Raw genomic sequence first — 55,296 nt, forward strand, 5'->3', positions numbered from 1 at the left:
TATCTGAAATACGTTCTTCGCCAGATCCAATCCGACGGTAACAACCTCTTTCTCCATGGAACGACTCCTAGACGTGGACCTACAACGACTGCACCTTGCCATATTTAGGCTGGTGCGAGAGCCGTCCACGACATCACGTCACTTGCACACGCTTCCCCCGCACGTTATAACACCCGTATGAACACGACGCTCAAGATAACCCGCATCGGCAATTCCGCAGGGATCGTCCTGCCCAAGGAAGTGCTGGCTCGCTTGCGCGTTGGGCCGGGCGATGCGCTGCATCTGACCGAAGCGCCGGACGGAATGCGCCTGACCGCGCACGATCCCGATTTCGCTGCGACCATGGACCTTGCCGAGGAAATCATGCGCGAGGATCGCAACATCCTGCGCGAACTCGCGAAATAAGTGCCCAAGCCAGTCACCGACCGCAGCGAACCCCGCTGGATCGACGAGACGGTCATCCTTGCCGTGCACGACCGCCAGCTTGGCGAGCATGGCGGGCCTGCTGGGGTGCGCGATGCCGGTGCACTGGCGAGCGCGCTGGCGCGGCCGGTCAACCAGTGGCACTATGGCACGGACGACGCGTGTGCACTGGCGGCGGCCTATGCCTTCGGCATTGCGCGCAACCATCCCTTCGTCGACGGCAACAAGCGCACGGCCTGGATCGCAGCGCGGCTGTTCTTGCGGCTCAACGGTTACAAGCTGACCTTTGCGGAGCGGGATGCGCTATTCACCGTGCTTGCCCTGGCATCGGGCGATCTTGCCGAGGATGAACTGGCCGACTGGCTGCGCCGGCATTGCACCGGCGCTTGACCAATCCGCCCTTCATCAGTAAGTGCGCGCCCATCCGGTGTAGGATTCGTCCAACAGCGGTCAGATAGAGCTGAACATTGCCGGTCATGTCCCGGGGGCCTGTCGCACATGCGATAAGGCTCTTTTCTATTGCAGCGGAATCAACTGGAAAGTGATTTCGTTTCGGGGCAGCCGTCAAAGTAACCCGGTGGCCGTGTGGGCCGATGGGTGGAGTGTTTCAGGCTCGTGCCAAAAGGCAAGTGGACGCGCTTTCGCGCGGCGTCTTGTCAAGCTTGACCCCGGATCAAGTCCGGGGTGACGGCAAGAGGGCGCGAACCCGATACTCCGCCGGTCAACCCGCTAGTCGCCGCCATCCATACGGTGAAGCGAGAAACTATGCCGACGATCAACCAGCTGGTCCGCAAGGGCCGCGTTCCGCAGAAGGCCAAGTCCAAGGTCCCTGCGATGGAGCAGAACCCGCAGAAGCGCGGTGTTTGCACCCGCGTCTATACGACGACCCCGAAGAAGCCGAACTCGGCTCTGCGTAAAGTTGCCAAGGTCCGCCTGACCAACCAGCGCGAAGTCATCTCCTACATCCCGGGCGAAGGCCACAACCTGCAGGAGCACAGCGTCGTGCTCATCCGCGGCGGCCGTGTTCGCGACCTTCCCGGCGTTCGCTACCACGTCCTTCGCGGCGTGCTCGATACGCAGGGCGTGAAGGACCGCAAGCAGTCGCGCTCGAAGTACGGCGCGAAGCGTCCGAAATAATCCACGGGACTTAGGAGATAATCAATGAGTCGTCGTCGTCGTCCCGAGAAGCGGGAAATCCTGCCTGATCCGAAATTCAACGATCAGGTCCTTTCGAAATTCATGAACAACCTGATGTATGACGGCAAGAAGGCCGTTGCAGAAGGCATCGTCTATACCGCGCTCGACACCGTCGAGAGCAAGGCCAAGGCGAACCCGGTGGAAGTGTTCCACACCGCGCTGGAAAACATCAAGCCGCAGGTCGAAGTGCGCAGCCGCCGTGTCGGTGGTGCCACCTACCAGGTGCCGGTCGAGGTGCGCCCCGAGCGTGCCCAGGCGCTGGCGATCCGCTGGCTGATCTCGGCCGCGCGTGGCCGTCCGGAAACCACCATGGCCGCACGCCTTTCGGGCGAGCTGATGGATGCCTCCAACAACCGCGGCAATGCGGTCAAGAAGCGCGAAGACACGCACCGCATGGCGGACGCGAACCGCGCCTTCTCGCACTACCGCTGGTAAGGCGTTCCGTATCGGGGCTCTCCTCCTTCGCCCGCTCGTCCTGAGCCTGTCGAAGGATCGGAGGGCCTCGAAACGGTCACATTAATCCCTACATGGGGGCGCAAGCTAGCTCACCCCCGACTTACGAGGAATTCCACATGGCCCGCGAATATCCGCTGGAGCGGTACCGCAACATCGGCATCATGGCTCACATCGATGCCGGCAAGACCACCACGACCGAGCGTATCCTCTACTACACCGGCAAATCCTACAAGATCGGCGAAGTCCACGACGGCGCCGCCACCATGGACTGGATGGAGCAGGAGCAGGAACGCGGCATCACCATCACGTCCGCCGCGACGACCACTTTCTGGGCAGCCGAGGACGGTAAAGGTCCCAAGCACCGCATCAACATCATCGACACCCCCGGCCACGTCGACTTCACCATCGAAGTCGAACGCTCGCTGCGCGTGCTCGACGGCGCGGTAGCAGTCTTCGACGGCGTTGCCGGCGTAGAACCCCAGTCCGAAACCGTCTGGCGCCAAGCCGACAAGTACGGCGTGCCTCGCATGTGCTTCATTAATAAGTTGGACCGTACCGGCGCCGACTTTTACTACTGCGTACAGTCGATCATCGACCGTCTCGGCGCGAAGCCGCTTGTGCTGTATCTCCCGATCGGCGCGGAAAGCGACCTCAAGGGCGTTGTCGATCTCGTGAACAACCGCGGTATCGTGTGGGAAGACGATGGCCTCGGCGCGACGTTCAACTATGTCGACATCCCCGCAGAGCTCGCCGATAAGGCTGCCGAATATCGCGAAATGCTGATCGAGACCGCCGTCGAACAGGACGACGACGTGATGGAACAGTATCTCGAAGGCAACGAGCCCGATGCGGCGACGCTCAAGAAGCTGATCCGCAAGGGCACCATGGCGCGGGACTTCGTCCCCGTCCTGTGCGGTTCGGCGTTCAAGAACAAGGGCGTCCAGCCCCTGCTCGACGCGGTCGTCGACTACATGCCTTCGCCGCTCGACGTTCCCGCCATCAAGGGCGTTCTGCCCGATAGCGACGAAGAGCAAACCCGTCCTTCGAGTGACGATGCGCCGTTCTCTGCGCTGGCGTTCAAGATCATGAACGACCCGTTCGTCGGCTCGCTGACCTTCACCCGCATCTATTCGGGCCAGCTCTCGAAGGGCAGCGTCCTGAACTCGGTGAAGGACAAGAAGGAAAAGATCGGCCGCATGCTGCTGATGCACTCGAACAACCGCGAGGACATCGATGAAGCATTCGCAGGCGACATCGTCGCCATCGCAGGTCTGAAGGAAACCACCACCGGCGACACGCTTTGTGCGTCGAACGCTCCGATCATTCTCGAGCGCATGGAATTCCCCGAGCCGGTTATCGAGCTTTCGGTCGAACCGAAGACCAAGGCCGACCAGGAAAAGATGGGCGTCGCGCTCAACCGCCTGGCAGCTGAAGACCCGAGCTTCCGCGTCACCACCGATCACGAATCGGGCCAGACGATCATCAAGGGCATGGGCGAGCTTCACCTCGACATCCTCGTTGATCGTATGAAGCGCGAATTCAAGGTCGAGGCGAATGTCGGCGCACCGCAGGTGGCTTATCGCGAATATCTCGGCAAGCCTGTCGACGTGGACTACACCCATAAGAAGCAGTCGGGTGGTTCGGGTCAGTTCGGTCGAGTCAAGGTCAAGGTCGAGCCGGGTGAGCGCGGTCAGGGCTTCGTCTTCCAGGACGAAATCAAGGGCGGCAACATTCCGAAGGAATACATCCCCGCGATCGAGAAGGGTTTCCGCGAACAGGCCGAAAGCGGCCATCTCGTCGGCTTCCCCATCATCGACTTCACTGTAACCCTTTACGACGGTGCCTACCACGACGTCGACTCGAGCGCGATCGCGTTCGAAATCGCCGGCCGCGGCGCCATGCGTGAAGTGGCCGAGCGTGCCGGCATCAAGCTGCTTGAGCCGATCATGAAGGTGGAAGTCGTGACCCCCGAGGATTATCTCGGCGACGTCATCGGCGACCTCAATTCACGTCGTGGCCAGATCCAGGGCACAGACAGCCGTGGTAATGCCCAGGCGGTCGAAGCCAACGTGCCGCTTGCGAACATGTTCGGTTACGTGAACGAACTGCGTTCCTTCACCCAGGGTCGTGCACAATACACGATGCAGTTCAGTCATTATGACGAAGTTCCGGCCAACGTGGCGCAGGAAGTCAAGGAGAAGCTTGCGTAAGCGAGCCGACAGGTCTAGGGGCGGCGCCTGATTCAGCGGGCGCCGTTTCCTCCCCGCAGAAATCCCAAATTTTAAGACAGAGGTTATTGTAAAATGGCGAAGGAAAAATTCGAGCGTAATAAGCCGCACGTTAACGTCGGCACCATCGGTCACGTTGACCACGGCAAGACCACGCTGACCGCGGCGATCACCAAGGTCATGGGTTCGGCCGTCGATTTCGCCAACATCGACAAGGCTCCCGAAGAGCGTGAGCGCGGCATCACCATCTCGACTGCGCACGTCGAGTACGAAACCGACAACCGCCACTATGCGCACGTCGACTGCCCGGGTCACGCCGACTACGTGAAGAACATGATCACCGGTGCGGCCCAGATGGACGGTGCCATCCTCGTCGTGAACGCTGCTGACGGCCCGATGCCGCAGACCCGCGAACACATCCTGCTCGCTCGCCAGGTCGGCGTTCCGCAGCTGGTCGTTTACCTGAACAAGGTCGACCAGGTCGATGACGAAGAAATCCTCGAACTCGTTGAACTCGAAGTCCGCGAACTCCTGAGCTCGTATGACTTCGATGGCGACAACATTCCGATCATCAAGGGTTCGGCTCTGGCTGCACTCGAAGGTCGTGACGAAGAAATCGGTGAAAACTCCATCAAGGAACTGATGGCAGCCGTCGACGAATACATCCCGACCCCGGATCGCCCAGTCGACAAGCCGTTCCTGATGCCGATCGAAGACGTGTTCTCGATCTCGGGTCGCGGTACGGTTGTCACGGGTCGCGTTGAAACCGGCGTCGTGAACGTTGGTGACGAAGTTGAAATCGTCGGCATCAAGGACACTTCGAAAACGACCGTCACCGGCGTCGAAATGTTCCGTAAGCTGCTCGACCGCGGTGAAGCCGGCGACAACATCGGTGCCCTGATCCGCGGTGTGGCACGCGAAGACGTTGAGCGTGGCCAGGTTCTGGCGAAGCCCGGTTCGGTTACGCCGCACACCGAGTTCAGCGCCGAAGTCTACGTCCTTTCGAAGGACGAAGGCGGCCGTCACACGCCGTTCTTCGCAAACTATCGTCCGCAGTTCTACTTCCGCACCACCGACGTGACTGGCGAAGTGATCCTTCCCGAAGGCACCGAAATGGTGATGCCGGGCGACAACGTGACGATCGATGTCAAGCTGATCGCACCGATCGCTATGGACGAAGGTCTGCGCTTCGCAATCCGTGAAGGCGGTCGTACCGTCGGCTCGGGCGTTGTCTCGAAGATCTCGAAGTAAGCTTCGACTGTAAATTCAGGACCCGCTCTTCCTTCGGGAGGGGCGGGTTTCTGCCATTTAGTGGAGGCGAAATGCTGCCGTCAGGCGCACTTTGTCACTCTCGATGACTGCAAGTTCGTCTTGGTGGAATTCGGGGGTTGCCAGATCGGGGTCTCCCCCGTATATGCGCGCCAACAGACGGGGATTCGTCCCTGATAAGAGAATTCATGGAAGGTCGCCCGCATCCGGGAAACCGGGCTCGCAAGCGGGGCAGACCTTTCTTTTTGTTTGCGGTCCACTTGCTGGCCCGTTTGGCTCTTTCGCATCGGTGTAGGTAATGGAAGCACAGAATATCCGCATTCGCCTCAAGGCGTTCGACCATCGCGTTCTCGACCAGGCAACTGGTGAGATCGCAGACACCGCGCGTCGCACGGGTGCCCTTATTCGTGGTCCCATTCCCATGCCGACGCGTATCGAGAAGTTCACCGTGAACCGTGGCCCGCACATCGACAAGAAGTCGCGCGAGCAGTTTGAGGTGCGCACCTACAAGCGGCTGCTCGATATCGTGCAGCCCAACGCCCAGACCGTCGACGCGCTGATGAAGCTCGACCTCGCGGCAGGCGTTAACGTCGAAATCAAGCTGGCCTGAGCCAACTGATTTCGGTCCACCTGCCGGACCTTAATCCGCAGGAAAATTCAGGGGCGCTCGATAGCCCCGCCGGATCGCAAGGTCAGGCAAGACATCGGGATACCGCCGGATTTGATCCGGGACTGCGTCCCCCGTCTGCTTCCCCATGGGAGGCAATCAGCCCGGACGGGGCACGCATCGCACAATCGGGCTGGCAAGCACCCTGGGGATGGGCCCTTGGGTGCCTCTGTTGAGGAGTTTGACGATGCGCACAGGCGTGATCGCAAAGAAAGTCGGGATGACCCGCCTCTTCCAGGAGGATGGACGGCACGTACCCGTGACCGTTCTTTCGCTGGAAGATTGCCAGGTTACCGCACATCGCACGGAAGACCGTGACGGCTATTACGGCGTCCAGGTCGGATCGGGCGAAGCGAAACAGAAGAACGTGAACAAGCCGCAGCGCGAAGCCTTTGCCAAGGCCGAGGTTCCGCTGAAGATGAAGGTTGCGGAATTCCGCGTGGATAGCGAGGAAGGTCTTCTTCCTGTCGGTGCCCGCATTTCCGCCGAACACTTCGTTGCCGGCCAGAAGGTCGACATCACCGGGCACACCCAGGGTAAGGGCTTTGCCGGCGCCATGAAGCGTTGGGGCTTCGGCGGTCTGCGCGCCACCCACGGTGTTTCGATCTCGCACCGCTCGCATGGTTCGACGGGTAACCGTCAGGACCCGGGTCGCGTGTTCAAGGGTAAGAAGATGGCTGGTCACATGGGTGACCGCCAGCGTACGCAGCAGAACCTCGAAATTGTGCGCACAGACGCCGATCGCGGCCTTCTTTTCGTCAAGGGCTCCGTCCCGGGCGCGAAGAATGGCTGGCTGATGGTTCGTGATGCCGTGAAGGTTGCGATGCCGGAAAATCTCCCGTTCCCGGGCGTGATGTACCGCAATCGCGAAGAGTTCGAGCATCAGGAAGCTGATGCCGGCCTCGTCGAAAGCGCAGCCGAGCACGAAGTCAGCACCGAAGTCTCCGCTGAACAGCAGGAAAAGCTGATGCAGCAGCAGGAATCGGGTGCGGACGCCGAAACCACCACCGACGGCGCTGCCGACGGTGAAAGCAAGGAGTCCTGATCGTGAAGGTCAAGGTCCAGAAAATCGACGGCAAGGCGTCGGGCGATATCGAGCTGAACGACGATGTGTTCGGCGTCGAGCCGCGCGCCGACATCCTGCACCGCGTTGTCACATGGCAGCTCGAGAACCGTCGCGGAACCGCACGCCCCACGCGTGAGCGTTCGGACGTTGCTCGCACGGGCAAGAAGTTCGGTCGCCAGAAGGGTTCGGGCGGCGCTCGTCACGGTGACCGCGGCGCTCCGATCTTCATCGGCGGCGGTAAGGCTCATGGTGCGCGCAAGCGTGACTTCGAGCAGTCGCTGAACAAGAAGATCCGCGCGCTCGGGCTCAAAATGGCGCTTTCGAGCAAGGCGAAGGACGGCCTCATCGTCGTTGACAGTCTTGAGCTCAAGGATGCCAAGACCAAGGCGCTCAAGGGCATGTTCGACAAGAATGGCTGGGCCGGCAAGGTCCTGGTCATCGACGGCGAAAGTGTGAATGACGGCTTTAAGAAGGCTGCCGGAAACCTGCCGGGCGTCAACGTCCTGCCGGCGATGGGTGCCAACGTCTACGACATCCTGAAGCACGACACGCTGGTCCTCACCAAGGACGCGGTCGAGAAGCTGGAGGGCCGTTTCAATGGCTAAGAAGCAGGCAATCGAAGCGCGTCACTACGACGTGATCCTCGCTCCGCACATCACCGAAAAGTCGACCATGGCTTCGGAGAACAACGCGGTCGTGTTCAAGGTCGCAGGCGATGCGACCAAGCCGCAGATCAAGGAAGCTGTCGAGGCGATCTACGCCGAGCAGAAGGCCAAGGTCGTCGCGGTGAACACGATCAACGTGAAGGGCAAGACCAAGCGCTGGAAGGGCAAGCCCTACAAGCGCAACGACGTGAAGAAGGCGATCGTCACCCTCGCTGAGGGTTCGATGATCGACATCACGGAAGGTGTAGGCTGATGGCACTCAAGAATTACAAACCGACGAGCCCCGCGCGCCGCGGCCTCATCCTCGTCGACAAGTCGGGCCTGTATAAGGGCAAGCCCGTCAAGTCGCTCACGGAAGGCAAGCGCAAGACCGGTGGCCGGAACAACAAGGGTCATGTCACCTCGCGTGGCATCGGCGGCGGTCACAAGCAGAAGTACCGCTTCATCGACTTCAAGCGTCGCAAGTGGGACGTGGAAGGTACCGTAGAACGGATCGAATACGATCCCAACCGCACCGCTTTCATCGCCCTGGTGAAGTATGAAGACGGCGAGCAGGCTTACATCATTGCTCCTCAGCGCCTCGCTGTCGGCGACAAGGTCATCGCGGCCGAAAAGACCGACACCAAGCCCGGTAACGCCATGTTGCTCGGTCAGATGCCGGTCGGCACTATTTGCCACAACGTGGAAATGAAGCCGGGCAAGGGCGGCCAGATCGCCCGTTCGGCAGGTGCCTACGTTCAGTTGGTCGGTCGTGATCGCGGCATGGTCATCGTGCGTCTCAACAGCGGTGAGCAGCGTTATCTGCGTGCTGACTGCATGGGTACCGTCGGTGCCGTATCGAACCCGGACAACCAGAACCAGAACCTGGGCAAGGCCGGTCGTCGTCGCTGGATGGGTATCAAGCCGCTGACCCGCGGTGTCGCCAAGAACCCGGTCGATCACCCGCATGGCGGTGGTGAAGGCCGGACCTCGGGCGGCCGTCATCCGGTCACTCCGTGGGGTAAGCCGACCAAGGGCGCCCGTACTCGCAAGAACAAGCAGACGGACAAGATGATCATCCGTTCGCGCCACGCGAAGAAGAAGAGGTAATCCGACATGGCTCGTTCCGTCTGGAAAGGTCCGTTCGTCGAACTCAGCCTTCTTAAGAAGGCAGAAGAGGCGCAGGACGCAAGCAGCACCAAGCCGATCAAGACCTGGTCGCGCCGCAGCACCATCCTGCCCCAGTTCGTCGGTCTCACGTTCAACGTGTACAACGGCCACAAGTTCATCCCGGTCTCCGTCTCGGAAGAGATGGTTGGTCACAAGCTCGGCGAATTCGCGCCCACGCGCACTTTCCCGGGTCACGCTGCCGACAAGAAGGGTAAGCGCTGATGAGCAAGCAGAAAGCACCCCGTCGCGTCGCCGACAACGAGGCTCTGGCCGTGGGCACCACCATCCGTGGTTCCGCGCAGAAGCTGAATCTCGTTGCCGAGCTTATTCGCGGCAAGAAGGCCGAAGAGGCCCTCAACATCCTCGCCTTCTCGAAGAAGTCGATGGCTAAGGATGCCACGAAGGTTCTCGCTTCGGCGATCGCCAACGCGGAAAACAACCACAACCTCGATGTCGACGCGCTGGTCGTTGCAGAGGCTTCGGTGGGCAAGTCGATCACTATGAAGCGCTTCCACACCCGTGGTCGCGGCAAGTCGACGCGCATCCTGAAGCCGTTCAGCCGCCTTCGTATCGTCGTCCGCGAGCAGGAGGAGGCGTAAGATGGGCCATAAGAGCAATCCGATCGGTCTGCGCCTGCAGATCAACCGCACCTGGGACAGCCGCTGGTACGCCGAAGGGCGTGATTACGCCAAGCTGCTGGCCGAGGATATCGAGATCCGCAAGTTCATCCTCGAGAACGCTGCCCAGGCTGCAATCTCGAAGGTCGTGATCGAGCGTCCGGCGAAGCTGTGCCGTATTTCGATCTATGCTGCGCGTCCCGGCGTCATCATCGGCAAGAAGGGCGCAGATATCGAAAAGCTGCGCACCAAACTGTCGCAGATGACCGAAAGCGAAGTGAAGCTGAATATCGTCGAAATCCGCAAGCCGGAAGTCGACGCCAAGCTCGTTGCCCAGGGCATCGCCGATCAGTTGATCCGCCGTGTGGCTTTCCGTCGTGCGATGAAGCGCGCCATGCAGTCGGCCATGCGCCTTGGTGCCGAAGGCATCAAGATCATGTGTGGCGGCCGTCTTGGCGGTGCGGAAATCGCCCGCGTCGAACAGTATCGCGAAGGCCGCGTGCCGCTTCATACGTTGCGCGCCAACATCGATTATGCCGAAGCCGAGGCGCTGACCGCCTATGGCATCATCGGCATCAAGGTGTGGGTCTTCAAGGGCGAGATTCTCGGCCATGACCCGACCGCGCAGGATCGTCTGATGATGGAATCGCAGACCTCCGGCGTCCGTCCGGCTCGCTGATTGCAGGTATAGGAAAGAACCATGCTGCAACCGAAGAAAACCAAGTACCGCAAGGCGTTCAAGGGCAAGATCCATGGCAACGCCAAGGGCGGCACCACGCTTAATTTCGGATCGTACGGCCTGAAGGCCCTCGAGCCGGAGCGTATCACTGCACGCCAGATCGAAGCGGCTCGCCGCGCGATCACGCGTCACATCAAGCGCCAGGGTCGTCTCTGGATCCGCGTTTTCCCCGACGTGCCGGTTTCCAAGAAGCCTGCCGAAGTCCGTCAGGGTAAGGGTAAGGGTTCGGTCGAATACTGGGCAGCTCGTGTGAAGCCGGGCCGCATCCTGTTCGAACTCGACGGCGTCGCTGGTCCGCTGGCCGCCGAAGCGTTCAGCCGCGCAGCCATGAAGCTGCCGGTCAAGACCAAGGTCGTTGCCCGCTTGGGCGACACCTCGCACCTCGGAGGCGAATAATGAGCAAGATCGAAGATCTGCGCCAGAAGAGCGATGACCAGCTGGACGAAGAACTGACCAGCCTCAAGCGCGAGCAGTTCAATCTGCGCTTTCAGGCTGCGACCAACCAGCTCGAAGCTCCGGCTCGCATCCGCGAAGTCCGTCGTTCGATCGCCAAGATCAAGACGCTGCAGGGCGAACGCGCTCGTGCAGCGGCAGCCAAGGCGTAAGGAGTAGACCATGCCCAAGCGTATCCTGATCGGGACCGTCACCTCCGACAAGACCGACAAGACCGTGACCGTGCTCGTCGAGCGCAAGGTGAAGCACCCCCTCTACGGGAAGATCATCCGTCGTTCGAAGAAGTACCACGCCCATGACGAGAAGAACGAGTACCAGCTCGGCGACGTCGTGCGTATCGAAGAAACCAAACCGATCTCGAAAACCAAGACCTGGATGGTCAAGGATCGGGTGACGGCAGGCGGAACCCAGGCTGTCGAGGCCGACCTCGAAGTCGAAGCCGCAGGCAACTGACGTTTAGGAACTGCCGGACTGGTTCCGGCAAGCCAATTGAGAAGGAACGGGATCGATGATCCAGATGCAATCCAATCTCGACGTCGCGGACAATAGCGGCGCCAAGCGCGTCCAGTGCATCAAGGTACTGGGCGGCTCGAAGCGCCGCACCGCGTCCGTCGGCGACGTGATCGTGGTTTCCGTCAAGGAAGCCCAACCGCGCACGAAGGTGAAGAAGGGCGATGTCCATCGCGCCGTCATCGTGCGTACGAGGAAGGATGTGCGCCGCCCCGATGGCAGCGTGATCCGCTTCGACAGCAATGCCGCTGTTCTCGTCAACAAGAACGAAGAACCGATCGGCACCCGTATCTTCGGCCCGGTGGTCCGCGAACTGCGTGGCCGCGGGTTCATGAAGATCATCTCGCTTGCTCCGGAGGTGCTGTAATGGCTGCCGCTAAGATCAAGAAAGGTGACAGCGTCGTCGTCCTGTCCGGCAAGGACAAGGGCAAGACCGGTACCGTCGCGAAGGTCATGCCGAAAGAAGGCAAGGTCGTCGTCGAAGGCGTCAATATCGCTGCACGTCACCGCAAGCCGACCCAGCAGAACCCGCAGGGCGGCATCGACCGTTTCGAAGCGCCGATGTCGATCAGCAAGGTTGCTGTTGCCGATCCCAAGGATGGCAAGCCCACCCGCGTCCGTTTCGAAGAAAAGGACGGCAAGAAGGTGCGCGTTGCCGTGAAGAGTGGGGAGACCATCGATGGCTGATTACACCCCCCGTATGAAGCAGCGCTTCGACGACGAGATCGTCAAGGCGATGACCGAGAAGTTCGGCTACAAGAACCGTCTCGAAGTTCCGAAGCTGGAAAAGATCACGCTCAACATGGGCGTGGGCGAAGCCAGCCAGGACAAGAAGAAGGTCCAGACCGCTGCGGAAGAAATGGCCAAGATTGCCGGTCAGAAGCCGGTCATCACCAAGGCCAAGAAGTCGATCGCGCAGTTCAAGCTGCGTGAAGGCATGCCGATCGGTGCGAAGGTGACCCTTCGCCGCGAGCGCATGTACGAGTTCCTCGACCGCCTCGTGACCATTGCAATGCCCCGCATCCGCGACTTCCGTGGCCTCAACGCCAAGTCGTTCGACGGTCGCGGCAATTACGCAATGGGACTTAAAGAGCAGATCATCTTCCCCGAAATCTCGTACGATCAGATCGAGAAGGTTCGGGGCATGGATATCATCGTAACCACCACGGCGAAGACCGATGAGGAAGCGCGCGAACTTCTGCGTCTCTTCGGTTTCCCGTTCCCGGCTGAAAAGTCGGAAGAGAAGGAGGCGGCGTGAGCCGCCCCCGGATCGCAGGATAAGGAAGGAACTTAAGTCCAATGGCGAAACTGAGTTCGATCAACAAGAACGAGCGTCGCAAGAAGCTCGTCAAGCAGTATGCGGAAAAGTACGCGAAGCTTAAGGCAATCGCAGACGACGAAAGCCTGGATGAAGGCGAACGTCTGATGGCGCGCCTCAAAATGGCCGAGCTGCCCCGCAACGCTAATCCCACCCGCGTGCGCAATCGCTGCGCCACCACCGGCCGCCCGCGCGGCTACTACCGCAAGTTCGGCCTCAACCGCATCGAACTGCGCGACCTCGGCAACAAGGGCCTGATTCCAGGCCTGACCAAGTCGAGCTGGTGAGGTACTGACAGATGGCTATGACCGATCCCCTGGGTGATATGCTCACCCGTATCCGCAACGGCCAGCAGGCGAAGAAGGACAGTGTCCTTTCGCCGGCTTCCAAGTTGCGTGCGAACGTCCTCGAAGTGCTCCAGCGCGAAGGCTACATCCGTGGCTACAGCGAAGATGCTTCGGGCAAACACCCCGCGCTGCGGATTGAACTGAAATATTTCGAGGGCGAACCTGCGATCAAGCATGTTGCCCGTGTCTCCAAGCCTGGCCGCCGCGTCTATGCGGGTTCGAAAGAACTTCCCGTTGTGCGCAACGGTCTCGGCATCACCATCGTCTCGACGCCGAAGGGTGTGCTTTCCGATGCGGAAGCCCGTACCGAAAACGTCGGCGGCGAAGTGCTGGCGGAGGTGTTCTGATGAGCCGCATCGGCAAGAAGCCGGTAGCGATCCCGAGCGGGGTCACTGCCAATATCGAAGGCGATACTCTGTCGGTTAAGGGTCCCAAGGGCACTCTTTCGATGGGTCTTTCCGAACTCGTGACCTACAAGCTCGAGAACGACGAAATCGCCGTCACTCCGGCCAACGACACGCGCGCCGCCCGTAACCACTGGGGTATGCAGCGGACGCTCGTATCGAACCTGGTCGAAGGTGTTACGGAAGGTTTCACCAAGGTGCTCGAGATTTCGGGTGTCGGCTATCGTGCTCAGGCGCAGGGCAAGAAGCTCAAGCTTCAGCTCGGTTATTCGCATGACGTCGATCTCGATGTTCCCGAAGGTATCGAAGTGAAGACGCCGGACCAGACGACCGTGGAAATCAGCGGTATCGACAAGCAGGCCGTGGGCCAGTTCGCGGCGAATGTCCGCAAATGGCGCAAGCCCGAACCATACAAGGGCAAGGGTATCAAGTATCGCGGCGAGTATATCTTCCGCAAGGAAGGGAAGAAGAAGTAAGATGGCAAAGCTTTCTCTTTTCGAACGTCGCCGTCGCCGCGTCCGCACTGCGCTTCGCAATCGTGCCGGTGGCAAGCCCCGTCTGTCGGTGCACCGCACCGGCAAGCATATCTACGCGCAGATCATCGACGATGCCGAAGGCAAGACCGTTGCTGCGGCTTCGACGCTGGGCGTGAAGGGCACTGGTGCGAATGTCGATGCGGCCAAGAAGGTCGGCACAGACATCGCTGCTGCCGCCAAGAAGGCCGGCGTGACCACCGTGGTGTTCGACCGCGGCGGCTTCCTGTTCCATGGCCGCGTCAAGGCGCTGGCCGACGCCGCCCGTGAAGGCGGGCTGGAGTTCTGATGATGGCTGACGACAAGAAAAACGAAAATGCCGAGGCGGAAAACGCCGTGGCTGAAACCCCTGAAGTAGCGAAGGCTAAGGCCGATGCCGGTGTGGCGGAAGCCGAAACCGAGCATGCCGTGACCAAGGAAGAGCCGGCAATCGCCGACACACCTTCGGAAGCAGCTGCCAGCCAGGATCCCGCACAGGGCGCCGAAGGTCAGCCGCGCGAGCGTGGTGGGCGTGGTGGCGGTCGCGGTGGCAACCGTGACGGTGGCCGTGGCCGTGGTGGTCGCGACAATCGCCGTGGTAACCGCCGCGAGGAAGAAGATGACGGCATCATCGAAAAGCTCGTCCACATCAACCGCGTCAGCAAGACGGTGAAGGGCGGTAAGCGCTTCGGTTTTGCTGCTCTCGTGGTCGTGGGTGACGGCGCGGGCCGCGTCGGCTTTGGCAAGGGCAAGGCCCGCGAAGTGCCGGAAGCGATCCAGAAAGCTTCGGCCGCTGCGCGCAAGAAGATGATCCGCGTTCCGCTGAAGGAAGGTCGGACTCTGCATCACGATGGCAACGGTCGCTTCGGTGCTGGCAAGGTTACCCTGCGTACCGCGCCTCCGGGTACCGGTATCATTGCCGGTGGTCCGATGCGTGCCGTGTTCGAAAGCCTCGGCGTTGCCGATGTGGTGACCAAGTCGGTCGGCACCTCGAATCCCTACAACATGATCCGCGCCACGTTTGACGCGCTGACCGAACAGACTTCACCGAAGTCGGTTTCTCAGCGCCGCGGCAAAAAGGTCGCAGACCTGCTTGGCCGTGGTGGCGCATCGGAGGCAGAGGCTGAAGCCGACGCCGCCGCTATCGCGGAGTAATTGAGATGGCGAAGAACAAGACCATCAAGATCAAGCAGATCGGTTCGCCGATCCGCCGCCCAGAAAGCCAGCGCAAGATCCTCATCGGTCTTGGCCTCAACAAGATGCACAAGATCGTCGAACGCCAGGACACCCCCGAGGTGCGCGGTGCGGTAGCCAAGGTCCCGCATCTGGTTGCGATCGTCGAAGACTAAACTCTTCGGCAAAGACATTTGACGGGGGCGGCCTGCTGCTTTAGCGGGCCGCTTCCATTTTACAGCGCGAACAAAAGCGAAAGCGAGTGCACACTATGAAACTGAACGACATCCGCGACAATCCCGGCGCCCGCAAGGAGCGCATCCGTGTCGGCCGAGGCATCGGTTCGGGCAAGGGCAAGACCGGCGGCCGGGGCCAGAAGGGCCAGAAGAGCCGTTCGGGCGTTGCCATCAAGGGCTTCGAAGGCGGCCAGATGCCGCTCCACATGCGTCTGCCGAAGCGCGGCTTCAACAATCCGTTTGGCAAGGATTATGCCGAAGTGAACCTGGGCATGGTCCAGAAGTTCATCGACGCGAAGAAGCTCGACGCCAAGAAAGACATCGACCATGCAGCGCTGAAGGCCGCCGGCCTCGCACGCGGCGGCAAGGATGGCGTCCGTCTACTCGGCAAGGGCGAACTCAAGACCAAGGCGAAGTTCATCGTTGCCGGTGCTTCCAAGGGTGCCATCGAGGCGGTCGAGAAGGCCGGCGGTTCGGTTGAAGTGATCGACCGCGGTGAGAGCGAAGCCGAGAAAAAGGCCAAGCGGACCGAAGCCAACAAGGCTAAGAAGTCCAAATAATTGATGGAAATCGGGGAGCAGGGTTCGACATTCGTCATCCTGCTCCCTATCTGTCCGGTCTACGCCGGGACGGGCCGGCGACAAGCTAGGATCGAAGACGACCAATGGCATCACGCGCCGATAGTTTCGCGAGCAACATAAGCCTCGCCAATTTTTCCAAGGCCACCGAGCTGAAGAATCGCATCTGGTTCACGATCGGTGCGCTCATCGTCTTCCGATTCCTGAGCTTCGTGCCGCTGCCGGGCATCAATGCCAGCGCATTGACGCAGCTTGCTGATCAGACCCGTGGCGGCGTGCTCGACATGTTCAACATGTTTACCGGCGGCAGCCTCGAACGCATGAGCCTCATCGCGCTCGGCGTCATGCCTTACATCACCGCTTCGATCGTCGTGCAGATGGCCTCGGCCCTGCATCCGACGCTCGCCGCGATGAAGAAGGAAGGCACTGTCGGTCGGCAGAAGCTCAACCAGTACACGCGCTACGGCACCGTTTTCCTTTGTACCATCCAGGGCTGGTTTCTCGCCGCAGGGCTCGAAAGCTATGGTGCATCCAGTGGTATCGCCGCCGTGGTCGATCCTGGTTACATGTTCCGCATCGGTGCGGTCATCAGTCTCGTGGGCGGAACGATGTTCCTGCTGTGGCTGGGTGAGCAGATCACCAGCCGCGGGATCGGCAACGGCGTCTCGCTCATCATCATGGCCGGCATCGTCGCCCAGTTTCCGACTTTTGTCTCGAACATGGCTTCGGGCTACAGTGAAGGCTCGATCGCCACAGGTATCCTGCTCGGCTTCATAGTGATGGTCGTAGGCCTGATCCTGCTGATCAGCTTTTTCGAGCGTGCCCAGCGCCGCTTGCTGGTCCAGTATCCCAAGCGTGCGACGCAGCGCGGCATGATGCAGGCGGATCGCTCGCACTTGCCGCTCAAGCTCAACACCGCTGGCGTGATTCCTCCGATCTTCGCCAGCTCGCTGTTGCTGCTGCCGCTTACGATCACACAGTTTGCGGGTAATTCGCTCGACACCGAAAGCACCACCGGCGGGGCGTTGCAGACGGTTCTGCAGTACCTCCAGCACGGCCAGCCGCTCTACATGACTCTCTATGCAGTCGGCATCATCTTCTTCTGCTTCTTCTACACCGCGGTTGTGTTCAACCCTGAAGAGACTGCAGAGAACCTCAAGAAGAATGGCGGCTTCGTGCCGGGCATCCGTCCTGGTAAGCGGACCGAGGAATATCTCGATTACGTCCTCACCCGCATCACCGTTATCGGCGCGATCTACCTGACATTCGTCTGCGTGGTTCCCGAATACATGATCGCCCAGACCGGCGTTCCGCTGTTCCTCGGCGGCACCAGCCTGCTGATCGTCGTGAACGTCACCGTCGATACGATCAGCCAGATCCAGTCGCACCTTCTGGCACACCAGTATGGCGATCTCATCAAAAAGGCCAAGCTGAAGGGCCGCCTGCGTTAAGGCAGGACACTTGGGGAAGGGGACCTCTCTCGATGGACATCATTCTTCTAGGCCCTCCGGGCGCAGGCAAAGGCACGCAGGCCCAGCGGCTTGTGGAGCATCATGGGATGATGCAGCTGTCGACCGGGGATATGCTTCGCGAAACGCGCAAGGCCGATACGGAGCTGGGCCGAAAGGTTGCCGACATCATGGATTCGGGTGGCCTCGTTTCAGACGATATCGTTTCAGCGATGATCGACGCCAAGCTTGAGGATATGGGCCCGGAAGTGGGCGCTATCTTCGACGGTTATCCGCGCACGGCGGCACAGGCCGAACAACTCGATGAAATTCTTGCCAAGCATGGACGCAGCCTCGACCATGTGATCGAGCTCGAAGTCGACGAGGATGCACTGGTCGAACGCATTACCGGTCGCTTTAGCTGCGCTAACTGCGGCGCGGGTTATCATGACACCTTCAAGCAACCGAAGGTGGAAGGTGTGTGCGACGAATGCGGCGCAACAGAATTCAAGCGTCGTCCCGACGATAATGAAGAAACAGTGCGCCACCGCATGTCGGTCTATCGCAACGAGACGGCGCCTATCCTTCCGGGCTACGAAAAGCGTGGCATCGTGAAGCGTATCGACGGCATGGGCGCCATCGATGAAGTGACCCACGCGATCGACTCGATTCTCGGCTGAGGCTTTCCAAAAGACCTACTCCGCAATAAGCCTATCTTGGACATAGGGGAGATGGGCATGAAGCATTTTTGGGCATTGGCAGTCATCTGTTCGCTGGGCGGGGCCGTTCCTGCGTCAGCAGAGGTTGTCGCCAAAAGTGAGCATGGCTTCGTCACGAAGGAAACGGCCTCCATTGCCGCAACGCCGCGGCAGGTCTGGCTAGCGCTCATCAAGCCGGGCACGTGGTGGAATGACGATCACAGCTGGTCGGGCGATGCGTCGAACATGACATTGGTGCCTAGCGCGGGCGGTTGCTTCTGTGAGACGATTCCTGGTGAGGGAGATATTCCTCTGGACGGAAGCGCACAACATGCCGTGGTCGTTCAGGCAGTACCGGACAGGGCGCTCCGGCTCCGGGGCGAGTTGGGGCCATTGCAGGCAGTCCCTGCTACCGGTGTTCTAACCGTAACTCTGAAACCGATCGAGGGCGGCACTCTGGTCGAATGGGAGTATAATGTCGGCGGACCCATGGGGTTCGAGATCGATACGATATCCAAAGCGGTCGACAGCGTGATGACTCAGCAACTTCACGGTCTGCGCGATCACTTGGGTGCACTCGCCATGCCTGAAGCAGCAGACTCTGCCGAGCCCGATTAGCAGTTTCGAGACGCCGATGCCCTGTTCGACCCATAGGCCAGCTTCTGGGCATTTTTGACCTGCGATAGGCATTCGTCTATATAGGTACTTGAACTCGGCACCGGGCCAACCATATCGACGGCTACGGTGATTGCGCGCGCTGACGGTTGACGCTCGGCGCGAATCCTACTAAGCGCGCCATTCATTCGACACTTGCGGTGAGTCCGGCAGGCGCCAGATATTGTGCACGCCATCCGGGCTTTTTGCGCTAGAGGCGTCCGTTAATGTCAATGAAAACAAAGCGTTGAGATGGGATCCCGCTTAAAAGGATCCTGTGGAGCATGGAGATTTAAGTGGCTCGTATTGCCGGGGTAAACATCCCCACCAACAAGCGCGTTATCATCGCGCTTACCTATATTCACGGTATCGGTCGTACCACGGCTGTCCAGATCGCCGACAAGCTTGGTATCGATCATGCCCGCCGTGTACAGGACCTGACCGATGAGGAAGTCCTGCGCATCCGCGAGACGATCGACTCCGACTACACCGTCGAGGGTGACCTTCGTCGTAACACCGCGATGAACATCAAGCGCCTCATGGATCTCAAGTCCTTCCGCGGCCTTCGCCATCGTGCCGGTTTGCCCGTTCGCGGCCAGCGCACCCACACCAACGCCCGTACCCGCAAGGGCAAGGCCAAGCCGATCGCCGGCAAGAAGAAGTAAGCTTCGGCCAGTCCGAACGCTTTTCCCTTCTTGAGAATATAGAGGAAGATACACCATGGCACGCGAACCCGGCCGCGTTAGGCGCCGCGACAAAAAGAACATTTCGAGCGGCGTTGCGCATATCAACGCCAGCTTCAACAACACGATGATCACCATCACCGATGCACAGGGCAATGCGATCAGCTGGTCCAGTGCAGGTATGATGGGCTTCAAGGGCAGCCGCAAGTCGACTCCCTATGCAGCGCAGGTCGCCGCCGACGACGCGGGCCGCAAGGCCGCCGAACACGGTGTGCGCACCCTGGAAGTCGAAGTGAAGGGCCCGGGCTCGGGCCGCGAGAGCGCACTGCGCGGTCTTGCTGCAGTGGGCTTCACCATCACTTCGATCCGCGACGTGACGCCGATCCCGCACAACGGGGTTCGTCCTTCCAAGCGTCGCCGCGTCTGATCCGTACCTGCCTGGTGGCTCGGATCCGCTGAGCCACCGACACTTTCCACGGACCGGACGCTCGATTGAGAGCTCCGGTCCTGCCCGCATCCACACCAGGGGAAATCCATGTCCGTCAACATCAAGAACTGGCAGGAACTCAAGAAACCCAACACCCTCGACATCAAGGACGGTGGCGACAAGGCGCGTAAGGCGACCTTCGTGGCCGAACCGCTCGAGCGCGGCTTCGGCCTCACGCTCGGCAATGCGCTTCGCCGCGTGCTCCTGTCCTCGCTCCAGGGCGCAGCTATCACCTCGATCAAGATCGAGAACGTGCTGCATGAATTCTCCTCGCTCGCCGGCGTGCGCGAGGACGTCACCGATATCGTCCTGAACGTGAAGCAGATCGCGCTCAAGATGGAAGGTGAAGGCATGAAACGCCTTCAGCTTTCGGCCACTGGCCCGGGCGAGGTGAAGGCAGGCGACATTGCCGTGTCGGGCGACATCGAGGTCATGAACAAGGACCTCGTGATCTGTCACCTCGACGAAGGTGCGACGCTCAACATGGAGCTGACCGCCGATACCGGCAAGGGTTACAGCCCTGCCGTGATGAATCGTCCGGTCGATGCGCCGATCGGCCTCATTCCGGTCGACAGCCTGTATTCGCCGGTTCGCCAGGTGAGCTACAAGGTCGAGAACGCCCGCGTCGGACAGGAACTCGATTACGACAAGCTCTCGCTGACCGTCGAAACCGATGGTACCGTCACCCCGGAAGACGCCGTGGCTTATGCTGCGCGCATCCTTCAGGACCAGCTGACGCTGTTCGTCCACTTCGAGGACGGCATCCCGCAGCCGACCAGCGGGATGATCGGCCAGGCTGCCGAACCGCAGGAAAGCGACACCAACCAGCTCAACCGTTACCTTCTCAAGAAGGTCGACGAACTGGAACTGTCGGTCCGTTCGGCCAACTGCCTCAAGAACGATAACATCATATACATCGGGGACCTGGTCCAGAAGACCGAGGCCGAGATGCTCCGTACGCCGAACTTCGGCCGCAAGTCTTTAAACGAGATCAAGGAAGTCCTGAGCTCGATGGGCCTGCGCCTCGGCATGGACATTCCTGGCTGGCCGCCCGAAAATATCGAGGAAATGGCCAAGAAGCTCGAACAGGAGCTGCTGGGCTAAGACCTTGCATCGGGGATTGGGCCGGACCCCTTAATCCGGCCCGTATCGGGCTACCTAGAACGGGCCCCCTACGAACGAAGGAAAGTTGAAATGCGTCACAAGATTTCCGGCCGCAAGCTGCAGCGCAAGACCGGTCACCGCAAGGCCCTGTTCCGCAACATGAGCGCTGCGCTCATCAAGCACGAACAGATCCTCACCACGCAGGCGAAGGCCAAGGAACTGCGTCCCTATATCGAAAAGCTGATCACGCTGGCAAAGCGTGGCGGTCTTTCGAACCGCCGCCTCGCGATGAGCAGGCTGGGCGATGAAACGCAGCTCAAGAAGCTGTTCGACATCCTTGCAGAGCGTTACTCGGACCGTGAAGGCGGCTACACCCGCGTCATCAAGGCCGGCTACCGCGGCAGCGACGCTGCGGCTATGGCCGTTATCGAGCTCGTCGATCGTGACGTTGACGCCAAGGGCCAGGATAGCGGCCCTGTGATGGCGGAAGAGGAAATGGAAGACGCGTAAGCGGCTCCATATCGAGACAAGCGGGGCCGGGGGAGAAATCCTCCGGCCCTTTTGTTTGCATCGATACGAACCCGTGCCATGAGTGACGGCATGATCAGGACAGCTTTAGCAGCCGCCACGCTCTTCGCCGGCGTGTCTCTCTCGGCACAGTCGACTACTCAGGAAAAGCTTGAGGAACGCCACGATCGTGCGCTCGCGGCGGGCTACAAGGCGCTGTTCCTGTGCAGCGCGATTGCCAATGCCGAGCGTAACGGCGCGACCCGCACACCGGAAAGTATAGAGCGGTGGGAATTATCGGGCATTCAGGAGCCTCTGGACGGATTGATCGCGGCGCTGCCCTACGAGATCCAGCGAGATGCCGACGGGGAAATTGCAACGGTCTCGGTGGAATGGGCCGAGCAGTCTCTCCCCCGCATGGCGGTCCACGATTCCATGAGGGGTTGTTCGCAGCTTCCTGTAAATGGCGTCCGGCTGCCCTTTGCGACCAAAAGACCCGCCTCTGAATTCGAACGGGTTTCACTGGTGACACCGGAACCGAAGATCGCCCCAGTATTCGGTCGGGCATTCGAAGAAGCCTATGGCGAGGGGACACGAACCACGGCGGTCTTGGCAATGCGTAACGGTGACGTGATCGGCGAAGAATATGCTTCCGATTTCGGCCCCGCGGTTCCGCAGCGTACCTGGTCGGTGGCCAAGAGCATCGCGGCTACACTGGTGGGCGCGACCGTTCAGGCTGGCGAAACGGATGTCGAAAAATCTGCAGGAATCGGTCTATTTCCCAGCGACCGGCGCACGCTGATTACCATCGATGATCTCCTGCGAATGGCCTCGGGCCGCTATTCGGATACTGCAGGCAATCGAACCGATCCGCTCTATTTCGGCGGGGCGACCGTAGAAGAAACGGCTTTGCATTGGCCGCTGCTGCACCAACCGGGCTCAGTCTATCGATATGCCAACAATGACACACTGGCTGCCGTCAAGGCGATCGAGGGTTATTTGGAAAGGCAAAGCCCTGCGGAGCTTTTTGCCAGGATCGGAATGGACCACACCGTGGCCGAAACCGACTGGCAGGGCGACTATGTACTCTCGAGCCAAGTCTGGTCCACCGCGCGCGATCTTGCGAAGCTGGGTCAGCTGTATCTGGACGACGGCGTCCTTCCTGGGGGTGAGCGTATACTTCCCGGGAATTGGGTCGATTACGTTTCGTCGCCAACCGGTCCGCAGCCAGACGGTCCCTTCGGCTACGGCGCGGGGTTCTGGCTGCTGAACAACTCCGAAGGCGTTCCACCCGACACTTTCGCCGCGATGGGTAATCGCGGACAGTTCATAGTAATCGTGCCGAGTATGAACATCGTCATCGTTCGCCGAGGCGAAGATCCAGTCGGTTCGCGCTTCGACATCGCTTCGTTTACGCGCGATGTACTTGATTCTCTAAGAAATTAGGCATTCATAAAACTTTCCTGTAATCTGAACAAAAGCTGCAATCGCGATTCAGCGTCATCTCACAGCGAATCATCTAAAACCTCATTCAACCGAGGCAATCCCGCCCCGGTAGAGATGAGGAGAACCTCACGTGACCAACTATTTCAAAAATTTCGCGAAGGGTGGGATCGCAACCGCTACCGTTGGTGCCATGGCACTTGCCGGGGCTACTCCCGTGCAAGCCCAGGGCTACGACGATGACGATGGAATTTCCGTCGGCGACGTGATCGCCGGCGCAGTAATCATCGGCGGCATTGCAGCTATTGCCAGCGCTGCCAGCAAGGATCGCGATTATTATCGCGACGGACGCTATTTCCGTGATGGACGCTACTACAACAGCGGCCGAGATTATCGCCGGGACGCCTATCGCTATCGTGGCAATCCGCGTGCTGCGGTAAACCAGTGTGTCGCTGCCGCAAAGCGCGACGCGAGTCGGTACGGGGGCTATCGCTATGCGCAGGTGACCGAAATCCGCGATGTGGACGACACCCGTTACGGCTGGAAGGTCAAGGGGCGCATCGTAGTCGATGGCAGCTACCGTGGCGGTCGTTACGATCGTTATGGTTATCGTGATCGCAACAATCGGTATCAGCGCTGGAGCAACCGCGATAGCGGGAAGTTCACCTGCTACATCGAGCGTGGCCGGGTAAGCCATGTCGATTACAGCGGCATTCGCGGACTTCGCTAAGACATCTTAAAATCAACTTCGGCCCGGGCTTCATTGTCCGGGCCATTTTTGTGGTTCAGCCTCGCTAAAGCCTTGCGCGCGCATGAACCGGATATCGTTATGCGAATCGCACCAGGTGGGGGTGCATTCAACAGGGATTGGCCATGCCGCAATTGAAGAACCTCGCCGCCGCGCCTGCCATGTTTGCTGCGCTTTCTCTTACCATTATGCCGGCTCAGGCTGCAGAACTGCCAGCATCGCCTTTACAGCCCGCATATGCCGCAGCCGTACCGATACTCGATGTGGAAGCTTCGCAGACTGCCGAACATCGCCGCTATCACCGGTACCGCTATCGTCGCGGGCCCGGGCTGGGGGATGTGATCGCTGGCGTGCTTATCGTCGGCGCCATCGCGCATGTGGCCAAGGTTGCCACGCGAGATGACCGGCGCGACCGCGAGCGCGACTATCGCCGCGATACACATTGGGATGGTGCGCGCGGTATCGATCGCGCAGTGGAGATGTGCGTCGATGCCGTCGAGCGGGACCGCCGTGTCGATACGGTTGAGCGCGTGGATCGCGTTGCGCGCGGATGGATGGTCGAAGGCACGATCTTCAACGGCGACCGCTTCAACTGTTTCATCGACGAGAACGGTCGGATCGACAGCATCGATTTCGGAAGCCGTGATGGAGGCTATGAATACGACGAGCCCGACTATGACGATGAGTACGAGGGCGCGGAATACGGGTACGAAGATCGCGGCTATGCATCCGAAACCCGCGACGAAGACGACCGCCAATGGGATGATGATCGCTACGCGTCCGAATGGAGCCGCGTGGAAAGCGAAGAGAGCAGCGCGCCTGTTCCTGCGCAGCCTGCCTATCCCGGAGGTCCTGTCGATGCGGACGAGGATATCGAAGGCGACCTCGAGATCGGCACCGGCTACCCGGGCGCCGGCGCCTAATCGGCTTTTTGCCCCCGCTCGTGATAGGCTGGAAGGGCCAGGTTTAACAGGATCGCGGCCAGCCTAAGGGCGAAACCTGCAAGCGCAGCCGCGATCCAGGTCCACCAGTTCATGATACCTGCAAGCGTACCAGCGACCGTCAGGCTGGCAGAAAGCGCGGCTGCGGTCACATAGAGTTCGGGACGCATGAGGATCGACGGACGCCCTGCCAGCACATCGCGGAGCATCCCACCGACAGTTCCGGTGATCACACCCATCAGCACGCTGGGGATGGGCGGAACACCATATTGCAGCGCCTTGGCCGTCCCCAGGACCGCGTAGGCGGCCAGTCCGGCACCGTCGGCAATGGACAGGAACTTTCCTTCCCACCAGCGGGTCGGTGTGAACCAGGCGAACAGGGCCACGCCCAGGCAGATCGCCGCGACCCAGGGGTCGGTAATCCAGAAAACCGGCGCACCAATCAGCAGGTCGCGCACCGTTCCTCCTCCCACACCGGTCACAAGCGCAAAGAAGGCCAGCGTGACGAAGGTCTGCCGCTCCTTGGTTGCCACCAAGGCGCCCGTGAGCGCAAAGATCGCCACGCCGGCGAGATCGAGCCAGTCCAGAACAGGGGTGAGGATTTCCTCGTTCACGACGGAACTGCCACCCGCGCCTTGCGCCGCCGGAACATGAGCACGCAGCCGAGCAATGCACCGAGTATCGAGAGCAGCGCGAAGAAGATCAGCACCGGGTGGCTGGTATCCTCACGCGTTTCCAGATCCATGATGTGCAGGCCCCACATGAGGTCGAAGGTGCGCCACCATTCGGTGCGCACCGCCTCGATCGCGCCCGTTTCCGTGCCGACATAGACATGCGTCCCGTCTGCCAGAGCGATCTGCCACACGGGTATCGGCCGGCGGAAGTCGAAGGGAACGTTTTCGGCTGCGTAGCGAGCAGTGCCCACCACCTCGTCACCCCCCACGATGCCTTCTTCGACGATCATGCGCGCTTCGATTTCCGAAAGCGGCGCCATCTTCGCGCCGTCCGCGCGGAAACGGTCGCTTGAGCCATCCATATAGGCGATCCGCGTCACCGTTTCGCCCCGCTCGACCTGCGTGGTTACCGAGCGGACCGGTGCAGTGCTCTCGGCTGGCAGCGAAACCGCGATATGGGTATCGCGGGGAAGGGCGGTTTCGGCCACCTCCTTGCGCAAATGGTCGCCGCGCACTTCCTCGATCGGCTTGATCACCATCACCAGGCCGGTCACTGTCCACATGAGGACCGGAACCCCGACCAGCCAGCCAAGCCATATGTGCCATTTCGCAAAGCGCTGCATCATGCGCTGGTTAGCCATTCAAATTGCTCCCGTCGTGCGGGTGGGAGGTTTGGGCACTTGCGCTCAGGAGTGCAAGACCCGGCCGATCTCTTCCGCGGCCTGGATGCAGGCAAAGTCTGACCAACGCGGGCCGATCACCTGCATTCCGCAGGGAAGGCCGCCGTTTTCGCCGATGGGCAGGACAGTCGAGGGCAGGTTGGGGAAAGTTGCGAGGCCCGCCCAGCAGAGGCCCGCCGCGCCGGGAACGTCTCGGCCATCGATCTCGAGCGTGCCGTCGAACACGCGCGTCTTGCTGTTCGGGACAGCGAGGACCGGGGCAGGCGGGGCGAGGATGAAATCGTAATCTTCGAACAGGCGCTCCCATACCAGTTCATTGCGAGCCTGCTTGTCCAGCAAGTCGAACCAGTCGGTTGCACTGGCCCGCTTGCCATCTTTCGCCGGAGCGCCGCGCGCCATCGCGATATTGAGCATGCGCATGTAATCGCCGTGCTGGCGTTCCAGATCGGGTATGAGGTCGCTCGCCCGATCTACCCCGAGCCCGACAGATTCCAGTATGGTAGCAGCCTGCTCCATCAGAGTCCGCACCGCGCTGTCGGTAGGACAGGACGGGTGCTCCGCAATCACGAGCACGCGGCAATTCTTGAGCGGCTTCTTGCGCTCCGGAAGCGGTAGGCTGGCGGTGATTCGAAGCAGGCCGGCAAGGTCGGCGGCGTTGCGTGCCAGCGGTCCCGCAATCGACAAAGCCCCGTCATGCGCGCCGCGCCCGGCCATGAGCGGATGTTCGTGACCCTGCTTGCTGATCAGGCCCCAACTCGTCTTGTGACCCCAGACGCCGCAGAAATGCGCCGGAACGCGCACCGATCCACCAATATCGGTGCCGAACTCGCAAGGCACCATCCCGCTGGCTACTGCAGCCGCCGATCCCCCGGATGACCCGCCGGGCGAACGCTCGTGATCGTGGGGGTTGTGCGTCCGGCCATAGACGGGATTGGCGGATTGCCAGTCGGCAAGGTCGGGCGGGACGTTGGTCTTGCCCAGGAAAATGACGCCAGCCTGCTTGAGCAGGCGCACGATGCGGGCATCGGCGCTGGCGATATTGCGGGCGAATTCCTCGTGACCCCAGCATGTGGGGAGCCCCGCAATATCGAAGCTTTCCTTTATGGTCATGGGGACGCCGAAAAGTGGCTGGTCCTTGCCAGCGCCGGTGCGGGCCATCGCCTGCGCCGTGTCACGGGCGCGCTCGAAATCGCACACGACCACCGCGTTGATATGCGCATCCAGCTTCTCGATCCGCGCAATCGCCGCGTCCACCACCTCAGGCGGGGAGATTTCCCCACGCGCGATCATCGCTGCGGTTTCCAAGGCTCCCGGCTGGCTGGTCAGCACTGGAAAGTTCATGCCCATGTTTCCTCCCGACTTTCTCGTCCCGATTCGGGGAGACATGGACCGGGTGTTACACTGTCCAGAGCCAAAATAACCTCCCCCAGGCTACACGTGACTTCAGGGGAGGGAATAACGCCGCCTATCGCGGTAGGACACCCCTCTGGTCTCGCAGATAGCCTGACGGGGCCGCCCATCAGGTGAACAGTCCCCTGCCACTGCCCTCTTTCGGCGCCGGAGGATCAGATGTGGATCGGTTTGCCCTGGACTGCCATCGCCGCTTCCTTGATCGCTTCCGAATGGGTCGGGTGAGCGTGGCAGGTGTAGGCGATATCCTCGCTGGTGGCGCCGAATTCCATCGCCTGCGCCGCCTGCGCGATCATCGTACCGGCAACGCTGGCGATGCACCAAACGCCCAGAACGCGGTCGGTTTCGGCTTCGGCGATGACCTTCACGAAACCGTCTGGCTCGTGATTCGTCTTGGCGCGGCTGTTAGCCATCATCGGGAACTTGCCGACCTTCACCTTGGCCTTGTCGCCGCCCATCTTTTCGATGGCTTCTTCGGTAGTGAGGCCGACACCGGCGAATTCGGGCCAGGTATAGACCACGCCGGGGATGACATCGTGGTTCACGATGCCGGTCTGCCCGGCGATGTTCTCGGCGCAGGCAATGCCTTCGTCTTCGGCCTTGTGGGCCAGCATCGGTCCGGGGACGACATCGCCGATCGCCCACACGCCGTCGACCTTGGTGCGGAAATCGTGATCGGTTTCGATCTGGCCACGCTTGTTGGTTTCGAGGCCGATGGCGTCGAGGCCGAGACCGTCGGTATTGGGGCGGCGGCCGATCGAGACCAGCACGCAATCTGCTTCCAGTTCCTCGCTGTCGCCGCCAGCGGCGGGTTCGAGGGTGAGGGTGGCCTTCTTGCCCTTGACGGTGCAGCCGGTGACCTTGGTCGACAGGCGCAGATCCATACCCTGCTTCTTGAAAATCTTGGCTGCTTCCTTGCGGACATCGTCGTCCATTCCGGGCAGCAGCTTGTCGAGGTATTCGACCACGATCACTTCGGCGCCAAGGCGGCGCCAGACCGAACCGAGTTCGAGCCCGATCACACCGCCGCCGATAACGACCATTTTTTTCGGCACGGATTTCAGTTCGAGCGCACCGGTAGAATCGACCACCACCTGCTTGTCGTTATCGACTTCGACACCCGGCAGCGGGGTGACAGAGGAGCCGGTAGCGATGATCACGTTTTTGGCGGTGACAGTCTCGTCGCCTACCTCGACCGTATGCGCGTCCTGGAAGGTGGCGTGGCCTTTCTTCCAGTCGACCTTGTTCTTCTTGAACAGGAACTCGATGCCGCCGGTCAGGCCCTTCACCGCATCGCGGCGCTGGTCGTGCATCTTGTCGAGGTTCAGCTTGGGAGTGACCTCGATGCCCATGTCGGCCATTGTGCCGTTCGATGCGGCGTCGAAAAATTCGGACGCGTGGAGCATCGCCTTCGACGGGATGCAGCCCACGTTGAGGCAGGTTCCGCCCAGCGTCTCGCGGCTTTCGGCGCAGGCGGTCTTCAGGCCCAGCTGCGCTGCACGGATCGCTGCAACATAGCCGCCGGGTCCGGCACCGATGACAAGGACGTCGTAGTCGTAATTCTGATCAGCCACCGATTTCCTCCGCTGGCGTAGTTTCACTGGACGTGCCGGGCTGGGCACTCGTGCTTGCAGCACAATCGTTCACGATGCCTTCGATCCGCTCGCGGCTCACGTCTTCCATCGTGAGGTCGGGATCGGAAACGAAGGTGTCCGCACTGCATTGGCACACTTCGGACACGCGGCCCGAAACGATACCGGCATTTTCCGAAATCTGCTCACACTGCGCGGCAACCGCGTTGCGAACTTCGCCTTCTACGGCTTCACCCGCGATCTGGGTCGCAGCGTCACAGCCCGCGAGAGCGGTCGCTGCCGCGATCATCAGGGTAGCGCGTTTCAACATCTGGGTTCCTTGCTCGAAAGTCACAGGTCGATCAGCATCCGGGTCGGATCCTCGATCGCTTCCTTGATGATTTTCAGCGCCGTAACCGCTTCGCGGCCGTCGATCAGGCGGTGGTCGTAGGACAAGGCGATATACATCATCGGGCGGATGACGATCTCGCCATCGACGACGACCGGACGGTCTTCGATGCGGTGGAGGCCGAGGACCGCGCTCTGAGGCGGGTTGATGATCGGGGTCGACATCAGGCTGCCGAACACGCCGCCATTGGAAATGGTGAAGGTGCCGCCCTTCATGTCATCCATCGTCAGCGTGCCGTCCTTGGCGCGCTTGCCGAAGTCGGCGATGTCTTTCTCGATCCGCGCGAAGCCCTTGTCCTGTGCATCGCGGATAACCGGGACGACGAGGCCGTTGGGAGCCGACACGGCGACCGAGATATCGACATAGTCGTGATAGACGATCTCTTCGCCTTCGATATAAGCGTTGACAGAAGGCACGTCCTTCAGCGCAAGGCAGGCAGCCTTGGCGAAGAAGCCCATGAAGCCGAGCTTGATATCGTGCTTCTTGGCGAAGAGGTCCTTGTACTTCTCGCGCGCTTCGATGACCGCGCTCATGTCGCAATCATTGAAGGTGGTGAGCAGCGCGGCATTGTCCTGCGCGCCCTTGAGCCGCTTGGCGATCGTCTGGCGCATGCGCGTCATCTTGACACGTTCCTCGCGGCGTTCGCCCGTTGCGGCAGGGGCCGGTGCGGGAGCGGAGGAGGTCGGCGCCGGGGCAGGCGTGTCGCCTTTCGCCTTGGCGGCGGCGATCACGTCTTCCTTGGTCAGGCGGCCGTCCTTGCCGGTGCCCTTGATGGTCGAGGGATCGACCCCATGTTCGAGCACTGCGCGGCGGACCGCTGGCGAAAGCGTCTGCGAACTGTCGGAAGCGGTTGCTTCCTTGGCCTGTGCCGGTGCGGCCTTCTCCGTACCTGCGTCGGATGTTTCTGCCTTGGGTTCGTCGGCGGATTTGGCTGCCGAAGCGCCTTCATCGACGATGGCGAGCACTGCGCCTACTTCGACCGTGTCGCCCACGGCGACCTTGAATTCCTTGATCACCCCGGCAACCGGCGAGGGAGCTTCGACGGCCACCTTGTCGGTTTCGAGGCTGACGATCGGCTCGTCCACTGCCACGCTGTCGCCGACACTCTTCAGCAGTTCGCCGATGGTGGCTTCGGTAACGCTCTCACCGAGCGTGGGGACTTTGATTTCGGTGGCCATATATTCGGTTTCCTCTTCAGGCCTCGATCAGTTGCAATCGCTGCGGACGTTGGGGACATCGCCGCCATTGAGCCCGAGCGCAATATTGACGAGCGCTTCCTGCTGGACCTGGTGGCGGCTGGCAAAGCCGGTGGCGGGCGAAGCAGCCACTTCGCGTCCGGCATAGCAGGGACGCATGCCCTTCTTGCCGGCCTTGTCTGCGGCTTCTTCGATCAGGCGATCGACGAAGAACCATGCGCCGTTGTTCTTGGGCTCTTCCTGGCACCAGACGATGGTTTCCAGATTTGGCATGCGTTCGAGCCGCACTGCGAGAGGCTCGCCCGGGAAGGGGTAAAGCTGTTCGATCCGGACGATGGACACGTCATCGAGTTCCGCCTCGTCGCGCCGCTGCATCAGGTCGTAAGCCACCTTGCCGCTGCACAGCACCAGTCGGCGGACCTTCTTGTCGTCGATCCTGGTCAGGTCCGACTTGATGCGCATGAAGTGATGGTCGCCCATGAAGTCTTCGGCATTCGACTTCGCCAGCGGGTGGCGCAGCAGCGACTTGGGCGTCATGATGACCAGCGGTTTGCGGAACGGGCGCAACATCTGGCGGCGGAGAACGTGGAAATAGTTCGCCGGCGTGGTGATATTGCAGACCTGGATATTGTCGTTCGCGCACAGTTGCAGGAAGCGTTCGAGGCGCGCCGAGCTATGTTCCGGCCCCTGGCCTTCATAGCCATGTGGCAGCAACAGCACGAGGCCGTTCGCACGCAGCCACTTGACCTCGCCCGCGGCGATAAACTGGTCGATCATGATCTGTGCGCCATTGGCGAAATCGCCGAATTGCGCTTCCCACATCACGAGGCTTTTCGGGTCCGCCATGGCGAAGCCGTATTCGAAGCCGAGCACGCCGTATTCCGACAGCGGGCTGTCATAGACCTCGAACTTGCCATGGGGGAGGGTGGTGAGCGGGATGTATTTGTGTTCGTCCAGCTGGTCGACCCAGACGGCGTGACGCTGGCTGAAAGTCCCGCGACCGCTATCCTGACCCGACAGGCGCACGCCGAAGCCTTCGGTCACGAGGCTACCGAAGGCCAGCGCCTCGCCGGTCGCCCAGTCGAACCCTTCGCCGCTGGCGAACATCTCGCGCTTGGCATCGAGTACACGGCCGAGCGTCTTGTGGATCGTGATGCCCTCGGGGACGGTGGTCAGCGTCCGGCCGAGACTGTCGAACAGCTTCTTGTCGATCGCGGTTTCCACGTTGCGACGCGCGGTTTCCGGATCGGCCGGCTTGTTCATGCCGGCCCAGCGACCGCCGAACCAGTCGGCCTCATTGGGCTTGTAGTCCTTGGCGGCGGCGAATTCTTCCTCGAGATGCGCGTTGAATTCCTGGCTCAACTTGTCGCCATAGCCAGGTTCGATCACGCCCTCTTTCTCAAGCCGCTCGGCATAGATCGTGCTCACCTTGGGGTGGTTGCGGATCTGCGAATACATCAGCGGCTGGGTAAAGCTCGGCTCGTCGCCTTCGTTATGGCCGAAACGGCGATAGCACCACATGTCGATCACGATGTCGCGGCCGAAGGTCTGACGGTATTCGATTGCCAGCTTGCAGGCGAAGGTCACCGCTTCGGGATCGTCGCCATTGACGTGGAGGATCGGCGCCTGGACGCCTTTGGCCACATCGGAGGGGTAGGGCGAACTGCGAGCGAACTGCGGGCTGGTGGTGAAGCCGATCTGGTTGTTAATCACGAAGTGCAGGCAGCCGCCGGTATTGTAGCCGCGCACGCCCGAGAAGCCGAGGCATTCCCACACGATGCCCTGTCCGGCAAAGGCGGCATCGCCGTGAAGTAGCACCGGCAGCACCTGCTCGTGCTGCTTCAGATCGTCGCGGATAGCCTGCTGCGCGCGGGTCTTGCCGAGCACGACCGGGTTTACCGCTTCGAGGTGGCTGGGGTTGGGCACGAGGCTCATATGCACATCGATGCCGTCGAAGGTGCGGTCGGTGCTGGTGCCGAGGTGGTATTTCACATCGCCCGAACCACCGACATCGTCGGGGTTGGACGAACCGCCCGAGAATTCGTGGAAGATGACCTTGTAGGGCTTGCCCATCACGTTCGCGAGGACGTTCAGCCGGCCGCGGTGGGCCATGCCGTAGATGATCTCGCGCACGCCGAGTTGGCCGCCGTACTTGATCACGGCTTCGAGCGCGGGAATCATGCTCTCGCCGCCATCGAGGCCGAAACGCTTGGTGCCGACGTATTTCTTGCCGAGGAACTTCTCGTACTGCTCGCCGCGGATCACGGCGGCGAGGATTGCGCGCTTGCCTTCCTCGGTGAACTGGATCGTATCCTCGGGTGTCTCGAACTTGTCCTGCAGGAACCGGCGTTCCTCGGTGTCCGAGATATGCATGTATTCGAGGCCGACCTTGCCGCAATAGGTCTCACGCAGCACGCGGTAGAGCTCGCCCACCGTGACCCATTCGAAGCCGAACACGCCGCCGACATAGACCTCTCGGTCCTCCTGCCCGGCGAATTCGTGCCATTCCAGCGTCAGGTCTTCAGGGATGTCGCGGTGCGACAGGCCAAGCGGATCGAGATCGGCCGCAAGGTGCCCGCGCACGCGGTAAAGGCGGACCAGCAGCATCGCACGGATGCTGTCGTCGGCAGCCTGCGCGATCGCCTTCTGATCGGTCGGTTTGCCGGCCTTTTCGGATGCCTGCGCGACCGCAAGCCGCATCTGCGTGGGATCAAGCGCCGCGGTCAGATCCGCGCCGCTGTCGACCACCTCTGCCAGCCAGCGGGGGTTGCCCCAGCTGGGTCCGGCTTGCGGGCCTTCCTGGTCGCCCATTTCTGGCAGGAAGTTCTGGCTCTCGTTACCCATTGTCAGTCCTTTTGGAGAAGGAGCGTTTGGCGGTTATGCCAGTTCCTTCAGCATCGCATCGAGCGTCGTGCCGAGTTCGCTGGGGGAGGGCGACACGCGGATGCCTGCGGCTTCCATCGCAGCGATCTTGTCGTCCGCACCGCCCTGGCCGCCCGACACGATCGCACCGGCATGGCCCATGCGGCGGCCCGGAGGCGCCGTGCGGCCCGCGATGAAGCCGACCATCGGCTTCTGGCGGCCCTTGGCGGCCTGTTCCTTGATGAATTCGGCCGCTTCTTCTTCCGCGCTGCCGCCGATTTCGCCGATCATGATGATCGACTTGGTAGCGTCGTCGTCGAGGAAAAGATCGAGCACATCGATGAAGTTGGTGCCGTTGACCGGATCGCCGCCGATGCCGACCGCGGTGGTCTGGCCGAGGCCGACCATGGTGGTCTGGTGGACGGCTTCATAGGTCAGCGTGCCCGAGCGCGAGACCACGCCTACGCTGCCCTTCTTGAAGATGTTGCCCGGCATGATGCCGATCTTGCATTCATCCGGCGTCAGAACGCCGGGGCAGTTCGGGCCGATCAGGCGCGACTTGGAACCTTCGAGCGCGGCCTTGACCTTGACCATGTCGAGCACCGGAATCCCTTCGGTGATGCAGACGATCAGTTCCATCTCGGCATCGATCGCTTCGCAGATCGCGTCAGCGGCGAAGGGCGGCGGAACGTAGATGCACGAAGCGGTCGCACCGGTTTCGGCCTTCGCTTCGCGGACCGTATTGAAGTTGGGCAGGCCGATGTGCGTGGTGCCGCCTTTGCCGGGGGTCACACCCGCAACCATCTGCGTCCCGTAATCGAGCGCCTGCTGCGTGTGGAAAGTGCCGGTGTCGCCGGTCATCCCCTGAGTGATGACCTTGGTGTTCTTGTCTACGAGGATGGACATCAATTGCTCTCCATGCGGGTCCCTACGACAAGGCGCAGGCTAGGTTTTTGTTTGGAGCCGGTCGGGGTCATCTGCACAGCCCGGCCTTCTGCGAAGAAGGTTATTTGACCATTCTTGTCCGGTTTCGGGAGCTGGTCGCCCCAAGCGGACTTGAATTGATCGAAGGCCTTCGAATTCTTGATTCTGGCAATCACGACGCAAACACCGTCGCCCTCGAGGGCGCTTAGCATGATGATGGGCGCCCGTTCGGGATTACCGAAAATAATCGGTCCATCACCTATTGCTTTGCCTTTGCTATCCGACATGCTGGCACGCTGCCAGCCCTTGGCAACGAGTGCGTCGGGGGCAAGGGCGCCGCTCTCCGTGACCGCAAAGCAATCGTTGTAGCTCTCGTAAACTTCGCCGAGTTCGGCCACGCGCATTTCCGCGTTGGCCGGGGCAACGACAAGGGCAACGAGTGCTGCACTAGCGGCGACGCGCTTAAGCAAGGCTGCTATCCAACCCCCTGCAAGCCTCAAGCAGTTCCTCGACCGCATCGGTCGAGACCTTGAGGTTGGCCTTTTCCTCGTCCGACAGTTCGATTTCGATCACTTCTTCGGTGCCGCCCGCGCCGATCATGGTCGGGACGCCGACATAGAGCCCGTCGAGGCCGTATTTGCCTTCGACATAGCTGGCACAGGGCAGGATACGCTTGGTGTCGCCGAGATAGGCTTCGGCCATGGCGATGGCGCTGGTCGCGGGCGCGTAATAGGCCGAACCGTTGCCGAGCAGGCCGACGATTTCGCCGCCGCCCTTGCGGGTGCGGTCCACGATCTCGTCGATACGGCTTGCCGACACGCCCTTGATCCTGGCGAAGTCGTTCACCGGAATGCCGTTGATCGTGGTGTAGCTGGTGACGGGTACCATGGTATCGCCGTGGCCGCCGAGGACGAAGGCGTTCACGTCCTTCACTGAAACATCGAATTCCCAGGCGAGGAAGGTCGCGAAGCGCGCGCTGTCGAGCACGCCGGCCATGCCGACGACCTTGTTGTGCGGCAGTCCGGAGAATTCGCGCAGCGCCCAGACCATCGCGTCGAGCGGGTTGGTGATGCAGATCACGAAGGCGTCGGGGCAGTTGTTCTTGATGCCTTCGCCGACCGCCTTCATCACCTTGAGGTTGATGCCGAGCAGGTCGTCGCGGCTCATGCCCGGCTTGCGCGGCACACCGGCGGTGACGATCACCACGTCCGCGCCGGCAATGTCGGCATAATCGTTGGTGCCGGTGATCTTCGCGTCGAAACCCTCGATCGGGCCGCACTGCGAAAGGTCCAGCGCCTTGCCCTGCGGCATGCCCTCGGCGATGTCGAACAGGACGATGTCGCCCATTTCCTTCTTCGCGGCGAGATGGGCGAGGGTGCCGCCGATCATGCCGGAGCCGATAAGCGCGATCTTCTTGCGTGCCATTAGGGATGCGTCCTTCCGAGCGTCGCGGGACCGTAATGCCTGGACCGCTATGGCGCACGTAAGTCCCGCGTGGGTACGCGCGCCCGGTGTTCGGGAGGCGACCTAGGCTTGGGATGAAGGGAATGCAACCGCAAAGACCAACCATCGGCGAACTATCTTTGCAAATAGTTCGCAGTAGCATTAGGCTGTTTGAGGGTTGTCCTTGATGGGTAGACGTCTGGGCAGCCGCACAGGTTCCCCGGCGCCCGGAAAGATACCCGATGCGGGTCTGGATGGAACCGGACTTGCGACCGGAGGAAACGATTAGCCGATCAGGCGATCCTCGACCGGACGGCGCGAAGTTTCGAACCTTGCCGCAGCGCCTGCGTCGAGTTCACGGGCGATGCCCACCCAGTGGCGATAGTCTTCCTCTTGGGCCGCCGAGGCCGCCAGGGTCGCATTGTTCAGGGCGACCGGAACGGCGCGGAGCCCGTATTCGGCAAAATGGCGCAATGCAGCCTTCGTCGTGTCGCTCATGATCTCCCGGGCCTCCCGTCCCGCACTATCGTTTGCGACCGCACCGATTTTTCCTCGGCTCAGAACCCTGGCAAGGGGCGAACGCGCGGCGCAGCGCGCAGACGCAAAACGGACGGTCATTTCGATCATGCTCCCCGTGGTGGCCGCTGGCTGATCCAGCGCTCCGGCTGAGGTACTTTATACTGCGGTCTCGCTAAACATCCGTTCCACAGCATGCTTGCCACGATGTTAAGGTTCTGCCGGTGCTATTACGGAGCGGCGTCGATCTGCGAGGCCGGTTGGAGAGAACCATGCAAGCGTCTTGTCCTTCGGCCATCGCATGGCTAGAGGGCGCGCATTGGTACGGGTCAAGGGAACGCGGTTGGATGCCGCGGCTGCCCCCGCAACTGTAACCGGCGAGGCGCGCTCCGAAGTGCCACTGCCCCGAGTCTTATCGACGGGTGGGAAGGTGGAGCAGGGCCGATGATCCGGGAGCCAGGAGACCTGCCTGTATCAGTCGTTCGGCCACGGGCGGGGTGTACCGATGGCAAGCGGGGACGGAGCCGATCCGGGCTTCCTCCCGTCATGAGCGGCGTTCGTTCGTGATAGGAGGAATTGTGTACAAATACCTGTTTTTGCTTACCGCCTCGGCGGTCCCTGCAACCGTTCATGCGCAGACCGCAAGCGAAGAGGCTCTGGCCGAGATCATCGAGCGTCAGGACGCCGAGGGCGAGCCTGAACCGATCGGCGATGAAGCCTATGCTCCGGCACGCCAGCCCGTCGGCGAATCCGTCATTACCGTGACCGCAAACGGTCTGGGAACGGACCTGCGCAACACAGGCCAGTCCATCACCGTGATCGATCGCGAGGAGATCGAGACGATTCAGGGTGCCGATCCGGCAAATGCGCTGGCGCGTGTGCCGGGCCTGTCCTTCTCGCGCAGCGGGCCTGTCGGCACGGTGACCAGCGTCAATGTCCGCGGCGCGAATGCGGACCAGCTCCTGGTGCTGGTCGACGGAGTGCGCGTTGCCGATCAGGCCAGCCCTTCGGGCGGGTTCGATTTCGGCAATCTCCTGCTCGGGACGGCAGGCAAGATCGACGTCCTGCGCGGCTCGAACAGCACCATCTGGGGCTCGGAGGCCGTCGGCGGCGTGGTCGATGTTTCCACCCGCACCGAACGCGGCATGACCGGCAGCGTCGAATCTGGCGCGCGCGACACGCTGTTTGCCAGCGCTGCCGCCGGGACGGGCAATGACGATGTGTTCTTCGGCCTGACGTCCTCCTGGTACGAGACGGACGGATTCTCCGCCGCCGCATCGGGGACGGAAGCCGACGGTTCGCAGCAATTCGCCATCGGCTCGACCGCCTTCGTCAACCTGACGCCGAGCCTGGAAGCCTTCGCCCACACCAATTTCGCCGAGGGGGAGGTGGAGATCGACGGCTTTTCCTCCACCGATTTCAGCCCTGCCGATAGCGACGATACGCAGAAAACCACGCGCTATTGGGGCGACGTGGGCCTTGCCTATTACGGCAATGACCTGACCCTGCGTGCGGCCTACAGCCTGTCGGACACAGAACGCAGCAATCGCAACGGGGACGGCGCGGAGACCTTCGGCAGCGATGGCCATTCGGAGCGCCTCTCGCTGCGCGGCGAATACCGCCTGCTTGGCGGCCTCTCGCTGGCGTTTGGCGGCGATCACGAATGGACCAGCTTCGTCACCAGTTTCGACAATGCTGCCGAAACCGAAATCAGCGGCGCCTATGCGCAGCTGGGCTGGGTTATGGGTAATCTCGCTGCGCATGCCGGGGCGCGCGTGGACGATCACGAATTGTTCGGTTCGCAGACCAGTTTAGGCGGCGATCTGAGCTATGGTCTCGCAGGCGACTGGCGCGTGCGCGCGAGTGTCGGCGAAGGCTTCAAGGCACCCACGCTCTACCAGCTTCTGTCATTCTACGGAAACGAGGATCTGGAGCCCGAGGAAAGTACCAGCTTCGATCTGGGCGTTGAAAAAGGCCAGCGCGGATCGGGCCTGCATCTTGCGCTCACCGGCTTCCGCCGCGACAGCGACAAGCTGATCGGCTTCGGCTTTACTGCCGACCGGCCGTCGGGCGTCTATCTCAACACTGCGGAGGCACGCGCGCAGGGTATCGAGGCAGAGGCCGGCATCGACCTGGCACCCGGCCTGCGCCTTGCGGGCATCTACTCCTATGTCGAGGCGGAAGACCGCACGACCGGACTGGACCTTGCGCGTCGGCCCGATCACTTCGGGACCATTTACGCCGACTGGGAAAGCCGCTTCGGCCTCGGCCTTGGCGCGGACCTACGTATCGTCGGCCCGAGCTGGGACAATGCTGCGAACACCAACCGGCTGGCCGGATACGAGCTGCTCGATGTGCGCGCATCGTTCGACATCGGCGATAATCTGGAACTGTTCGGAAGGGTCGAGAACGTCTTCGACACCGAATACCAGACAGTTGCCGGTTATGGCACCGCCGGGCGCGGCGTCTTCGGCGGAATACGAGCGAAGATGTGATCCGCCTGCTGCCCGTTCTGGCCCTGCTGCTCGCCGGTTGTACGGGGGCGGGGCCGGGGCGTGGTTCTCCGGACAATCGCCCGACGGTCGTCAGCCTCAACCCCTGCTCCGACGCGATCCTCGCCGAAGTGGCCGAGCCGGGGCAGTTGCTGGCGATTTCGCACTACAGCAAGGACCCGCGGGCAAGTTCGATGTCGGCGGAAGATGCCGCGCGCTTTCCCGCGACCGGGGGCACGGTCGAAGAAGTGCTCGCGCTCGATCCCGACGTGGTCGTGGCGAGCACTTTCATCGCGCCCGCTACTCGCGGCGCGCTGGAGGATCTCGGTCTCCGCGTGGTGACCTTCGGGGGCACTGCGGATGTTGCGTCCAGCATTGAGCAAATTCGCGAACTCGCTGCTTTGGTAGGGAACGACCGGGAGGGGGAAAGGCTGGTAGAGCAGATAGAGCTGGCTCTTTCGGAAGTGGCGGACACCGCAGAGCCTGTCGAAGCCGCGCTGTGGCAGCCCGGGGGAATCGTGCCCGGTGAAGCCTCGCTGGTGAGCGACCTCCTTCGGCGCACGGGTTTCATCAGCTATTCCGAGGCGCGCGGCATGGCACAGGCGGACTACCTCTCGCTCGAACAGGTCGTCGCCGATCCACCGCAAGTGCTGCTAGTCGCCGGGAGCGAGGCGGGTCAGCGGCACCCGGTGCTGGACGAGGTCGATGGCATGGCCCGGGCAGATTTCGACACGCGCCTCATCTATTGCGGCGGGCCCACGATCATCCGCGCTGCCCGGCGGCTGAAGACGATCAGGGACACAGTGTCGTGAGCCGCGCTACATTCGTTTTCGGCCTGCTCCTCGCGCTGGCCCTGCCGCTTTCTCTCCTGGCCGGCCGTGTGTGGCTGGACCCGGCGACCACTCCCAACGCCGCGCTGATCCTCGGCGAACTTCGCCTTCCGCGCGCGGTGCTCGCCATCATCGTCGGCGGCGGACTGGGCGCGGCGGGCGCTGCGATGCAGGGCTATCTCCGCAATCCGCTGGCCGATCCCGGCTTGTTCGGTATCGCACCCGGCGCAGCACTGGGCGCGGTGGTGGCGCTCTGGTTCGGCTATACGGCGAGTGCATGGCTGCTGCCGCTCTTCGCGCTGATCGGCGCGGGCGGGGCCATGGCACTGCTGGCTGCGATTGCCGGGCGCACGGGCGGTATTGCCTTGTTCACGCTCGCGGGCCTGATGGTGGCGAGCCTCGCCGGAGCATTGACCGCGCTCGCCATAAGCATGGCGCCGAATGCCTTCGCCATGAGCGAGATCGTGTTGTGGCTCAACGGTGCCCTGACCGACCGTAGCTGGCGCGAAGTCTGGCTCTCGGGGCCGCTGGTGGCGCTCGGCGTGCTGCTGCTCTGGCGCACCGGCCGCTCGCTCGATGCGCTGACGCTGGGCGAGCCGGTTGCCCGGTCGCTGGGAATAGACACGTCGCGCCTGCTCTGGCTGCTCATTCTCGGCATCGGACTGACTGTCGGAGCCAGCGTAGCGGTAGCCGGGATCATCGGCTTCGTTGGCCTGATCGTCCCGCATCTCGTCCGCCCCCTGACCGACAGGAGACCTTCGCAATTGATCTTGCCAAGCGCGCTTGCCGGTGCATTGCTCGTTCTTGTTGCGGACAGCCTGGTGCGCATCCTGCCGTTAGTGACCGAACTGCGGCTGGGCATCGCACTCAGCTTGCTTGGAGCACCTTTCTTCCTCTGGCTGCTACTGCGCATGAGAAGGGGGCTGGCATGACGCTCCACGCCTCTGCAATCACACTGACCGACAGGTTGAGCGAAATTAGCTGTACGCTGAAACCGGGAGAAATCACCGCGATCTGCGGTCCTAACGGCGCAGGAAAATCCTCTCTGCTACAGGCTCTGGCAGGCTTGCTCCAAATCGATGCGGGGCAGGTTTTCCTCGACGGTCAACCGCTGCCTCAGCTGCCGAATCGTGCCAAGCGCATCGGGTATTTGCCGCAGATCCCGGAGATTGCCTGGGATGTGACGGTGCGAAGTATCGTCGAGCTGGGCCGCATCCCGCATCGCGACACATTGTCCGGCCCGGTCGATGCGGCGCTGGAAGCGCTTGAACTGACAGGATTCGAGCAGCGGCGGGCGCAGGCCCTGTCGGGCGGCGAACAGGCACGGGTATTGCTGGCACGGGTGCTGGCTGGGCAGCCCGACTGGATTTTGGCCGACGAGCCGCTTGCCGCGCTGGACCTGGCGCACCAGTTCCATCTTACCCGGCATCTGGAAGGCATCGCCGCCAGGGGATCAGGGGTTGTCGTGGTCCTGCACGATCTTGCCATTGCGATGAATCATGCGGACCGCGTCCTCGTCCTCCACCGGGGCCAGCTTGTAGAGGATGACGTGCCGGAAAAAGCCCTTTCCGCCGAAGGTATCGAAAAGGTCTGGGGAACGAAAATGCGCTGGCTTGGCGAGCCCGGCGCCCGGGCGCTCGCGCCCTGCTGACGCTGGTGCCTCGTTGAGGGAAGGGCGGGGCAAGCCGAACCGCTCACCCCGCCCAAAACCCGATTAGTCGACCGACGTATCGCCAGTGCTGCCGACATTGGCCGGACCGTCGTCAGACACTTCGCTGTCGGCCGCTTCATCGCCAGGGATAAGGCCGCGTGCTTCAAGCATCGGGGTAATCTCCGGCTGGCGACCGGCGAAGTTCTCGAACATCTCGAAATAGTCCATCGTGCCGCCGCGGCTCAGGACGGTTGCGCGGTAGTGGTCACCATTCGCACGGGTCAGGCCGCCATTTTCGCGGAACCACTTGCGACTGTCGCGATCGAGCATCTCGGTCCACAGATAGCTGTAATAGCCTGCCGAATAGCCGGCCGGTCCGCTGAAGATGTGATTGAAGTAGGTGCTGCGATAGCGCGGGGGAACGAGGTCGATTTCGAGACCCAGTTCTTCCAGCGAATTGCGTTCGAAGGCATCGACCTTTTCAGGTGTGTCTAGCGCAGCGGCTTCTTCCTTGCTGAGCGCGGCCCATTTCATGTCGAGCAGTGCGGCAGCGACGGTTTCGCCGAAATCATAGCCCTGGTTGAACTTCGAGGCGGCTTCGATCCGGTCCACCATCGCCTGCGGAATGGTCTCGCCGGTCTCGTAATGCTTGGCGTAATTCCTCAGCACTTCGGGCCAGGTCGCCCACATTTCATGGACCTGGCTGGGATATTCCACGAAGTCGCGCGCCGTGGCCGTGCCGGACAGGCTTTCGTAACGCTGGTCAGCAAAGAAACCGTGCAGCGCGTGGCCGAATTCATGGAAGGTGGTGTTGACCCAGTCGAAGCTCACCAGCTGCGGCTCGCCTTCGGGTGCCTTCGGGATGTTGAGCACGTTGTAGATCACCGGCTTGGTGCCCCACAGATCGCTCTGGTCGACGAAGTTGCTCATCCATGCGCCGCCACGCTTGGAGGGCCGCTGGAACGGGTCGAAGTAGAACAGGCCGAGTTCGCTGCCATCGCGGTCGAAGACGGTGTAGGTCCACACGTCCGGGTGATAGACGGGCAGGTCGGTACGGCGTTCGAAGGTCAGGCCATAGAGCTTTTCCGCCATGTAGAAGACGCCGTCTTCCAGCACCTTGTCGAGCTGGAAATACTCCATCATCGCGTCTTCATCGAGATCGTAACGCTCTGCCTTGATCTTGTTGGCATAGCGATACCAGTCCCACGGCTTCACCTCGTAATCGCCGCCATCGGCAGCGATCGCGTCGGTAAGAATGGCTGCTTCGCGGCGCTGCGTAGCGGCGAGGGGAGGGACCATCTGCTCCATGAAATCGAGCGCGGTCTTCGGGGTTTCGGCCATGCGATCCCACATGGCGTAGGTCGCCCAGTCGGGTTCCCCGAACAGGGCTGCCTTTTCGGCGCGCAGTTCGGCGATCCGCGCGATCAGCTGGCGGGTATCGATATCGGTCGTGCCGTCGGCGCGGTGGAAGCTCGCCATGAACAGCTTCTCGCGCGCGGCACGGTTTTCCATGCTGGGCAGGAGTGGCTGCTGCGTGGTGTTCTGCAGGGCAATGGCGTATTTGCCGGGGAAGCCCTTCTCGGTTGCCAGATCTGCGGCAGAGCGGATGTCGCTTTCCGACAGGCCTGCAAGATCGCTGCGATTGTCGAAGATTACGGGCTGGTCGGACATGGCGGCCCGTGCGTCCTGGCTGAATTCGGTGGTCAGCGTGGAAAGCTCGGAATTAATTGCCTTGACCCGTTCACGCTGCGCATCGGTCAGCAGCGCACCGGCATGGACCATCCCCTCATAGGTGTTTTCGAGCAGTTTCGCATCTTCGGGCGTCATCGCCATTGCGGCGCGGTTGTCGTAAACCGCCTTCACGCGGGCGAAGAGTTCAGGGTCAAGCGTGATGCTGTCGCCATGCGCAGTGAGCTTGGGGCTGATTTCCGTGTTGATCTCGTCGAGACGGTCGGTGGTGTTCGAACCGGTCAGGGCAAAGAAGACGCGGCTGACGCGGCCCAGCATCCGGCCCGACTTTTCAAGCGCGACGATGGTGTTCGCGAAAGTCGGTTCGGCAGGATTGGCCTTGATGGCCTCGATCTCGGCCTTCTGGATGGCCATCGCCTGTTCGAAGGCGGGGATGTAGTCATCCTCCGACACGGCGCTGAAGTCCGGCGCCAGGAAGGGCAGGTCGCTGTCGGAAGCGAAATAGCCGGTACCTTCGGGCACGGATACCCCGGCATCTACTGCGGCATCGGCGATCGGGTCCATTTCTCCTCCGGGTGCGGTGGTGCAGGCTGAAAGAAGGGCGGCTGCGGCGGTCGTGGCCAGGATATGGGCCTTCATGGTCTCTCCAGTATTTCTTACGGTTGCTCAACGCTAACGTGCGAGTGAGCAGCTTGGTTACATTTGCGACGATTGCAAGAGACTGAACGCCGCTGGCGAACAACCTTCCCCGGTCGAACGTTCAACGAGCATCTACGAAATGCGCGGGCATGATCAATCGAGCGGCCTTCCAAGGCCGCGTTCTGCCTGGTCGCGGGCAGTTTCTGCAGCTTCGTCCAGCGCCTGCCGATTTACGGTCATGACCCGGGGGCGGCCCTGTTCGTCGACGACCAGCCAGAGCGAGCCGAGTTCGAAAAAGGCCCCCTGGTCCTTCTCGACGGTCATCTTCGACAGATCGAGACGCTGGAGCACCGAGAGCATTTCCTCATCGAAAATCTCCTCGAACAGCGTGTCGATCTGCTCTTCGGTCAATTCATGCCGCTCGCCGTCCTCGTCGATATACAGCAGCGGAATACCGACTTGTTCGAGAATGCGGCCCCGGTCGCCGCCGCGAGCCGCGTCGCGCAGGCTGGCTATCGCCGTTTCGAACTGGCTGGGGCTCGCGCCGGTGGCGCAGGATATCGCGCCGCCTTTCACGACATCGTGGGCGCGGTCGAACTCGACATTCGGATCGTCCTGCCCGGACCATACCATCAGCAGGCAATTCTCGCCCGGATCGGGAGTCGCCTGCGCCTCGACCGTCTGCAACAGTTCCTGCCGCTCGGGGTCATCCGATGTCGTACCGCTCGACACAGGAGAGCAGGCGGCGGCAAGCGCGCCTAGCAAAAGCGCCGGAAAGGGTCGTAAGCGGTACGCAGTCATTGTGCCCCGGCGGAGTAAGTGAGGACGGGTTCGTACAGCGAACCCTGGTCCCGCAAATGGCTCTGGTACAGGATATAACTATCGACCAACCACGGGCCAAGGGAGAGGCCCGCGCACGATACTAGAAAAGGCGTCGCTGGCCCGCTGGACAGGTTGAGCCTCGCCAGGGTTATATGGGGCTTGAACTTGCGCCCTTCCGGGGGAAGCCCGCATCCTGTGCAGGCCAGTTCGATCTTTCGCTGGAGCCTGACGAGCGGATCGCTCGGCTCGATTCCGGCCCAGATCGAAGCGGGCCGCCCCTTGCGCTCGAAAAAGCCGCAGCCCGAGATGCGAAGTTCGAATGACTCGAAACGGATGGCTGCGGCTGCTTCGGCGAGATCGTCCGCCATATGCGTCTCGACCTCCCCGACATAGCGCAGGGTCAGGTGCAATTGCCCATCGTCCTGCCACCGGGCGTTGTCTATTCCCGTCATGGTTTCGAGAAGTCCGGCCCGAATTGCGGCTGGCGGCCGGATGCCGAAGAAAAGGCGATAACTCATAAATCTGCTTCACCTCCGGCTCTTGCACCGGAAGCATTCAAGTCAGGTTCGACGAACCGGTTTCTCGAGGATCCTCGTAGGATGCATCCATGAAAATCTGCGCCCGTCGCTCCGAACGGAACTCGAGGCCGCGGGCGTACCTGCCACCGGCATGCGTATAGTTCAACTCTGCGGCAATTCCCTCGTAATCGCCCGCCTTGATGGCGGCGTTCAGCCGGGGGCTTTCATTCTCCGAGACATTGCCGAGGCCGACATTGTACACAAGGTCCAGCAAGGCGTCGAATTCGTGTTGGTACAGGGGCAGGGTGCCCACGAGGATACGCACGCCCCGTTCGGCGGTTCTCAGGTCGCGTTCGAGGAAATCGAGCGCCTGCTCGTCGCTGATGCGGTCGCCCACGCGCAGATTGTCGCCGGGTCTGACCAGATGCCCGACGCCGACGGTCGGATATCCCGCTACATCCCGATAGACGGTGTAGCGGACACCTTCTTCCTCGATCAGGGCTTGTTTGAACCGGTCGCTCGCCTTCAGCAGCGCGGCAGGTTTGCGCACATTGTCGGCAGCGTTAAGCTCCAACTCGATCGGATTGGTCTTTCGTGAACTGGGCTTGTGCGCGGGTGGCCCGGTAAATGCGGCAAGGCTCATGGCGCCTGCCCCCATAAGCAATGACGCGCGCTTGCGTGTCGAAAGCCTGGGCTTGACGCTGAAGACCTGTCCAGCGGCACGGCGGGCACGCTTCAGGTCCTCGCGGTGCCTGCGATGCCTGCGGATTTTGGCAAGAAGACCACGCGGCCCCTTGCGATCATCAGCGCGGGGCTTGGAGGTCCAGTTTTCGTCGTCGAGCGGCCGGTTGAGTTCCGCCATGATCGCCTCCAGACGCTCGCTCTGGATCGAGTCCTTCCGAGGGGGGCGAAGATGGGGAATGTCAGCGGGCACGTCTGTTCCATTATGCTTCTTTTCTGACATGAATGTCGTGCGCCTCGTAAACTGTTATTCGGGCCGTAACGGAAGAATATCCCTTACGGCGGGCCTCCGGTGCTCGAACTGGAATCGTTGCGGGCACCGGGCCGTGTACAGTTATCCAACGGCTGGGATGGGCGTTCGGTCCACGCTTCACCGTCCGTGCACAACGCATGGCAGGCGGACTGCGGGCTTCAGGCGGCAGCCCTGCCTCCGGATGCAGACGTATTCCGGCGGCGGTAAATACCGCCGCCGGAGAGTTTCACAGTTTCACCGTTCTCAGAAAGAGAAGCCCGCGCCGGCGGCCACGCCACCTTTCCCGTGGGTGTCGAGAGTGCCGGAGACTTTGACAACCCCGCGGCCATCGTTGAACGCCCGCGAATAGCCGAAGCCGAAAGCGGTTTCGCCCCGATAATGGCCGATTCCCCCGCCGACCATGGAGCGGTCGGCTTCGATCGCCTGGGGAATGCTCGACATGGCCATCGCAGCCGCAGTTCCCGAGAATGCATCCTCGCGCAGCTCGGCCAGATCGAAGCCGATTTCAGCAACTCGGAGGTCCGTATACTCGATTGCCTCGGCAAAACGCTGGTCGGTATACCCCATCGTTTGCTCCATGACGTTATTCAGCCCCGATTGGAGCTGGCCCAGATTGACCGCATCGGTAGCGGCCATCCCGTTGGCAACGTTGTGCAGCCTGACCGGAGCGCTTGCATCGGCCCCGACAAGGGTGACGTCGTTAGTAACTGTGCCGCCATTGCTCACGGTCGGATCGTCGGGATCCGAATATTGCACGGCTACGACCGTGCTGCCGGACAGGTTGTTGTTGATCGTTTCGATATCCGCTGCGTTTTGCGCCACGTTCTGGTTCGTCTCGAAAAGCTGGCTTCCGTTGACGGCCTCGGTGGAATCCGCGGAAAGCGTCCCTGCCGCCACATTGGTAACCGTTACGGCTCCCCCGCTGGCACCTACGAATGCCGCAGTATAGGTCGGCACATCGCTGGGCGTGGTGCCGTCCGCATCCGAAACGTAAGTGACCGGTACGTTGGCGAGCTGGATCTGGATGTCCGTAATATTCGTCGTATTCGTTTCGACGCGGGTATCGAGGTTTACGATGTCGCCTTCGTTGACGGTAACCCGGTCGTCGATCGAAGCGATGTCGCCCTCGTTCACGGTGACCCGGTCATCGATTGCGGCGATATCTCCTTCGTTTACAGTGACCCGGTCGTCGATTGCAGCGATGTCGCCCTCGTTTACGGTGACCCGATCGTCGATCGCGGCAATATCTCCTTCATTGGTCGTGACACGTCCGTCGAGATCGATAATATCGCCCTCGTTGACGGTTACACGACCATCCAGATCGGCGATATCGCCTTCGTTCACCGTGACCCGCCCGTCGAGATCGGCAATGTCGTTCTCGTTCTGGGTTATCCGTCCGTCGAACTCACCCACGGTCACCTGGATATCGCCAACGTCCGTCTGGAGATCGGCTATCGCCGAAGAATTGTCGGCAATATCGGCTTCGTTTTGCGTTACCCGTCCATCAAGCGCCGAAACTGCCTGATTGGTTTCAAAAAGCTGGGATCCATTGACGGCATCGGGCGAGGTCGCATCCAGGGCGCCCGGTGCGACATTGGTGATCGTGGTGCCACCAGCGCCGCCCAACGTCACACTCGCCTGGGTGGCATCGTTATATTGTCCTGCAACGCCGCGATATCGCCCTCGTTTGCGGTGACCCGTCCGTCTATTGCCGCGATTTCACCCTCGTTCACGGTAACACGACCATCGATAGCGGTAATATCGCCCTCATTGACGGTGACCCGTCCATCGAGTGTGGCGATATCATCGGCATTGGTACCCACTGCCTCGTTGGTGGCGAACAGTTGCGACCCGTTTACCGCATCGCTCGAACCGGCGGAGACAGCGCCCTCTGCGACATTGGTCACCAGCGTACCCGATGCGCCATCGAGCGTGACCGAACCATGGCTTGCGTCATCGTACTGGACCGCATCCGCCGTTGCGGCGGCGATGGATGCATCGACCTGACCGACTGTCGCAGCATCGGTGGCCGCCGTTCCATCGGCTACATTGACGATCTGGCGTTCGGCACCGACAGCACCCACCGAAACGGTGTCGGCCCGATCGGCCACGGACCCCGCTCCCAGGGCCACGCTGTTCGCGGCAGTCACGGAAGCATCGGTGCCGATGGCGACCGCGCCCGTGGCGCCAACCGCCGTGCTGGCATTGTTGCCGAATGCAATGGCATCGACTTCGCCTGCCGAAGCCACCTGTCCGTTGGCCCCGAGACCGGAAACCCGGTTGCCACCAATCTCGATACCGCCTTCCTCGTCGAGCGTGAGATTGTCAGCCGTAATATTGCAGTCGTCCGAAGCGGTAATGACGTTCCCTTCGGTGTCGAGTATCTGCAGGCTGATGGGATCGCCTTCCGCTGCATCCGCCAGGATCGAGCTGAGGTCGATGTCGAGATCGGTAATCGTTGCGAGCGGTGCCAAGATCAGCGTTATGGTCGTGATATCGTTTACCGTCGTCTCAATTTGATTCACGATCGGCTCGTTTACCGCTCCAATTACTTCGGTCACCGCAGATCTGGGCAAGGTGATTCCGGAACAGACATCCACGACCGGCTGTAGTTCTTGGGCTTGCGCCGGAGTGACAGTAGCCGTTCCACCGACCACTACAAGACTCAGGGCCAGTGTACTGACCCCGGTTGCACGAAAAGTGTTATGGATCATCACTAAAAGACCTCCTGCTTAAGCTTATACGTCTATTTGTGACTTATAATTCTCAGCAGTAATCAAAAGGTACTTTGTGGATTTTGTAAATTAGGTTATGATACCTAAATCAAATGTTATATTTAATTAGAGGTATGATCTTATTTACGGACATTTGCCGGTCGAAGTACCGTCAGTTTCGATATTCTCCCGGCGTTCGGATCTGTCTTCGCCCCACGCCTTTGCAATCGGGGAGTGGGTGCCTATTTGTGAAGCAACCGGGAAGGGCATCGATGCCGAATTGGTATCGGTCGTGAACGACCTCCCTTGACCCAGGCGAACAATTCGGGAACACGCTTCCTTCATGGCACTTACCAAAATCTCTGTCCGCGGCGCGCGGGAGCATAATCTCAAGGGCGTCGATATCAACCTGCCGCGCGATGCGCTGATCGTGATCACGGGCCTTTCCGGCTCGGGCAAATCCTCGCTCGCCTTCGATACGATCTATGCCGAAGGTCAGCGGCGCTACGTGGAATCGCTCAGCGCCTATGCGCGCCAGTTCCTCGAGATGATGCAGAAGCCCGATGTCGAGCATATAGACGGGCTCAGCCCCGCTATCTCGATCGAGCAGAAGACCACCAGCCGCAATCCGCGTTCGACCGTGGCGACCGTCACCGAGATCTACGATTACATGCGCTTGCTGTGGGCGAGGGTGGGGGTGCCGTACTCTCCCGCCACCGGACTGCCGATCGAGGCACAGACGGTCTCCAACATGGTCGACCGGGTGATGGCGTTGCCCGAAGGCACGCGGCTCTACCTGCTCGCGCCGGTCGTGCGCAGACGCAAGGGCGAATACCGCAAGGAACTGGCCGAATGGCAGAAGGCCGGCTTTACCCGCGTCCGTATCGACGGCGAAATGTATCCGATCGAGGAAGCGCCCGCGCTCGACAAGAAGTTCAAGCACGACATCGAAGTCGTGGTCGACCGGCTCGCGGTCAAGGAAGGCATCGAGACGCGGCTGGCCGACAGTTTCGAACAGGCGCTCAAGCTCGCTGACGGACTTGCCTATGTGGACTTGGCCGATGGCGTGGTGCCGGGCCGCGAGGGCGAAACAGAAGGTGGCGGCGCGATGAAAGGTGCGGGCATTCCCGCCAACCGCATCGTGTTCTCCGAACGCTTTTCCTGTCCGGTCAGCGGGTTCACCATCGAAGAGATCGAGCCGCGGCTGTTCTCGTTCAACGCGCCGCAGGGGGCCTGCCCGACCTGTGACGGGATCGGCGAAAAGCAGCTGTTCGATCCGCAGCTGGTTGTGCCGAACGAAGCGCTGAGCCTGAAAAAGGGCGCAGTTGTGCCCTGGGCGAAGAGCAACCCGCCATCGCCCTATTACATGCAGGTGCTCGCCAGCCTGGCGAAGGAATACGAGTTCGATCTCACCACGCCGTGGGAGGATTTCGACAGCGAAATCCGCGACATCATCCTCTATGGCACCAAAGGACGCGCGATCCCGCTCACCTTCAAGGACGGTCGCAAGCAGTACACGGTGAAGAAGCCGTTCGAAGGCGTGATCGGCAATCTCAACCGCCGCATGCTGCAGACCGAAAGCGCCTGGATGCGCGAGGAGCTGGCCAAGTTCCAGACCGCGCAGCCATGCGAGACCTGCAATGGCAAGCGCCTCAATGAAAAGGCGCTGGCGGTGAAGATCGGCCAAGGTGTGAACGCCACGGACATCGCCACCCCCACCAAGATGAGCGTCGCCGATGCGAAGGACTGGTTCCTCGCGCTGCCCGATCAGCTGGGCGACACGCAGCAGCAGATCGCACGCGCCATCCTCAAGGAAATCAACGAGCGGCTGGGCTTCCTCGACAATGTCGGGCTCGATTACCTCAATCTCGACCGGACCAGCGGCACGCTGAGCGGCGGGGAAAGCCAGCGCATCCGCCTCGCCAGCCAGATCGGTTCGGGCCTCTCGGGCGTGCTCTATGTGCTCGACGAGCCCAGTATCGGCCTGCACCAGCGCGACAACGACCGGCTGCTGGAAACGCTGAAGCGCCTGCGCGATCTCGGCAATACGGTGATCGTGGTGGAGCATGACGAGGATGCGATCCGCGCTGCCGATTACGTCGTCGATCTGGGGCCCGGCGCTGGCGTCCATGGGGGCGAGGTGGTGGCCGAAGGCACGCTGAAACAGGTGCTCAAGTCGAAGAAGTCGCTCACCGCCGCCTATCTCACCGGCCGCCGTGCGATCGAGGTTCCGGCCAAGCGCCGCAAGGGCAACGGGCACAAGCTCACCGTCCACGGTGCACGGGCGAACAACCTCACCGATGTCACCGCTTCGATCCCGCTCGGCACCTTCACCTGCGTCACCGGGGTTTCGGGCAGCGGCAAGTCGAGCTTCACCATCGACACGCTCTATGCCTCCGCCGCTCGCCAATTGAACGGCGCGCGCGTGGTTGCTGGCGCGCACGACAAGGTCACCGGCCTCGAATATTGCGACAAGGTGATCGAGATCGACCAGTCGCCCATCGGGCGCACGCCGCGTTCCAATCCGGCGACCTATACCGGCGCTTTCACCCAGATACGTGACTGGTTCGCAGGCCTGCCGGAAAGCCAGGCGCGCGGGTACAAGCCCGGGCGCTTCAGCTTCAACGTCAAGGGTGGCCGCTGCGAGGCGTGCCAGGGCGACGGGCTGATCAAGATCGAGATGCACTTTCTGCCCGACGTCTACGTCACCTGCGAGGAATGCCACGGCAAGCGCTACAACCGCGAAACGCTGGAGGTGAAGTTCAAGGGCCTCTCCATCGCCGACGTGCTCGACATGACGATCGAGGATGCGGAGGGCTTCTTCAAGGCCGTCCCCCCGATCCGCGACAAGATGCACATGCTCAACGAGGTCGGGCTGGGTTACGTCAAGGTCGGCCAGCAGGCGACCACGCTGTCAGGCGGCGAGGCGCAGCGGGTGAAGCTGGCGAAGGAGCTGTCCAAGCGCAGCACCGGGCAGACGCTCTACATCCTCGACGAACCGACCACGGGCCTGCATTTCGAGGACGTCCGCAAGCTGCTCGAAGTGCTTCACCGGCTGGTGGACCAGGGCAATTCGGTGGTGGTGATCGAGCACAATCTCGATGTTATCAAGACCGCCGACCACATCCTCGATCTCGGCCCCGGCGGCGGGGTGCGGGGCGGGAAGGTCGTGGCAGAGGGTACGCCCGAGGAGGTGGCCGAAGTGGCGGAGAGCTTTACCGGGCACTACCTCAAACCGATGCTGGAACGCGCCGAAGGGGCCCCCGCGCCCGCGAAGAAGGCGAAGCGCCAGCGCGAGGCGGCGGAGTAGGGCGGTCAGGCCCCACCCCCCGTTCCGGCACGCCCGCCGGCCCGGGGATCAGACCATGCCCAGCTTGTGCGCCATCAGCACGGCCGACACGCGGTCGTGAACGCTCAGCTTTGCGAAGATGCGTTTCAGGTGCGTGGCCACGGTGGGCATGCCGATGCCGAGGATGGTGGCGATGTCGGGGTTGGTCTTGCCGGCGGCCACCCACTTCAGGATTTCGCGCTCCCGCGGCGAGAGGTGGTACACCTCCTTGCCCGCATCCACCCCCAGCTGCTCGAACTTCCAGTGCGCATGCTGGGCCACCGCGTGCATCAGCGACCTGTCGGCCGCGGCAAGATCCTCGTCGCTCACCTGGGCGATGCCGAAAAAGCCGCGCGCGTGGGTCCGGCCGTGGGTGGGCATGCCCAGCCCGTCGGTCACGCCCGAGCTGTAGAATTCGTCGAGATAAACCCGCTGTGTCTCGGTAACATCGACCTTCTCCAGAATGCCGTGGAGCGTATCCACCTCGCCCGTTTCGATCACATAGCTGGGGATCGGATCGACCAGCGAGAAATTCATCTCGAGATACCGCTTTATCCATTCCTCGGGCATGCCGCGTTCGAACATCTGGAACTGGCCGGGTTCCGACAGCGACGGCAGCACATAGCAGACGGCATGGAAACCGTGATCGGCATAGAATCCGCTCACCGTCGTCAATAGCTCCACAGGACACTTCGCCTGGTCGATCTCGCTGAATATCCCGGTCTCGTGCATAGGCTCCCTCGCTGCCAGATGCGCCCGATATGGGGTCATTTTCTTACTCTTCCCCTACCGTCACAGCCCCCTTTCCGGCGCATGGTTCCCGCCGGTACGGGACATTAACGCCGTCGCCGCGCCGCACAGGCGTCATCCAACCGGATGACACCCGATCGGATGACTGTTCACCTAATTGAAAAGACGTAGTTTTCATGGACATATCGAGCTGCGCGGGACACCTGCAAAAAAACTGGGGCCGCGTGAAAATAATCTTGGCCGGGGGGCTCGCAACCATGTCCGTATCCAATTTCATCGTCGTCGATGCCGATTCCGGTCGCGCCAACGGCCTCAGCCGTGCGCTGTCCGCGCTGGGCTATGCCTTTCCCGTCACCCGGCTGGAGGAGGTGGGCGAGGCCTGGCCTGATGAATGCGCCATCTTCGTGGCCGATCACGAAGGGCAGCTTGCCCGCGCGATCGAGTTCATCCGCGAACGCGGCATCTTCTATCCGATCATCCCCTTCAGCCCGTCGCCCACCGCCCAGCGCGTGGTGGAAACGGTCCGCTGCGGCGTGATGACCTATCTCGACTGGCCCTGCGACCAGGCGCAGCTCGAAAGCACGCTCTCCTCCATCGGGGATAGCTGCGATATATTGTTCAAGGAAGGTATCCGGCGCGAACAAGCCTTCGAACTGATCCGCACGCTGACCGAACGCGAAAGCGAAGTGCTCAACCGGCTGGCCAGCGGCGCATCGTCGAAGATGATCTCCAGCGAACTCGGCATCAGCTCGCGCACGGTGGAGGTCCACCGCACCAAGATCCTGTCCAAGCTGAAGGTCCGCAACGCCATCGGCGCGGTGCGGCTGGCGCTGGAACTCAAGCTGCCGGAAGTCCCGCCCGCCTATCATTGAGCGTGGGCGCGCGGCGGCGGGGCAGGCCGCACGAACCCGATTTTAACCCCTCCGGCCTAACGTCGCCGCAATCTCGTCCAGCGATGCGTGGAGGGCATGTGCGATGAAATAGCTGGTATTCCTGGTCGCGGCCGTGATCGGCTTTCTCGTCGCCTTCGGCTTTTCGAACCGTGACGAGATCGGGGCGGAGGTCGACCGGAAGCTGGACGAGGATTTCGTCGCCCAATGCGTCGCCCGCGCGCAATTCCCCGCGCTGGCCCGAATGCAGCGAGTGCCCGCATCACCCGCGAGTGCGTGAGCTGCTGGCGGAAATGGAGCAGGAGCGGCCGATGGATGCGCCCGATCCCTATCTGCTGGGCGAGCCGCGTGAGGTCGAGCTGTGCCAGATGGCGGCCTATGAGGCGGGGGACGAGGACTGGTACCGCTATGGCGAGGGCTATGCCTTCTACGAGCGCGGTGCCGGCGGGTACTGGCGCGTGGTGGAGGAACACGCGCCGCCGCCGGAGGAAGAGGAGGAGTGATCCCGCGCGGCGGGGCGTGAGCGGCGTGGGGCAGGGCGTGTCCCCGCCTGCATGGATTCGACCTGTGGGCGCGGCCATGCTAGATAACGGGCATTGCCGTGCCGACTCCGGGGCTTCTCGGTAACTGGAAGAGGCTGCTCGCCCCGCTTTCGCCTTGTCATTAGAGATCGCACCCATGTCGGACTGGCTTACAATTCTCATTGCAATAATCGTGTGCCTCGCAATCGCGTGGCCCGTTGGCGAATGGCTCGCGCGCCGCTCGCGCTGAGCCTTCGCATGATGGCGGTTCGCCGGCCGCCGCGACCTCCCACCGGCGCGCATTTCCCTTTTCCGACAACAGGTTTACACTGACCCCATCGGGGCCGAGTCCCTATGTCGGACTCCTTCTTCGGGCCAAGGCCCCGGGGAAAGGAGACTGCAAATGCCCAACATGCGCAACGCGGCCCTGGCCGCCTCGCTCGCACTCGCGGCACTGCCGGTGTCTCCGGCGGGGGCGCAGGGTGACGATCTGCTCGCAGCCAACCTCTTCGGCGTGGAAGTCGAAGGCGGCGGCGCGGGCGAACGTGCAACCGGGGACTTCAACGGCATCTACATCCGCGCCAGCGGGGAGCTGTGCTACTATCTCGAGGCCGACGGCATCGGAGGAGATGTCACCGCCGCCCATATCCACAGGGGCAAGCGCGGCTCCACCGGCGCCGAACTGGTGACGCTGGAGATGGCGGAGATGGACGAGGTCTGCGTGGCGGTGGACCCGGGCACGATCGCGGCCATGCTGCGCTCACCCGAGGATCACTACGTCGACATCCACACCGCCGCCCACCCCGAAGGCGCCGTGCGCGGACAGCTGAAGGACAATTAGGGCGGGGGAGCATTGGAGCGATGGTCTTGAACCGCGGCGCGCTGCGGGGTTAGGAAACCCGCGGACTGCAATCAGGGGGAATGCATTCATGGCCACTGCCGCCAAATCCGCCGCCGCGCGCGACTTTACCGTGAAGCCGCTCTTCGCAGAGCCCTACTTCGTCACCAACATCGGCGATGCGATCAGTGCGAAGCAGGTGGAGTTCATCAAGT

The 55,296-nt window shown here is 61.6% G+C and carries 65 protein-coding genes and 1 riboswitch (1 of these 66 only partly in view); of the genes, 47 read left to right on the forward strand and 18 right to left on the reverse strand.

The window, feature by feature from the left end:
- The first annotated feature begins 177 nt into the window (after positions 1-177).
- From AC13CE_RS06895 to AC13CE_RS07075, 37 genes are all read left to right on the forward strand, one after another.
- Positions 178-405, forward strand: coding sequence for an AbrB/MazE/SpoVT family DNA-binding domain-containing protein (locus tag AC13CE_RS06895; protein WP_221539113.1), 228 nt, complete (start codon positions 178-180; stop codon positions 403-405).
- Positions 406-813 carry a type II toxin-antitoxin system death-on-curing family toxin gene (locus AC13CE_RS06900; RefSeq protein WP_473822777.1) on the forward strand — a complete coding sequence of 136 codons (408 nt, stop codon included), beginning with the start codon at positions 406-408 and terminating at the stop codon, positions 811-813.
- A 375-nt stretch (positions 814-1,188) separates the two neighbouring features.
- Positions 1,189-1,560, forward strand: coding sequence for a 30S ribosomal protein S12 (gene rpsL / locus AC13CE_RS06905; protein WP_006831873.1), 372 nt, complete (start codon positions 1,189-1,191; stop codon positions 1,558-1,560).
- Between the two features lie 24 nt (positions 1,561-1,584).
- Positions 1,585-2,055: a 30S ribosomal protein S7 gene (gene rpsG / locus AC13CE_RS06910; protein ID WP_482971979.1), complete on the forward strand. Its 471-nt coding sequence runs from the start codon at positions 1,585-1,587 to the stop codon at positions 2,053-2,055.
- A 137-nt stretch (positions 2,056-2,192) separates the two neighbouring features.
- A complete protein-coding gene (gene fusA / locus AC13CE_RS06915) occupies positions 2,193-4,286 on the forward strand; it encodes an elongation factor G (protein WP_482971980.1) in 2,094 nt (697 codons plus the stop codon).
- A 93-nt stretch (positions 4,287-4,379) separates the two neighbouring features.
- Positions 4,380-5,555: an elongation factor Tu gene (tuf, locus tag AC13CE_RS06920; protein WP_221539107.1), complete on the forward strand. Its 1,176-nt coding sequence runs from the start codon at positions 4,380-4,382 to the stop codon at positions 5,553-5,555.
- Positions 5,556-5,871: 316 nt separating this feature from the next.
- Positions 5,872-6,183: a 30S ribosomal protein S10 gene (rpsJ, locus tag AC13CE_RS06925; protein WP_006831877.1), complete on the forward strand. Its 312-nt coding sequence runs from the start codon at positions 5,872-5,874 to the stop codon at positions 6,181-6,183.
- 244 nt (positions 6,184-6,427) lie between these two features.
- On the forward strand, positions 6,428-7,285 hold the full coding sequence (gene rplC, locus AC13CE_RS06930; RefSeq protein WP_482971981.1) for a 50S ribosomal protein L3: 858 nt from the start codon (positions 6,428-6,430) through the stop codon (positions 7,283-7,285).
- A gap of 2 nt (positions 7,286-7,287) precedes the next feature.
- Positions 7,288-7,911 carry a 50S ribosomal protein L4 gene (gene rplD, locus AC13CE_RS06935; protein ID WP_221539103.1) on the forward strand — a complete coding sequence of 208 codons (624 nt, stop codon included), beginning with the start codon at positions 7,288-7,290 and terminating at the stop codon, positions 7,909-7,911.
- Positions 7,904-8,224, forward strand: a complete 321-nt coding sequence (locus tag AC13CE_RS06940; RefSeq protein WP_221539101.1) for a 50S ribosomal protein L23 — start codon at positions 7,904-7,906, stop codon at positions 8,222-8,224. Before rplD ends, AC13CE_RS06940 begins: the two co-directional genes overlap by 8 nt.
- Positions 8,224-9,060: a 50S ribosomal protein L2 gene (gene rplB, locus AC13CE_RS06945; RefSeq protein WP_221539099.1), complete on the forward strand. Its 837-nt coding sequence runs from the start codon at positions 8,224-8,226 to the stop codon at positions 9,058-9,060. Before AC13CE_RS06940 ends, rplB begins: the two co-directional genes overlap by 1 nt.
- A gap of 6 nt (positions 9,061-9,066) precedes the next feature.
- On the forward strand, positions 9,067-9,342 hold the full coding sequence (rpsS, locus tag AC13CE_RS06950) for a 30S ribosomal protein S19 (RefSeq protein ID WP_221539097.1): 276 nt from the start codon (positions 9,067-9,069) through the stop codon (positions 9,340-9,342).
- Positions 9,342-9,719, forward strand: coding sequence for a 50S ribosomal protein L22 (gene rplV, locus AC13CE_RS06955; RefSeq protein ID WP_160728630.1), 378 nt, complete (start codon positions 9,342-9,344; stop codon positions 9,717-9,719). Before rpsS ends, rplV begins: the two co-directional genes overlap by 1 nt.
- A 1-nt stretch (position 9,720) precedes the next feature.
- A complete protein-coding gene (gene rpsC, locus AC13CE_RS06960; RefSeq protein WP_482971982.1) occupies positions 9,721-10,416 on the forward strand; it encodes a 30S ribosomal protein S3 in 696 nt (231 codons plus the stop codon).
- 21 nt (positions 10,417-10,437) lie between these two features.
- The gene (rplP, locus tag AC13CE_RS06965; RefSeq protein WP_040963569.1) at positions 10,438-10,872 is read left to right on the forward strand and encodes a 50S ribosomal protein L16; all 435 of its coding nucleotides are present in this window, start codon (positions 10,438-10,440) and stop codon (positions 10,870-10,872) included.
- A complete protein-coding gene (rpmC, locus tag AC13CE_RS06970) occupies positions 10,872-11,081 on the forward strand; it encodes a 50S ribosomal protein L29 (RefSeq protein WP_221539092.1) in 210 nt (69 codons plus the stop codon). Before rplP ends, rpmC begins: the two co-directional genes overlap by 1 nt.
- A 10-nt stretch (positions 11,082-11,091) precedes the next feature.
- The gene (gene rpsQ / locus AC13CE_RS06975; protein ID WP_090478788.1) at positions 11,092-11,382 is read left to right on the forward strand and encodes a 30S ribosomal protein S17; all 291 of its coding nucleotides are present in this window, start codon (positions 11,092-11,094) and stop codon (positions 11,380-11,382) included.
- A 55-nt stretch (positions 11,383-11,437) separates the two neighbouring features.
- A complete protein-coding gene (rplN, locus tag AC13CE_RS06980; protein ID WP_138615862.1) occupies positions 11,438-11,806 on the forward strand; it encodes a 50S ribosomal protein L14 in 369 nt (122 codons plus the stop codon).
- Positions 11,806-12,126, forward strand: coding sequence for a 50S ribosomal protein L24 (gene rplX, locus AC13CE_RS06985; protein WP_221539090.1), 321 nt, complete (start codon positions 11,806-11,808; stop codon positions 12,124-12,126). Before rplN ends, rplX begins: the two co-directional genes overlap by 1 nt.
- The gene (rplE, locus tag AC13CE_RS06990) at positions 12,119-12,697 is read left to right on the forward strand and encodes a 50S ribosomal protein L5 (protein ID WP_221539088.1); all 579 of its coding nucleotides are present in this window, start codon (positions 12,119-12,121) and stop codon (positions 12,695-12,697) included. The genes rplX and rplE overlap by 8 nt, the downstream gene beginning before the upstream one ends.
- A gap of 41 nt (positions 12,698-12,738) precedes the next feature.
- A complete protein-coding gene (gene rpsN, locus AC13CE_RS06995; protein ID WP_160728624.1) occupies positions 12,739-13,044 on the forward strand; it encodes a 30S ribosomal protein S14 in 306 nt (101 codons plus the stop codon).
- Positions 13,045-13,055: 11 nt separating this feature from the next.
- Complete coding sequence (gene rpsH / locus AC13CE_RS07000; protein ID WP_160728623.1) at positions 13,056-13,451, forward strand: 30S ribosomal protein S8; 396 nt, start codon at positions 13,056-13,058, stop codon at positions 13,449-13,451.
- Positions 13,451-13,984, forward strand: coding sequence for a 50S ribosomal protein L6 (gene rplF / locus AC13CE_RS07005; RefSeq protein ID WP_221539086.1), 534 nt, complete (start codon positions 13,451-13,453; stop codon positions 13,982-13,984). Before rpsH ends, rplF begins: the two co-directional genes overlap by 1 nt.
- A gap of 1 nt (position 13,985) precedes the next feature.
- Entirely contained in the window at positions 13,986-14,330 is a 345-nt protein-coding gene (rplR, locus tag AC13CE_RS07010; protein WP_482971983.1) for a 50S ribosomal protein L18, read from the forward strand.
- Positions 14,330-15,175, forward strand: coding sequence for a 30S ribosomal protein S5 (rpsE, locus tag AC13CE_RS07015; protein ID WP_482971984.1), 846 nt, complete (start codon positions 14,330-14,332; stop codon positions 15,173-15,175). Before rplR ends, rpsE begins: the two co-directional genes overlap by 1 nt.
- A gap of 5 nt (positions 15,176-15,180) precedes the next feature.
- Positions 15,181-15,369 carry a 50S ribosomal protein L30 gene (rpmD, locus tag AC13CE_RS07020; RefSeq protein WP_482971985.1) on the forward strand — a complete coding sequence of 63 codons (189 nt, stop codon included), beginning with the start codon at positions 15,181-15,183 and terminating at the stop codon, positions 15,367-15,369.
- 95 nt (positions 15,370-15,464) lie between these two features.
- A complete protein-coding gene (rplO, locus tag AC13CE_RS07025) occupies positions 15,465-15,989 on the forward strand; it encodes a 50S ribosomal protein L15 (protein ID WP_482971986.1) in 525 nt (174 codons plus the stop codon).
- A gap of 104 nt (positions 15,990-16,093) precedes the next feature.
- On the forward strand, positions 16,094-17,458 hold the full coding sequence (secY, locus tag AC13CE_RS07030; RefSeq protein ID WP_221539078.1) for a preprotein translocase subunit SecY: 1,365 nt from the start codon (positions 16,094-16,096) through the stop codon (positions 17,456-17,458).
- Positions 17,459-17,490: 32 nt separating this feature from the next.
- Positions 17,491-18,135 (forward strand): adenylate kinase, encoded by a 645-nt coding sequence (locus AC13CE_RS07035; RefSeq protein WP_221539071.1) that lies wholly within the window; start codon positions 17,491-17,493, stop codon positions 18,133-18,135.
- A 57-nt stretch (positions 18,136-18,192) separates the two neighbouring features.
- The gene (locus tag AC13CE_RS07040; protein ID WP_482971987.1) at positions 18,193-18,771 is read left to right on the forward strand and encodes an SRPBCC family protein; all 579 of its coding nucleotides are present in this window, start codon (positions 18,193-18,195) and stop codon (positions 18,769-18,771) included.
- Positions 18,772-19,103: 332 nt separating this feature from the next.
- Positions 19,104-19,472, forward strand: coding sequence for a 30S ribosomal protein S13 (gene rpsM / locus AC13CE_RS07045; protein WP_473822098.1), 369 nt, complete (start codon positions 19,104-19,106; stop codon positions 19,470-19,472).
- 55 nt (positions 19,473-19,527) lie between these two features.
- Positions 19,528-19,917 (forward strand): 30S ribosomal protein S11, encoded by a 390-nt coding sequence (rpsK, locus tag AC13CE_RS07050; RefSeq protein WP_006831904.1) that lies wholly within the window; start codon positions 19,528-19,530, stop codon positions 19,915-19,917.
- Between the two features lie 108 nt (positions 19,918-20,025).
- Positions 20,026-21,081, forward strand: a complete 1,056-nt coding sequence (locus AC13CE_RS07055) for a DNA-directed RNA polymerase subunit alpha (protein ID WP_221539065.1) — start codon at positions 20,026-20,028, stop codon at positions 21,079-21,081.
- Between the two features lie 90 nt (positions 21,082-21,171).
- Positions 21,172-21,591, forward strand: a complete 420-nt coding sequence (gene rplQ / locus AC13CE_RS07060) for a 50S ribosomal protein L17 (protein ID WP_482971988.1) — start codon at positions 21,172-21,174, stop codon at positions 21,589-21,591.
- A 90-nt stretch (positions 21,592-21,681) separates the two neighbouring features.
- Positions 21,682-23,034, forward strand: coding sequence for a serine hydrolase domain-containing protein (locus AC13CE_RS07065; RefSeq protein WP_482971989.1), 1,353 nt, complete (start codon positions 21,682-21,684; stop codon positions 23,032-23,034).
- A gap of 130 nt (positions 23,035-23,164) precedes the next feature.
- Positions 23,165-23,761 (forward strand): hypothetical protein, encoded by a 597-nt coding sequence (locus AC13CE_RS07070; RefSeq protein WP_482971990.1) that lies wholly within the window; start codon positions 23,165-23,167, stop codon positions 23,759-23,761.
- A 143-nt stretch (positions 23,762-23,904) separates the two neighbouring features.
- Positions 23,905-24,702 (forward strand): hypothetical protein, encoded by a 798-nt coding sequence (locus AC13CE_RS07075; RefSeq protein ID WP_482971991.1) that lies wholly within the window; start codon positions 23,905-23,907, stop codon positions 24,700-24,702.
- Here AC13CE_RS07075 and AC13CE_RS07080 read toward each other — a convergent pair.
- From AC13CE_RS07080 to AC13CE_RS07130, 11 genes are all read right to left on the reverse strand, one after another.
- Complete coding sequence (locus AC13CE_RS07080) at positions 24,699-25,334, reverse strand: TRIC cation channel family protein (RefSeq protein WP_221539060.1); 636 nt, start codon at positions 25,332-25,334, stop codon at positions 24,699-24,701. The genes AC13CE_RS07075 and AC13CE_RS07080 overlap by 4 nt on opposite strands.
- A complete protein-coding gene (locus AC13CE_RS07085) occupies positions 25,331-26,035 on the reverse strand; it encodes a PepSY domain-containing protein (protein ID WP_482971992.1) in 705 nt (234 codons plus the stop codon). The genes AC13CE_RS07080 and AC13CE_RS07085 overlap by 4 nt, the downstream gene beginning before the upstream one ends.
- A gap of 45 nt (positions 26,036-26,080) precedes the next feature.
- Positions 26,081-27,415, reverse strand: coding sequence for an amidase family protein (locus tag AC13CE_RS07090; protein ID WP_482971993.1), 1,335 nt, complete (start codon positions 27,413-27,415; stop codon positions 26,081-26,083).
- Between the two features lie 224 nt (positions 27,416-27,639).
- Positions 27,640-29,058, reverse strand: coding sequence for a dihydrolipoyl dehydrogenase (gene lpdA / locus AC13CE_RS07095; protein WP_482971994.1), 1,419 nt, complete (start codon positions 29,056-29,058; stop codon positions 27,640-27,642).
- On the reverse strand, positions 29,051-29,386 hold the full coding sequence (locus AC13CE_RS07100; protein WP_482971995.1) for a hypothetical protein: 336 nt from the start codon (positions 29,384-29,386) through the stop codon (positions 29,051-29,053). The genes lpdA and AC13CE_RS07100 overlap by 8 nt, the downstream gene beginning before the upstream one ends.
- A 20-nt stretch (positions 29,387-29,406) precedes the next feature.
- On the reverse strand, positions 29,407-30,642 hold the full coding sequence (gene odhB, locus AC13CE_RS07105; protein ID WP_482971996.1) for a 2-oxoglutarate dehydrogenase complex dihydrolipoyllysine-residue succinyltransferase: 1,236 nt from the start codon (positions 30,640-30,642) through the stop codon (positions 29,407-29,409).
- A 27-nt stretch (positions 30,643-30,669) separates the two neighbouring features.
- Positions 30,670-33,504, reverse strand: a complete 2,835-nt coding sequence (locus tag AC13CE_RS07110; protein WP_221539055.1) for a 2-oxoglutarate dehydrogenase E1 component — start codon at positions 33,502-33,504, stop codon at positions 30,670-30,672.
- A gap of 33 nt (positions 33,505-33,537) precedes the next feature.
- The gene (gene sucD / locus AC13CE_RS07115; RefSeq protein ID WP_221539054.1) at positions 33,538-34,428 is read right to left on the reverse strand and encodes a succinate--CoA ligase subunit alpha; all 891 of its coding nucleotides are present in this window, start codon (positions 34,426-34,428) and stop codon (positions 33,538-33,540) included.
- Positions 34,428-34,844 (reverse strand): hypothetical protein, encoded by a 417-nt coding sequence (locus AC13CE_RS07120; RefSeq protein ID WP_482971997.1) that lies wholly within the window; start codon positions 34,842-34,844, stop codon positions 34,428-34,430. Before AC13CE_RS07120 ends, sucD begins: the two co-directional genes overlap by 1 nt.
- Before the next feature lie 64 nt (positions 34,845-34,908).
- Positions 34,909-35,871 carry a malate dehydrogenase gene (gene mdh, locus AC13CE_RS07125; protein WP_482971998.1) on the reverse strand — a complete coding sequence of 321 codons (963 nt, stop codon included), beginning with the start codon at positions 35,869-35,871 and terminating at the stop codon, positions 34,909-34,911.
- A 303-nt stretch (positions 35,872-36,174) separates the two neighbouring features.
- A complete protein-coding gene (locus tag AC13CE_RS07130) occupies positions 36,175-36,387 on the reverse strand; it encodes a hypothetical protein (protein ID WP_473822464.1) in 213 nt (70 codons plus the stop codon).
- Between the two features lie 327 nt (positions 36,388-36,714).
- A riboswitch (cobalamin riboswitch) is annotated at positions 36,715-36,892 on the forward strand.
- Between the two features lie 91 nt (positions 36,893-36,983).
- Between AC13CE_RS07130 and AC13CE_RS07135 the strand changes: the two genes are divergently transcribed.
- The 4 genes from AC13CE_RS07135 to AC13CE_RS07150 are packed head-to-tail and all read left to right on the forward strand — an operon-like array spanning position 36,984 to position 41,378.
- Positions 36,984-38,900: a TonB-dependent receptor plug domain-containing protein gene (locus tag AC13CE_RS07135; protein WP_482971999.1), complete on the forward strand. Its 1,917-nt coding sequence runs from the start codon at positions 36,984-36,986 to the stop codon at positions 38,898-38,900.
- The gene (locus tag AC13CE_RS07140) at positions 38,897-39,709 is read left to right on the forward strand and encodes an ABC transporter substrate-binding protein (protein WP_482972000.1); all 813 of its coding nucleotides are present in this window, start codon (positions 38,897-38,899) and stop codon (positions 39,707-39,709) included. Before AC13CE_RS07135 ends, AC13CE_RS07140 begins: the two co-directional genes overlap by 4 nt.
- On the forward strand, positions 39,706-40,659 hold the full coding sequence (locus tag AC13CE_RS07145) for a FecCD family ABC transporter permease (protein WP_482972001.1): 954 nt from the start codon (positions 39,706-39,708) through the stop codon (positions 40,657-40,659). Before AC13CE_RS07140 ends, AC13CE_RS07145 begins: the two co-directional genes overlap by 4 nt.
- On the forward strand, positions 40,656-41,378 hold the full coding sequence (locus tag AC13CE_RS07150) for an ABC transporter ATP-binding protein (protein WP_482972002.1): 723 nt from the start codon (positions 40,656-40,658) through the stop codon (positions 41,376-41,378). The genes AC13CE_RS07145 and AC13CE_RS07150 overlap by 4 nt, the downstream gene beginning before the upstream one ends.
- Before the next feature lie 63 nt (positions 41,379-41,441).
- Here AC13CE_RS07150 and AC13CE_RS07155 read toward each other — a convergent pair whose 3' ends face one another.
- From AC13CE_RS07155 to AC13CE_RS07180, 6 genes are all read right to left on the reverse strand, one after another.
- Complete coding sequence (locus AC13CE_RS07155) at positions 41,442-43,706, reverse strand: M3 family metallopeptidase (protein WP_482972003.1); 2,265 nt, start codon at positions 43,704-43,706, stop codon at positions 41,442-41,444.
- Positions 43,707-43,859: 153 nt separating this feature from the next.
- A complete protein-coding gene (locus tag AC13CE_RS07160) occupies positions 43,860-44,507 on the reverse strand; it encodes a hypothetical protein (protein WP_482972004.1) in 648 nt (215 codons plus the stop codon).
- On the reverse strand, positions 44,504-45,046 hold the full coding sequence (gene thpR, locus AC13CE_RS07165; protein WP_482972005.1) for an RNA 2',3'-cyclic phosphodiesterase: 543 nt from the start codon (positions 45,044-45,046) through the stop codon (positions 44,504-44,506). The genes AC13CE_RS07160 and thpR overlap by 4 nt, the downstream gene beginning before the upstream one ends.
- Positions 45,047-45,083: 37 nt before the next feature.
- Positions 45,084-46,010, reverse strand: coding sequence for a lysozyme (locus AC13CE_RS07170; RefSeq protein ID WP_482972006.1), 927 nt, complete (start codon positions 46,008-46,010; stop codon positions 45,084-45,086).
- A 273-nt stretch (positions 46,011-46,283) separates the two neighbouring features.
- On the reverse strand, positions 46,284-47,672 hold the full coding sequence (locus tag AC13CE_RS07175) for a YadA-like family protein (protein WP_482972007.1): 1,389 nt from the start codon (positions 47,670-47,672) through the stop codon (positions 46,284-46,286).
- Positions 47,669-48,601 carry a hypothetical protein gene (locus tag AC13CE_RS07180; protein WP_482972008.1) on the reverse strand — a complete coding sequence of 311 codons (933 nt, stop codon included), beginning with the start codon at positions 48,599-48,601 and terminating at the stop codon, positions 47,669-47,671. Before AC13CE_RS07180 ends, AC13CE_RS07175 begins: the two co-directional genes overlap by 4 nt.
- Before the next feature lie 496 nt (positions 48,602-49,097).
- On the opposite strand from AC13CE_RS07180, the gene uvrA reads away from it, so the two are divergent.
- On the forward strand, positions 49,098-52,064 hold the full coding sequence (gene uvrA / locus AC13CE_RS07185; RefSeq protein WP_482972009.1) for an excinuclease ABC subunit UvrA: 2,967 nt from the start codon (positions 49,098-49,100) through the stop codon (positions 52,062-52,064).
- A gap of 48 nt (positions 52,065-52,112) precedes the next feature.
- On the opposite strand, the gene AC13CE_RS07190 is transcribed toward uvrA, so the two are convergent.
- Positions 52,113-52,853: a helix-turn-helix transcriptional regulator gene (locus tag AC13CE_RS07190; RefSeq protein ID WP_482972010.1), complete on the reverse strand. Its 741-nt coding sequence runs from the start codon at positions 52,851-52,853 to the stop codon at positions 52,113-52,115.
- 236 nt (positions 52,854-53,089) lie between these two features.
- Here AC13CE_RS07190 and AC13CE_RS07195 point away from each other — a divergent pair, with 236 nt between their 5' ends.
- The 5 genes from AC13CE_RS07195 to AC13CE_RS07215 form a co-directional block, all read left to right on the forward strand.
- Positions 53,090-53,704, forward strand: a complete 615-nt coding sequence (locus tag AC13CE_RS07195; protein WP_482972011.1) for a response regulator transcription factor — start codon at positions 53,090-53,092, stop codon at positions 53,702-53,704.
- A 133-nt stretch (positions 53,705-53,837) separates the two neighbouring features.
- Positions 53,838-54,002: a hypothetical protein gene (locus AC13CE_RS07200; RefSeq protein ID WP_482972012.1), complete on the forward strand. Its 165-nt coding sequence runs from the start codon at positions 53,838-53,840 to the stop codon at positions 54,000-54,002.
- Complete coding sequence (locus AC13CE_RS07205) at positions 53,995-54,225, forward strand: hypothetical protein (RefSeq protein ID WP_482972013.1); 231 nt, start codon at positions 53,995-53,997, stop codon at positions 54,223-54,225. Before AC13CE_RS07200 ends, AC13CE_RS07205 begins: the two co-directional genes overlap by 8 nt.
- Positions 54,226-54,646: 421 nt before the next feature.
- A complete protein-coding gene (locus AC13CE_RS07210) occupies positions 54,647-55,084 on the forward strand; it encodes a CHRD domain-containing protein (protein ID WP_482972014.1) in 438 nt (145 codons plus the stop codon).
- Positions 55,085-55,172: 88 nt separating this feature from the next.
- Positions 55,173-55,296: the 5' end (the start) of a TIGR02466 family protein gene (locus AC13CE_RS07215; protein ID WP_221541288.1), read on the forward strand. The gene runs 518 nt beyond the window's last position; only the first 124 of its 642 coding nucleotides appear in the window; its start codon is at positions 55,173-55,175; the stop codon falls past the right edge of the window.

The sequence above is a fragment of the Qipengyuania sp. B-5 genome, from assembly GCF_056857815.1.

Bases quoted from the DNA above. Each gene is read 5' to 3' on its own strand.
- rplC (WP_482971981.1), top strand. From the start codon at position 6,428: ATGCGCACAGGCGTGATCGCAAAGAAAGTCGGGATGACCCGCCTCTTC.
- rplP (WP_040963569.1), top strand. From the start codon at position 10,438: ATGCTGCAACCGAAGAAAACCAAGTACCGCAAGGCGTTCAAGGGCAAG.
- AC13CE_RS07160 (WP_482972004.1), bottom strand. From the start codon at position 44,507: ATGACTGCGTACCGCTTACGACCCTTTCCGGCGCTTTTGCTAGGCGCG.
- AC13CE_RS07075 (WP_482971991.1), top strand. From the start codon at position 23,905: ATGCCGCAATTGAAGAACCTCGCCGCCGCGCCTGCCATGTTTGCTGCG.
- AC13CE_RS07190 (WP_482972010.1), bottom strand. From the start codon at position 52,853: ATGACCCCATATCGGGCGCATCTGGCAGCGAGGGAGCCTATGCACGAG.
- rplN (WP_138615862.1), top strand. From the start codon at position 11,438: ATGATCCAGATGCAATCCAATCTCGACGTCGCGGACAATAGCGGCGCC.
- AC13CE_RS07150 (WP_482972002.1), top strand. From the start codon at position 40,656: ATGACGCTCCACGCCTCTGCAATCACACTGACCGACAGGTTGAGCGAA.
- sucD (WP_221539054.1), bottom strand. From the start codon at position 34,428: ATGTCCATCCTCGTAGACAAGAACACCAAGGTCATCACTCAGGGGATG.
- AC13CE_RS07110 (WP_221539055.1), bottom strand. From the start codon at position 33,504: ATGGGTAACGAGAGCCAGAACTTCCTGCCAGAAATGGGCGACCAGGAA.
- AC13CE_RS07100 (WP_482971995.1), bottom strand. From the start codon at position 29,386: ATGTTGAAACGCGCTACCCTGATGATCGCGGCAGCGACCGCTCTCGCG.
- rpsH (WP_160728623.1), top strand. From the start codon at position 13,056: ATGGCTATGACCGATCCCCTGGGTGATATGCTCACCCGTATCCGCAAC.
- AC13CE_RS07090 (WP_482971993.1), bottom strand. From the start codon at position 27,415: ATGAACTTTCCAGTGCTGACCAGCCAGCCGGGAGCCTTGGAAACCGCA.
- AC13CE_RS07155 (WP_482972003.1), bottom strand. From the start codon at position 43,706: ATGAAGGCCCATATCCTGGCCACGACCGCCGCAGCCGCCCTTCTTTCA.
- thpR (WP_482972005.1), bottom strand. From the start codon at position 45,046: ATGAGTTATCGCCTTTTCTTCGGCATCCGGCCGCCAGCCGCAATTCGG.
- rpsS (WP_221539097.1), top strand. From the start codon at position 9,067: ATGGCTCGTTCCGTCTGGAAAGGTCCGTTCGTCGAACTCAGCCTTCTT.
- AC13CE_RS07055 (WP_221539065.1), top strand. From the start codon at position 20,026: ATGTCCGTCAACATCAAGAACTGGCAGGAACTCAAGAAACCCAACACC.
- rplE (WP_221539088.1), top strand. From the start codon at position 12,119: ATGGCTGATTACACCCCCCGTATGAAGCAGCGCTTCGACGACGAGATC.
- rpsC (WP_482971982.1), top strand. From the start codon at position 9,721: ATGGGCCATAAGAGCAATCCGATCGGTCTGCGCCTGCAGATCAACCGC.
- rpsL (WP_006831873.1), top strand. From the start codon at position 1,189: ATGCCGACGATCAACCAGCTGGTCCGCAAGGGCCGCGTTCCGCAGAAG.
- mdh (WP_482971998.1), bottom strand. From the start codon at position 35,871: ATGGCACGCAAGAAGATCGCGCTTATCGGCTCCGGCATGATCGGCGGC.
- fusA (WP_482971980.1), top strand. From the start codon at position 2,193: ATGGCCCGCGAATATCCGCTGGAGCGGTACCGCAACATCGGCATCATG.
- secY (WP_221539078.1), top strand. From the start codon at position 16,094: ATGGCATCACGCGCCGATAGTTTCGCGAGCAACATAAGCCTCGCCAAT.
- AC13CE_RS07065 (WP_482971989.1), top strand. From the start codon at position 21,682: ATGATCAGGACAGCTTTAGCAGCCGCCACGCTCTTCGCCGGCGTGTCT.
- rpsJ (WP_006831877.1), top strand. From the start codon at position 5,872: ATGGAAGCACAGAATATCCGCATTCGCCTCAAGGCGTTCGACCATCGC.
- AC13CE_RS07170 (WP_482972006.1), bottom strand. From the start codon at position 46,010: ATGTCAGAAAAGAAGCATAATGGAACAGACGTGCCCGCTGACATTCCC.
- rpsN (WP_160728624.1), top strand. From the start codon at position 12,739: ATGGCGAAACTGAGTTCGATCAACAAGAACGAGCGTCGCAAGAAGCTC.
- rpsG (WP_482971979.1), top strand. From the start codon at position 1,585: ATGAGTCGTCGTCGTCGTCCCGAGAAGCGGGAAATCCTGCCTGATCCG.
- AC13CE_RS07040 (WP_482971987.1), top strand. From the start codon at position 18,193: ATGAAGCATTTTTGGGCATTGGCAGTCATCTGTTCGCTGGGCGGGGCC.
- rpsE (WP_482971984.1), top strand. From the start codon at position 14,330: ATGATGGCTGACGACAAGAAAAACGAAAATGCCGAGGCGGAAAACGCC.
- AC13CE_RS06940 (WP_221539101.1), top strand. From the start codon at position 7,904: ATGGCTAAGAAGCAGGCAATCGAAGCGCGTCACTACGACGTGATCCTC.
- rplR (WP_482971983.1), top strand. From the start codon at position 13,986: ATGGCAAAGCTTTCTCTTTTCGAACGTCGCCGTCGCCGCGTCCGCACT.
- rplB (WP_221539099.1), top strand. From the start codon at position 8,224: ATGGCACTCAAGAATTACAAACCGACGAGCCCCGCGCGCCGCGGCCTC.
- rplX (WP_221539090.1), top strand. From the start codon at position 11,806: ATGGCTGCCGCTAAGATCAAGAAAGGTGACAGCGTCGTCGTCCTGTCC.
- rplV (WP_160728630.1), top strand. From the start codon at position 9,342: ATGAGCAAGCAGAAAGCACCCCGTCGCGTCGCCGACAACGAGGCTCTG.
- rpmD (WP_482971985.1), top strand. From the start codon at position 15,181: ATGGCGAAGAACAAGACCATCAAGATCAAGCAGATCGGTTCGCCGATC.
- rplQ (WP_482971988.1), top strand. From the start codon at position 21,172: ATGCGTCACAAGATTTCCGGCCGCAAGCTGCAGCGCAAGACCGGTCAC.
- uvrA (WP_482972009.1), top strand. From the start codon at position 49,098: ATGGCACTTACCAAAATCTCTGTCCGCGGCGCGCGGGAGCATAATCTC.
- AC13CE_RS07035 (WP_221539071.1), top strand. From the start codon at position 17,491: ATGGACATCATTCTTCTAGGCCCTCCGGGCGCAGGCAAAGGCACGCAG.
- rpsQ (WP_090478788.1), top strand. From the start codon at position 11,092: ATGCCCAAGCGTATCCTGATCGGGACCGTCACCTCCGACAAGACCGAC.
- AC13CE_RS07195 (WP_482972011.1), top strand. From the start codon at position 53,090: ATGTCCGTATCCAATTTCATCGTCGTCGATGCCGATTCCGGTCGCGCC.
- rplO (WP_482971986.1), top strand. From the start codon at position 15,465: ATGAAACTGAACGACATCCGCGACAATCCCGGCGCCCGCAAGGAGCGC.
- odhB (WP_482971996.1), bottom strand. From the start codon at position 30,642: ATGGCCACCGAAATCAAAGTCCCCACGCTCGGTGAGAGCGTTACCGAA.
- AC13CE_RS07085 (WP_482971992.1), bottom strand. From the start codon at position 26,035: ATGGCTAACCAGCGCATGATGCAGCGCTTTGCGAAATGGCACATATGG.
- rpmC (WP_221539092.1), top strand. From the start codon at position 10,872: ATGAGCAAGATCGAAGATCTGCGCCAGAAGAGCGATGACCAGCTGGAC.
- tuf (WP_221539107.1), top strand. From the start codon at position 4,380: ATGGCGAAGGAAAAATTCGAGCGTAATAAGCCGCACGTTAACGTCGGC.
- AC13CE_RS07210 (WP_482972014.1), top strand. From the start codon at position 54,647: ATGCCCAACATGCGCAACGCGGCCCTGGCCGCCTCGCTCGCACTCGCG.
- AC13CE_RS07130 (WP_473822464.1), bottom strand. From the start codon at position 36,387: ATGAGCGACACGACGAAGGCTGCATTGCGCCATTTTGCCGAATACGGG.
- rpsK (WP_006831904.1), top strand. From the start codon at position 19,528: ATGGCACGCGAACCCGGCCGCGTTAGGCGCCGCGACAAAAAGAACATT.
- rplF (WP_221539086.1), top strand. From the start codon at position 13,451: ATGAGCCGCATCGGCAAGAAGCCGGTAGCGATCCCGAGCGGGGTCACT.
- AC13CE_RS06895 (WP_221539113.1), top strand. From the start codon at position 178: ATGAACACGACGCTCAAGATAACCCGCATCGGCAATTCCGCAGGGATC.